Raw genomic sequence first — 42,500 nt, 5'->3', positions numbered from 1 at the left:
TGGCAGAAGAGAACGCAGCGCACGAACCGGAAGTCTGGCGCGATTCGCCGATCGATTAGGCCCTAGAAATCGATCTGGCTGCGCAGGCCCACAATGGTCGCACCGTAATCGCGATCACCGCCCGTTCCCGCGATCGCCGCGTCGTCGTAGATGAGGCGTCCGCCGTTCAGCGCAAACAGCACGTAATCGGTGGGCTTCCAGATAAGCGATGCGAGATAGCCCTGCTGTCGCCCGCCCACGATGCCGGCGTCATTGAGATCGAGATGATCGTAGCGCAGGCTGAGCGCGACGGCGCCGATGCCGCCGTCCGTAACGGGATTCGCGGGCTTGATTCGATCGAAGGCCCCATCCTTGTACCCGCGCGATTCGCCGGTCAGCAGCCACCCGCCCTCTATATAGCCGCCGAAGAACGTCGGATCGGCAGCACCCGCAACCGACACGTTCATCCAATGCGTTTCGGCGACCGCGTAGAACGGCCCGGAGATTGCCGCCAGTTCGAGACCGTAGTTCGTCTCCGCCGTTACCGGCAGCGAGGGTGTTGCCAGGAAACGCACGTCGGTGGTGTGCACCTGCGGCCGCTGGCGATAGCGCGTACCCGCGCTCATGCTGCCGGTGTCGCGGTAGTGCGCGGAGGCGCCGGCGTGGAACTGCGTTCCGCCCATCTTCGGCGCGAAGACGATGCGACCGTCGAAGCCATAGCTGTTGTTCGCGTCGTCGGAGAGATCGGCGATGTTGTCTGTGAACACGCCGCCCTGCAGCAGCAGCGTCTTGCCGCGATACTGCGCCGAAATCCCGAGGCGCCGTTCGAAGCCGAACGCATCGGTAAAGGCGGCGCGCTCCATGAAGCTCGTATTGAGGTCGCTCGTCAGTTCCTCAAGACTCTGGAAGCCGTTGTGCTGCCCGACCGTGATCGTCGTCCGGCCGCGCGTATAGTCTATGTAGGCTTCCTGGAATTCGGGCGACGACGGCGCGAAATCGATATCCACGCGGTAGCCGAAGCCACCGGACATCGTGCCCTGCACGCCGAGATAGGCGCGCCGAATCTCGTTCGAGAAGCCGAGGCCGTTATCTGCAATGCCCGCCGGGCGCGATACGTTCGCGGCATCGAACTGCATTCGTCCGCGCGGCTTGAAGCTCCAGCCTTTCGCGGAAATCTCGGGCGCGCCTTTCCAACTCACCTTGATCGGATCCGCAGGGGCAGGCGCGGCGGCGGCTTGCTGCTGAGGGGGCTGAGCCGGTGTCGCCGCCTGCGCACGCAGCGCCGCGACTTCCGCCTGCATGGCTTCGATCTGCGCCTGCAGCGCCGCAAGTTTCGCGACCGCCTGTTCGAGCGTAACCGATTCCGTCTGCGCCATGGCCGTTGTCGGCAGGCTGGCAGACAGGCCCATCATAACAAATGCCGGAACCAATGCGGTGTGGCGCGTGGTCATGATCGTCCCCTTCAACGCGACCGCTCGTGCGGTACGCGCGGGGGCGCTAGCATGAAGTTCCCGTGACGGAAACATGAACCTTGCGTTGCAGAGCGAAGTCTCGACCTACGACGCGGAAATCCGCAACACGGAAATCAGGCGTCTACAGTCTCGACGGGCTGAACCTTGCGCGGACGTCCGCGCGGGCGGCGCGGCTTCTCTTCACCGGCTTCGGGCGATGCGTCTGCGACAGCGGGCGCTTCCGCCACGGCCGGGGCAGCCTGCTTGTCCTTCGCCGGGGGACGGCCGCGACGCTTGGGCGCTGCGGCGACTTCGGGCTCCTCGACATCGGGACGGCGCGCGCTGCGCGCCAGCGTGCGGAGGGCGCCTTCGTCTTCGCGCTCATCATCTTTCGGCTGCGGCGCGGAACGCGGCTGCTCGTAGCGCTCCTGAGACTCCTGACGCTCGGGGCGCTCCGAACGCTCCTGGCGCTCCGGCCGCTGGCGATCACGGTCCTGACGATCGCGGTCCTGGCGCTCACCGCGCTCCGGACGATCCTGCCGCTGATGGCGGGGCTCGAAACGCTGGCGCTCGCGGCGCTGTTCCTGGGTGCGGCTGTCGCCCTCGCCCTCTTCGTCCTCGTCGCCCTCGTCCTCGCCGTCATCATCTTCGTCGCGGACGTCGCGCTCGTCATTCTCGCGGCCGCGGCGATCCGGGCGATCATTGTGCTGCTGGTACTGCGACTGACGCTCTTCCTGCCGCGCACGCATCTCGGCGACGACGCGGTGGTAGTGATCGGCGTACTGCAGATAATATTCGGCCTGGACGCGTTCACCCTGCTGGTGCGCCTCGCGGGCGAGATTCGTGTATTTCTCGAGCAGCTGAAGCGCATTGCCCCGCTGGCGCGGCTCCATGTTGCGGTTGCCCATTTCGCGACCGCCACCCTGCTGGGGACGCGGATTGCCGCGCCCACGACGCCGACCGGACTGCTGCTGTCCATTTCTCATGAAATACTCTTTTCCCCGATACTGCCGGCCGAGCCGACTGTCGTTGTTCAGGACGTGCGCAGCCATCCACGCAAAGGTCCGGAAGCGACCGCCAAACGATTCTGCCTATCGTAAGTGCCCGGCGAGGGGATCATCGTCCTCGCCTATGCACAGCCGCTCTAGCGGCATTGTCATCGCATTCCAAGTCAAAAAACAGAAGCGATGCGATGGAAAACGATGGCGCGATCCCGTCCGGCAAGGTCGCGTTCCACCGTCCCGCCGAGGCCCGCTTCGCGCCCCAGCGCCAGAACCGCATCCGCCTGCCGCCATCCGATCTCGAGGATCGCCGCACCGTTCGCTTCCAGCAATGCCGGGAGTGCGGGAACGATGCGCCGATACGCCTCAAGACCATCCTGGCCGGCGAACAGCGCGCCCTGCGGCTCGTATTCGCGCACGCCCGGACCGGTCTCCTCGTCCTCACCGATATAGGGCGGATTGGAGAGGATTAAGGAAAAACGCCCCGCAACCCCTTCGGCCCAGTCGGCCTTCAGCAGGCTGCATCGGCCCGAAAAGCCGAGCCGATCGGCATTCCGCGCGGCAACGGCAAGTGCGGCATCGGAAACGTCCGTCGCGAGCGCGGTCGCCTTCGGCCATTCCGCGAGCGCGGCAAGTGCCAGCGCGCCCGAGCCCGTGCCGAGATCAAGCACGCGAAGCGCTGCATCGGCGGGAAACAGCCGCTGCGCCGCCACGATCAGCGTTTCAGTGTCGCCGCGCGGAACGAGGATCCCCGGCCCCACCTCCAGATCGAGCGACCAGAATTCCTGCCTCCCGAGGATATAGGCAACGGGCTCGCCCGCAGCGCGCCTTATAATAAGAGCCTCCGCAGCGTCCGCAGCAGCCTCCGGATTGCCGAGCAGCAGCACCTCCCGGGCGATCCCGAGCGCGTGGGCGACGATCAGCTCGGCATCCAGGCGCGGCGTCTCCCCGCCGATCCGCGCCGCCGCATCCCTTACGAGATCAAGCGCCTTCATTCAGGTTCGCGAGCCGTGCTGCCTGATCCTCGGCGATGAGCGCGGCGACAAGTTCGCCGAGACCCCCGCCTTCCATGATCTCCGGCAGCCGGTGCAGTGTCAGGTTGATGCGGTGATCGGTGACACGCCCCTGCGGATAATTGTACGTGCGGATGCGCTCAGAACGGTCGCCCGAGCCGACCATCGATTTGCGCGCGCCGGCGCGTTCGTTCGCCAGCTTCTCGCGCTCCAGTTCAAAAAGCCGCGCGCGCAGCACTTTCAGCGCCTTCGCCTTGTTCTTGTGCTGGCTCTTCTCGTCCTGCTGGCTGACGACAAGGCCGGTGGGAAGGTGGGTGATGCGCACGGCACTGTCGGTGGTGTTCACCGACTGGCCGCCGGGGCCGGAGGAGCGGAACACGTCGATGCGCAGGTCCTTTTCCTCGATCTGCACGTCCACATCTTCGGCCTCGGGCAGCACGGCCACCGTCGCGGCGGAGGTGTGGATGCGCCCGGAAGCTTCCGTGGCGGGCACGCGCTGCACGCGGTGCACACCGCTTTCGAACTTCAGCTTGGCGAACACACCCTGCCCGGTGACGTTCGCGATCACCTCCTTGAGCCCGCCCGCGTCGGCCGACGACATTTCCATCGTCTCCACGCGCCAGCCCTGCGTTTCGGCATAGCGCTGGTACATGCGGTATAGATCGCCCGCGAACAGCGCCGCCTCCTCACCGCCCGTGCCCGCGCGGATTTCAAGGATCGCCGAGCGTTCGTCCGCCATGTCCTTGGGCAGCAGCAGCACGGCGAGTGCCTTCTCGGCATCGGGAAGCTGCGCCTTGAGCGAAAGCAGCTCTTCCTCGGCAAGCGCCACCATCTCGCGGTCGGTCTCGCCGCCGTTCACCATCGCCGTGAGGCTCTCCGCCTCGTCGCGCATCGCGCGCACGATTCCCGCCGCCTCGGCCACGGGTTTCAGCTCGGCATATTCCTTGGAAAGCGCCACGAACTTCTCGGCAGGCAGATCACCCGCCGACATCTGTTCGGTCAGTTCAGCATAACGCGCTTCAATCTGCCGGATGCGCGCGGTGGGAACAGTCGTCATTTGTTCCCCGGATATTCTGTCAGCAGTTGCCCGATATACGACGTACCGGGTTCTTTGGGATGGCCAAGAGAAAGCCCCCAAAGAAGAGATAGAGGTATCTGTCCGATAGCGTCCAGCGGCGCCGTTGCCTGCTTCCCTTCGATAAGGTTCCGCACGGTCACCTTGCCCTCAGATAGCTCGTCATCCCCCAGAATAAGCGCATACATAGCCCCCGAGGCGGATGCCTTGGCCATTCGTTTCTTCATGTTGCCCTTAAAGGCCATGTCTGCCGCTACACCACTACGTCTCAAGCGTTCGATCAGTGCCAGAGCTGCTGTCTCGGCTGCTTCGCCGACAGGTACGATCACGGCTTCAACAGTGTCTACTGCCGGCGCCTCAATCAGCATCGCCAGCCGCTCGATCCCCGCCGCCCAGCCGACGCACGGCGTATGCGGCCCGCCGAGCGCTTCCATCAGCCCGTCATAGCGGCCGCCGCCGAGCACGGTGCCCTGCGCGCCCAGATGATCGGTGATGAACTCGAACGTGGTATGGCGATAATAATCGAGCCCGCGCACCAGGGCTTCGTTCCGCTGATAAGCGATGCCCGCCGCATCGAGCCCCTTGCGCACCGCATCGAACCACGCGCCCGCTTCGGCGGACATATAGGCGTCGATCCGGGGCGCATCGGCGACGAGCGCCTTGTCGGCGGCATCCTTGCTGTCGAGGATACGCAGCGGATTCTTCTCCAGCCGCTCGCGGCTTTCGGCGGAAAGCGCGTCGCGGTGGGCCGAGAAGTGCGCGATCAGTGCTGCCTGCCATGCGGCGCGCGTTTCCGGGTCGCCGAGCGTGTTGAGGTTGAGCACCGTCTTGCCCTGAAGCCCGAGTTCATCGAGCAGGTGCTGCGCGAGCGCGATGATCTCCACGTCCGCCGCAGGTTCGCCCGAGCCCAGAATTTCCGCATCGAGCTGGTGGAACTGCCGGAAGCGGCCCTTCTGCGGGCGCTCGTAGCGGAACGCCGGGCCCCATGCCGCGAGCTTCATCGGCGCGTGCTGCTGCCAGCCGTTCGAGATGTAGGCGCGCGCGATGCCCGCCGTGAACTCGGGCCGCAGCGTCAGCGATTCGCCGCCGCGATCCTCAAACGTGTACATTTCCTTCGAAACCACGTCGGTGGTTTCGCCGAGCGAGCGCGCGAAGACGCCTGTGAACTCGAACACCGGCACCTGCACCGGGCGGAAGCCATAGAGTTTTCGCACGCGCGTGAATGTCTCGATCACCTGATCGAAGCGCGCGGCCTCCTCGCCCACCATGTCCTGCGTGCCGCGGACGGCCTGAATCTTGCTGCTCATAAGCGCCGCGCTTTAGACGGGATCGCGCGCCGTGGAAACTGCTCATACGATTTCTGCTGCGCCGCAACATTCAGCGGTTCCCTTCGGAGCGAAGAACCGCTAAACGCCGCGCGCCATGGATATATCGAAGATTCCCGTCGGACCGAACCCGCCCCACGAACTCAATGTCATCATCGAGGTGCCGATTGGCGGCGAACCGGTGAAATACGAGTTCGACAAAGACTCAGGCGCCATCTTCGTGGACCGCATCCTGCACACGCCGATGCGTTACCCGGCCAACTACGGCTTCATCCCACACACGCTGGGCGAAGACGGCGATCCGCTCGACGCACTCGTCATCACGCGCTCGCCGATCATCTCGGGCGCGGTGATCCGCGTGCGCCCGGTCGGCGTGCTGATGATGGAAGACGACAAGGGCGGCGACGAAAAGCTGCTCACCGTGCCGGTCGATTCGACCTTCCCCTACTACGGCAACGTCACCAACCACGGCGACCTGCCGCCGATCGTGCTGCGCCAGATCGAGCACTTCTTCGAGCACTACAAGGATCTCGAACCCGGCAAGTGGGCAAAGCTGAACGGCTGGGGCGATGCGGACAAGGCACGCCAGCTGATTCTGGACGGCATCGAGCGCGCGAAGACCAAGGGCTGATCTTTACCGTCTGAAACAATTCCGTCATTCCTCGGGGAAAGTCATTTCCCGGGGAGACTGTCTTGCGTGCGTTCTGTTCGTTTCTGATTCTTCTGGCCGCACCTGCCGCGGCTGAAAACAGCCTTCCCCAAACGCCTGCCTATGTGCACCCCGAACGCCCGGCCGAGGACGTTCGCTATCCCGGCGTGATGACGCTGGATGTCGATGCCACGGACACGGCGCGGCGCATTCTCGCCGTCCGCCAGCAGATTCCGGTTGCCGCGCCGGGGCCGCTGACGCTGCGCTACCCCGAATGGCTCCCCGGCAAGCACGCCCCACGCGGGCCGATCGCCGCGCTTGCCGGGCTCACGATCAGCGCGGGCGGCAAGCCCGTGCCGTGGAAGCGCGATCCGCGCGACGTCTATGCCTTCACCGTCGATGTGCCGAACGGCGCAAAGGCGCTCGACGTCCGCTTCCAGTATCTTTCCCCCACGGAGGGCAATCAGGGCCGCGTCAGCGTGACGGCGGAAATGCTGAACCTGCAATGGGAGACGGTCGCGCTCTACCCGGCAGGTCACTACACGCGGCAGATCCGCGTGCGCCCCTCGGTCACGCTACCCGAAGGCTGGCAGGGCGTTGCCGCGCTCGACGGCGTCGTGCGCACCGGGAGCACGCTCCGTTACGCGGAGACCGATTTCGAAACGCTCGTCGACAGCCCGATGTTCGCCGGGAGCAATTACAAGGCGTGGGATCTCGGCCACGACGTCCGTCTCAACGTCTTCGCCGATCGCCCCGGCGACCTTGCCGCCACCGACGATCAGATCGCAGCGCACCGGCGCATGGTCGATCAGGCCGTGAAGCTGTTTGGATCGCGGCACTACGACCGCTACGAATTCCTGTTCGCGCTCTCCACCGAGCTTGGCGGCATCGGCCTTGAACATCACCGCAGTTCGGAAAACGCGCTGCCCCGCACCTATTTCACCGACTGGGCGAACACGGCGGCGATGCGTGGGCTGCTCCCCCATGAGTTCACGCATAGCTGGAACGGCAAGTTCCGCCGCGGCGCCGATCTCTGGACACCGGATTATCGCACACCGATGCAGAACAGCCTGCTCTGGGTCTACGAAGGGCAGACGAGCTACTGGGATTCGGTGCTCGCCGCACGCTCCGGGCTGATCCCCAAGGATGTCGTGCTCGGCGAGTTCGCGAATCAGGCGGCCTTCTACGAGATGCAGCCGGGCCGGGCGTGGAAGCCGCTCATCGACACCACCAACGACCCCATCACCAACGCCCGCCGCCCGCAGGCCTTCCGCACGTGGCAGCGTTCGGAAGATTACTACAGCGAAGGCTCGCTCATCTGGATGGAAGCGGACATGCTGATCCGCGAGAAGACCGGCGGACGCAGATCACTGGACGATTTCGCGCGCGGCTTCTTCGGCATCAACGATGGCGATTGGGGGACGGTCACCTACACGTTCGAGGATGTCGTCGCCGCGCTCAATGCCGTGGCGCCTTATGACTGGGCGAGCTTCCTGAAAACCCGCGTCGACGAGATCGCGAAACCGCCGCTCGGCGGAATCGAGAAGGGCGGCTATCGGCTTGTCTACAAGGAAACGCCGAACCCCTATCAGGTTTCGAGCGATGCGCGCAGCCGCACGACCGATCTCAGCCATTCGGTCGGCATCACGGTCAGTGCTACGGGGGCGATCTCCAACGTCGTGTGGGACGGGCCGATGTTCCGCGAAGGGGTGACGACTGCGACGCGAATCATGGCGGTGAACGGGCGGGAGTTCAACGAAGCCGACTTCAAGACGACGATCACCGCTGCAAAGACCGGCAAGACCCCGATCGAGCTGCTGCTGAAGGAAGGCCCGCGTTACCGCACGATTCGCCTCGGCTACACGGGCGGGCTTCGCTATCCGCACCTTGAGCGCGTCGGCGCTGGGCCCGCGCTGCTCGACCGCGTGCTCGAAGCCTTACCCTGAGGCGGCGAGCGCCCTCAGCGCCTCTCCATCGACGCGGTTGACGGTCCATTCGTCCATCGGCCGCGCGCCGAGCGAGCGGTAGAAATCGATCGCGGGCGTGTTCCAGTTTAGCACCGCCCATTCGAGGCGCGCGCAATCGCGCTCGATCGCGAGCGCCGCGAGACGCTCAAGCAGCCTCTTGCCGACGCCCTTGCCGCGCGCTTCTGGACTGACGAACAGGTCTTCGAGGTAGATCCCCGGCCTGCCTTCGAAGGTCGAGAAGTTGTGGAAGAACAGCGCGAAGCCCAAGGGCGCACCTTCATCCTCTGCGATCAGCACCTCTGCATAGGGACGCGGCCCGAATAGCTGCGCGGCGAGAGCCTCGGCGTCGCCTTTGACCTCGTGGCGCAACTTTTCATACTCGGCGAGATCGCAGATGAAACGGAAGATAAGCGGGGCATCCTCGCGCACGGCTTCACGGATCAAGATAGTCACGCGCGATCCTCGTCGATTCTGATGATTGTCCCGACTTCCAGTTCGTCGATCCGGAGTTTGCGGATGCGCGCCTTGCCGACGCGGAGCCGACCGATCGCCAGCGCGCCGACAGCCACAGCCCCAAGCGCGAAGGCCCCGAGCGTCAGCGCCGCGACGGCGCCGTAGCCCAGCGTCGTCGCGCCGGTTGCAGATGCGCCCGTCGCCACCGCTTTGCGCGCGACCGGCGGTTCGACGCTGATGTCGGCCCGGGTCTTCATGCCGCCTTGCCGTGCAGCGTATCCATGCTCACCGCGCTCCCCGCCTCGATCTCGGCGGCCTTGGCTTCAACAAGCGCCACGACGTGCGCGATCATGTCGGCGTCCGCGATCGTGTGGTCGGTGATGCCCGACAGATAGACCATGTGCTTGCCGTTACCGCCGCCGGTGATGCCGATGTCCGTCTCACGCGCCTCGCCGGGACCGTTGACGACGCAGCCCAGAACAGAAAGCGACATCGGCGTCTTGATGTGCTGGAGCGCATCTTCGAGCGCCTGCACGGTGCGAATGACATCGAACCCCTGCCGCGCACAGCTGGGACAGGACACGACGCGGACACCGCGCGTGCGCAGGCCGAGCGTCTTCAGGATTTCATAGCCGACGCGCACCTCTTCCTCGGGCTCGGCCGAAAGCGACACCCGAATCGTGTCGCCGACACCGAACCAGAGCAGCGAACCGATGCCGATCGCGGACTTCACCGTACCGCCAATGAGCCCACCCGCCTCGGTGATGCCGAGGTGCAGCGGGCAGTCCACCGCCTCTGCGAGCTGCTGGTAAGCGGCGACCGCGAGGAACGCGTCGGAGGCCTTCACCGCCACCTTGTACTCGCGGAAGTCATGCTCCTCGAGCAGGCGGATATGATCGAGCGCGCTTTCGACAAGCGCCTCGGGACACGGCTCGCCATACTTTTCGAGCAAATCCTTCTCGAGGCTGCCCGCGTTGACGCCGATGCGGATCGCGCAGCCGTTCGCCTTCGCCGCGCGCACCACTTCGGCAACGCGCTCCGACGAGCCGATGTTGCCCGGATTGATACGCAGACACGCCGCGCCCGCGTCCGCCGCTTCGAGCGCGCGCTTGTAGTGGAAGTGAATGTCGGCAACGAGCGGCACGCGCGCGGCTTTCGCGATCTGTTTGAATGCGGCGGTCGATTCGACATCGGGGCACGACACGCGGATGATGTCCGCCCCCGCTTCCTCGCAGCGGCGAATCTGGTCGATCGTCGCCTTCGCATCGGAGGTGAGCGTGTTGGTCATGGTCTGCACGGTGATCGGCGCATCGCCGCCGACGGGCACGCTGCCAACCATGATCTGCCGCGATTTGCGCCGCGCGATATCGCGCCAGGGACGAAGGGACATGCTGGGAAATCTCACCTTTCGCGGGCGGATATACGCGAGCTTCGCGGCGAACCCAAGACCTGCCGGTATCGGGGGCTGGCGCGGTAGCGCGGATCGGCTAGCCTCCACCCATGGGGGAGCTGCAATCGTCAGGCCCGCCCGCAGGGCGCCACTACGGTATGGACTGGCTGCGCGTCGGCGCCTTCGCTCTGCTCATCCTCTATCATGTCGGCATGTATTTCGTGCCGTGGGACTGGCACGTTAAGGCGGCGCAGCCCGAGCCGCACATCGCGATCCTGATGCTGGCAACGAACAGCTGGCGGCTCGCACTGCTCTTCGTCGTCTCAGGCTATGCGAGCGCGGCCGTTTTCGCGCGCCAGCCCAGCCCTGCCGGCTTCGCGCGCTCACGCTCGTCGCGGCTGCTGATCCCGCTCGTATTCGCCATAATCATCTTGATCCCGCCGCAGCCGTGGATCGAACTGATGTTCAAGCACGGCTATACGGAAAGCTTCGGCCATTTCTGGCTGCACGACTATTTTCGTTTCGGCGCGCTCGACGGCATCATCCTGCCGACGTGGCAGCATCTTTGGTTCGTCGTCTATCTCTGGGTCTACAGCATGGTGCTCGCGCTCCTCATGCTGCTCCCCGCCAGCCTTCGCGCGCGGATTGCGCGACTTTGCGAAGCCGTTCTCGCCGGGCCCGCCATCCTCGCTCTCCCGATCACGCTGATGGCACTGCGCGCGCTCATTCTGTTCCCCGGCGTCGGCGAAACCCACGCGCTTGTCGACGATGGCGCCGCGCACGCGCTTTATTTTCCATGTTTCCTGTTCGGGGTGCTGCTACGCGGATCATCCCCGCTCTGGGTCTCGGTCCGTCGCTGGTGGCGTGTAGCCGCCGTGCTGGCGGTGGCGGCCTACGCCGTCGTCGCTGCGATCGAGTATCGCTATCCCGGCGAGACCCTGCTCGATGAAACGCTGACCGCACTCTTCCGCGGCGCTCGCGCCGTTCAGGGCTGGTCGACGATCATCGCGATGATCGGCATCGCGGACCGCTGGCTGAACCGGGACGCACCCATCCGCACGACGCTGACCGAAGCCGTGTTTCCGCTCTACATCGCGCACCAGACCATCATTGTCGTCGTCGGCTGGTGGCTGCTTCCGCTCGCACTCCCAAATCTCGCCGCCTTCGCGGTTCTTGTCGTGGCAACCGCAGCGGGGAGCTGGGCTTTTTACATCGCGGGTCGCAGCATATCGCCACTCCGCCCACTTATTGGCCTCGCTGCAAAGGAAAAGGGCCGCCCCGAAGGACGGCCCTCTCCAACTGCGCAATGAATGCGGGTCTTAGCTGGCGGCAGCGCCGACCAGCACCGTGACGGCGCGGCGGTTCTGCGCCCAGGCGCTCTCGTCCGAACCTTCAACAGCCGGACGCTCCTTGCCGTAGCTGATCACGCTGATGCGATCGGCGGCGACGCCCTGGCCGGCGAGGAAGTTCTTCACCGAGTTGGCGCGGCGCTCGCCGAGCGCGAGGTTGTATTCACGCGTGCCGCGCTCGTCGGCATGGCCTTCGATCGTGACCTTCACGTTCGAATACTGGGCGAGCCAGCCGGCTTGCTTCGTCAGCGTCGCCTGCGACGCGCTGTCGAGCTGATACGAATCGAACTCGAAGAACACGCGGTCGCTGCCCGCCTGCTGAATGAAGTCTTCGACGCTGCCCGGCACGACCGTGCTGGTCACGGGCGCAGGCGGCGGAGCCGGCGGCGTTTCGACCGGAGCGGCCGGGGGCGGAGGCGGAGGCAGCTCTTCTTTCTTCTTCGAGCAAGCCGCAGTGGCAACCAGCGCCGCGACCATCGCGGCTTTCAAAGCAGTGTTCATCATCACTCGTCTCCCTGTCTCAAACGAAAGCAATCAGGATGCGCGCCAAGGACTTTGCCACGCGAACACTCAAGAATCATTACGCTTTCCTATCCGAAGTCGGAGGGCAACCCTTAATGTCTGCTGAATGCGAAACATTTTCAGGGGAGCAGCGGTGACCACGCAGGGTCCGATCCATCAAGCGGCGTTGGGATTCGGCGCTCGTTGACCCCGGTGAGGTCCACCGACCAGAGGTCGGCGCGCCCGCCGCGCTGGCTGCGGAAGAACATGACGACGCGACCGTTCGGCGACCAGGTCGGACCTTCATCGCCCCAGCTGTCGGTAAGCAGCCGCTCGCCCGAACCGTCGGTACGCATCACGCCGATGCGGAATCCGCCGCCGCCCATGCGCGTGAAGGCGATGAGATCGCCGCGCGGCGACCACACCGGCGTCGCATAGCGCCCGCCGCCGAAGCTGATCCGGCGCTGGTCGGAACCGTCTGCGTTCATCACGTAGAGCTGCTGGGTGCCGCCGCGATCCGATTCGAACACGATCTTGCTGCCGTCAGGCGAATAGCTCGGCCCGGTATCGATGCCGGGCGCGGTCGTCAGCCGCTGCGGCGTGCCGCCGTTCACGCTCATGCGATAGATATCGGTGTTGCCGCCTTGCGCCATCGAGAAGACGAGGCTCTGCCCATCGGGCGAGAAGCGCGGCGCGAAGCTCATGTTCGGCAGATTGCCGACCAGCGTCTGGCGACCGGTGCCGATGTTGTAGATGTAAACGCGCGGCCGGTTCTGCGCGAACGACATGTAGGCGATCGTCTGCTGGCTCGGCGAGAAGCGCGGCGTCAGCACGAGGTTCTGGCCGTTCGTGAGGAAGCGGTGGTTGGCGCCGTCCTGGTCCATGATCGCGAGCCGCTTGATGCGCTTGGTCTGACTGCCGGTTTCCGAAACATAGACGATACGGCTGTCGAAATATCCGCTTTCGCCGGTCAGACGCGAATAGACCGCATCGGCGCATTTGTGCGCGGCGCGGCGCCAGAAGGCGGGTTGGGTCGAGAAGCCCTCTCGCGCCAGAATTTGTTCCGAGAAGACATCGTAGAGGTAGCAACCCACTGTGATCGACCCGTTGCCGTTCACCTGCACGAAGCCGGTGACAAGCGCCTGCGCCGCCACCGTGCGCCAGTTCGGGAAGCGCGGTGCCAGCACGTCGGCGTAAGCGACGGTGGTGGTGAAGGCCGACGGGTTGATCGGTTTGAACAGCCCGGAGCTTGCAAGGTCGTTGGAGACGACCTCCGCGACCTGCCGTCCGAGCGTCGCCGTGTCGCCAGCAACCGTGGTCGCGAGCGCGGGTGTTGTGAACGCCGGCACCGCGATGGGCATCGGTTTCGAAATGCCCGCGTTGATATCGACGCGAAGCTGGGCGGCGGCCGGCGTCGCGGCGATCGCGATCAAAAGGGCCGACAGTGCGGAGATGAGGCGTTTCACAGGCATATCCTTACAGCGTCTCGCTTGGGTCGAAATTGAGTTCGAAATCCTTCCACCCGTCATAAAGTTCCGGGGGAAGTCCTTCCAGTGAACATGCGGGGTTCATCACGGCGCGGATCGCGGCGTCGCGCGCCACGCGGCCATAAGCGGCGTTGCCGGGGCCGACGCCGCTCTGGGAAAGCACCTCCGGCCGGCCGATGATGGTGCCGTCGCGCTGCACGCGCACGCGCAGCAGCGTCTTGATATTGCGCGCGTCCGGTCCGCCCGCGCCCGGATCCCAGCAGCGGTAGATACGGTCGCGGATCGCCTGTGCCAGCGTTGCCATCGTCCGCGCGTCGAGCTTGGCGCCTTCGGGAATCGCCTGTTCGATCGATTTCGCGAAGTCGGTCGGCTTGGTCTTCCGCGGCGCGTCCTTAAGCGATTTGTCGATAAGGTTGGAAAGATCGCGTTTGGGCTTCGGCTTTTCGACCGGCTTGGGATCGGGCTTCTTCGGCTCGGCCTTTGGCTTCGGCGCTTCCTTGGGCGCGACCTCGACCGGCGGCGGGGTCGGTTCCGGCGTCGGCTCGGGCTCAACGACTTCGGGCTGGGCTTCCTCAACTGTTTCGCGCGGTGCCGCCTCGATCGAGGGCTTGGGCTTTTCCTGCACCGTCGGCACGTCGGAAATGTCGACGAACTCGACCGGGATCGGCTCCACGATCGGCGCGATGTCCTTCGACATCAAGCTCCAGCTCAGCGACAGCCCGGCGAACAGCGCAAGATGCGCCACGCCGGCAATCAGGATCGCACGGTTCTCGGTCACCGGTCCTCGGCGCCGGCCTCGCTCACGAGCGCGACCTTTTTGAAACCCGCGGCGTTCACCTCGCCCATCACGCGCATTACGTTTCCAAAGTCGAGACGGCGGTCAGCGCGCACATAGACGCGCGGCCCTTCCGCTTCGCCGGCGCGCGCTTCGCTGATTGCCGCAAGCTTCGCGGCAAGCTCCTCGGCGGGCACGAGCTGCTCGTCGACATAGACCTCACCCTCGGCGTTCAGCGACACCTGGATCGGGGTGTTGTCCTGCTTCAGCGCGCCCGCCTTGCTGTCGGGAAGGTCGATCGGAACGCCGGAGACGAGCAGCGGCGCCGTGACCATGAAGATGATGAGCAGCACGAGCATGACGTCGACAAGCGGCGTCACGTTGATCTCGCTCATCGGCGGCGCCTTGCCGCCCCTGCGTCCGCCCGGTGCGATGCCCATCGCCATGCGTCAGGCCTTCGGTGCCATGGTTTCGAGCTCACGCGACAGCTCGCCCTGGAACTCCTCGGCGAAGTTGTGCAGGCGCCCTTCGACGCGGCCGATGCCGTAGAGCAGCCGGTTGTAGCCGATCACCGCTGGAATCGCGGCAAAGAGGCCCATCGCGGTCGCGAACAGTGCCTCGGCAATGCCGGGCGCCACGACGGCGAGCGTCGTGTTCTGCGTCGCCGCGATCGAGGTGAAGCTGCGCATGATGCCCCACACCGTGCCGAACAGGCCGACGAACGGCGAGACAGAGCCGATGGTGGCAAGAATGTTGAGCCGGTCCGAAAGCGTGTCGATCTCGCGCGCAATGGCAACGCCCATCACACCGCCAAGGCGCGTTCTCAAACCGACGCGGTCGTATGTGCCGCCCGCGGTCGAACGCCGCCACTCGCTCATCGCGGCGGCGAACACCTTGGTTGCCGGATGCTCGGCCTTGCCCGGCGCCTCGCGGATGTCCTCGAAGCTGTTCGCCTTCCAGAAGCGGTTTTCGAATGTCTCGGTCTGCTTGCCGATCACCTTCAGCCGCCGTGCACGCTCGATGATGATCGCCCACGACCAGATCGACGCGAAGAGAAGCCCGATCATCACCGCCTTGACGACGATATCCGCCTGCATGAACAGCGCCCACGGCGACATATCCGCGGCCCCCGCCAGTGCGACGTTTGCAACCTCAGTTTCCATCCGGCTCCCCGTTTCCCGCCTTTACGGCCAATTCCTCGAATATCCTGCGCCATTCCGGCGGCTGGCGCTTCGGCCTGCCGTCTCGCCCGACGAGTGCAGCTGTAACAAGCGCATCCGTGACGAGTTCCCCTGAACGTACGATGACTTGCGCGATCCGGCACGACGCCGCGCCGATGCTTTTTACGCGGCTTTCGACATGAAGGACGTCGTCGAGCCGCGCGGGGCGTACGTAGCGGATATGAAGGTCCGTTACCGCATAGGCGCCCTCGTCCGCTTCGAAGAAAGCGCGCTGGTCGATGCCCGCGACGCGCAGCATGTCGGACCGGGCGCGTTCCATGAAGCGCAGGTAGTTCGCGTGATAAACGACACCCGAAAGGTCGGTGTCCTCGAAATAGACGCGCACGGGAAAGCGGTGAACACCGTCCACAAAGGCGCCTGAGGCCGGGCCGCTTGTTGTTTCACCCGTCATTCCGTCCGGTGTCTAACCGGGCGGGACTCGGCGGGGAAGCCCGAAAATTCGTCGATTCGCGGGCGCAGCTCAGTCTTCGAAGGGCAGCACGTCGCCGGCACCCGGCGGCGGGGCGAGGCCAAGGTGCGTCCAGGCCCGTCCGTTCAGCATCCGCCCGCGCGCCGTCCGCGCGACGAGGCCGAGCTGGATCAGATAGGGTTCGATGACCTCTTCAAGCGTATCGCGCGGTTCCGAAAGCCCCGCCGCCAACGTCTCGATACCCACCGGGCCACCCTTGTAGATGTCCGCGATCATGCCGAGGTAGCGGCGGTCCATCGCATCAAGGCCGAGCGCGTCAACCTCCAGCCGCAGCAGCGCCGTGTCCGCCACCGTGCGATCCACGATGTCCGCACCCGCGACATGCGCGAAGTCGCGCACGCGCCGCAACAACCGCCCGGCGATACGCGGCGTACCGCGCGCGCGGCCCGCGATCTCCCGCGCGCCTTCGGGGGAGAGCGCCATGCCGAGCAGCCCGGCGGCGCGCGTCACCACATGTTCGAGTTCGTCGACCGTGTAGAAATTGAGCCGAACCGGAATGCCGAAGCGGTCTCTGAGCGGCGTCGTGATCAGCCCCGAGCGCGTCGTCGCACCGACAAGCGTGAACGGCGGCAGGTCGATCCGCACGGACCGTGCCGACGGCCCCTCGCCGATCATGATGTCGAGCGCGCGGTCTTCCATCGCCGGGTAGAGGATTTCCTCCACCGCCGGATTCATCCGATGAATCTCGTCGATGAAAAGCACGTCGTTAGGTTCAAGATTGGTGAGCAGCGCCGCGAGGTCTCCCGCCTTCGCGATCACCGGGCCAGAGGTGGAGCGGAAACCGACGCCAAGCTCGCGCGCGATGATCTGGGCGAGCGTCGTCTTGCCGAGACCCGGCGGCCCGAAGAACAACACATGGTCCATCGCCTCGCCGCGCTGCTTCGCGGCGGAAATGAACACGCGCAGGTTTTCCCGCGCCGCCGCCTGCCCGACGAACTCCTCCAGCCGCTTGGGGCGAAGGGCGGCATCCACGTCCTCGCCGGTGCGCTGAGAGCTTACGATGCGTTCCTGATCCGTCACGCCGTCTCCATGCGATAGCCGGCCACGCCTGTCGAGCCTTCGGCGGGCAGCCGCATCAGAACGGGTTCAGCGTATATCCCTGCTGTTGAAGCAGGGCATGGGCCGTCATCGCTGAAAGCGAAAGCTTCACGCCGGGCAGCAGGTCCGCCTTGGTCACCCCCATGCGTGCTGCGCTTTGTCCGCAAAGGTAGATCGCGACACCGCGCTCAAGAAGTGCAGCGACAACGGCAGCCGACCCGTTCGGCTTGCCGTCGTTGTGCGCCCCGTAAACCGTATCATTCGTCACATCCCAGCCGGCGGTGCCGTGCACGATGATCGCGAGGTGGATGTTTTCCAGCGGAACGCCCGCGGCGACATGCATGTTGATGAAGCGGCCCGCGCTGTCGAACGTGCGATTGATCTCCCCCGCATCCGCGCCCTTGGCGACGTCGAACGCCACCTTGAAAATCGTCCCCTTCGGAATCGGGAGATCGGATTCCACGGGCGCGCTCTTGCCGAAATCCGAAAAGACCGGGCCGGTCCGAAACGGCTCTGCCTGGGCTGTGGCAGCGGCCATCATCATGAGTGCAACCGGGATCAGCCCGCGCATTGTCGTTCCTTTCATCACCGGGCGGCTTTCTTGAGCGCCAGCCGCACTACCGTACCGACATCCGCGCCCTCGCCCGCTTCTTCGATCGCGGCCGTGACCACGCGGTTCGCTTCAGCAGGCTTGTAGCCGAGGTTGGCGAGCGCGGAGAGCGCATCCGCCGCGAGGCCGCCTTTCGGCGCGGCAGCGGCGAAGCCGCCCACGGGGATTGTCGCCCCGGCGATACCGCCCGCCTTGTCCTTCAGTTCGTTGACGATGCGCTCGGCGAGCTTAGGTCCAACGCCGCTCGCGCGGCCCACCATCGTCTTGTCCCGGTTGGCGATCGCGGCGTGCAGTTCGTCCGGCGTCAGCACCGAAAGGATCGCCAGCGCGACTTTCGCGCCGACACCCTGCACCGTCTGCAGCAGGCGGAACCAGTCACGCTCGCGCTCGCTCACGAAACCGAACAGCTGGATTGCATCCTCGCGGACATGCGTCTCGATATGCACGGAAACCGCCGTGCCCACCCCGCCGAGCGACGCAAGGGTCTTGGTCGACGCCGCGACGAGATACCCCACCCCGTTCACATCAATAACCGCAGCGTCTGCGTTGACTGTGTCGAGCAGCCCTTTCAGCTTGGCGATCATCGGTATCCCCCCAGCGCCCGCGCGCTCGCCTGATGATGCGCGTGGCAGATGGCAACGGCAAGCGCATCCGCCGCGTCGGTGCTTTTGATCTTCATGCCCGGCATCAGCCGCTCGACCATCGCGCGCACCTGATCCTTCTCCGCCGCGCCCGTGCCGACCAGCGCCTTCTTCACGAGCCGCGTCGCATATTCCGCAACCTCCAGCCCCGACCCCGCGAGTGCCGCGAGCACGGCACCGCGCGCCTGACCAAGCTTCAGCGTCGATTGCGGGTTCTTGTTGACGAACACCTCTTCGGCGGCGGCCGTTTCCGCCCCACTTTCGGCAACGACGCCCGCAAGCCCAGTGTAAAGCGCCGAAAGCCGCGCAGCCATCGGCATATCCGCCGGGATGCGCAGCGTTCCGTGTGCGATGTGCGAGATGCGGTTGCCCTCGGCCCGGATCACGCCCCAGCCGGTGGCGTTCAGCCCCGGATCAACGCCGAGAATGATCAGCCGAGCTTCTCCATCACCTCGTCGGAAACTTCGTAATTGCCCGACACGGTCTGGACGTCGTCGTCATCGTCGAGCGCATCGATCAGCTTGAGGAGTGAACCCGCATCGCCTTCGGCGACCGACACCATCGTCTGCGGGCGCCACGCAAGCTTCGCGGCCTCGGGCTCGCCGAGCACGGCTTCGAGTGCTTTCGCAACCTCGTGCAGCGTGTCCTGCGCGGTCCAGACCTCGTGGCCGTCCTCGCTGGACTGCACGTCCTCCGCACCCGCTTCGAGCGCAGCCTCGAACACCTTTTCAGCGTCGCCCGCCTTGGCCGCATATTCGATCAGGCCCATGCGATCGAAGCCGTGGCTCACCGAGCCCGACGCGCCGAGGTTGCCGCCGTTCTTCGAAAAGATGGTGCGAACGTTCGTGGCAGTGCGATTGCGGTTGTCGGTCAGCGCCTCGACGATCAGCGACACGCCACCAGGGCCGAAGCCTTCGTAGCGGATCTCTTCATAGTTCTCGACATCGCCGCCGCTCGCCTTGTCAATCGCGCGCTGGATATTGTCCTTGGGCATCGACTGGGCCTTCGCGGCGATCACCGCCGCGCGCAGGCGCGGGTTCATGTCGGGATCGGGCGTGCCCATTTTGGCCGCGACGGTGATTTCGCGGGAAAGCTTGGAAAACATCGCCGAGCGCTTTTTGTCCTGCGCGCCCTTGCGGTGCATGATGTTCTTGAATTTGGAATGGCCTGCCATGTGACTCGTTCGTGCCGGTTTTGAAAATGTGGCCGGTCTTTACGCGAGCGAGGCCGCTACTGGCAATGTTCAGGAAACAGTGACCGCTGTCCCCGAAGCCGAGACCATCAGCATCGAGCCGCCTTGTCCCAGCACCTCGTAGTCAAGATCAATGCCGACGACGGCATTCGCGCCAAGCCGCTGTGCCTCTGCCGCCAGTTCATCGAGCGCCTGCTGCCGTGCTTCGCGCAGCACGGTTTCATAGGAGCCCGCGCGTCCGCCGACGATGTCGCGAATGCCCGCGAAGAGATCGCGGAAGATATTCGCGCCGAGAATCGCCTCGCCGGTGACGACGCCGTGATACTTCGTCGCCGGACGGCCCTCGATGGTGGGGGTGGTTGAAAGGATCATGCCATGTCTCCCAGTGCGCGGCGCAGCATCACGCGGGCAAGATGCGCGCGGTATTCGGCGCCGGCGTGGATATCGGAATTGAGATCGTCGGGCGCAAGCTCCGGAAGCGCGGCACCCGCGTCAATCGCAGCTTCCGCTTCCGTCCAGCGGAACACGCCTGGCCCCGCGCCGGTCACGGCAACGCGCGCGCCATCTACGAACCGAGCGGCGAAAACGCCGATAAGCGCATAGCGCGAGGCCGGATGCGCGAACTTCGCGTAGGCCGCCGCCTGCGGCACGCGGAAGCCGATGCGCGTGACGATCTCAACCTCTTCGAGAGCGGTCGCGAACATGCCCAGGAAAAAATCATCCGCGGCGTGAGATCCGCGGTTTGTTTCGATCACGGCATCCAGCCCCAGCACCGCTGCCGGATAGTCAGCTGCCGGATCGTTGTTCGCAACGCTGCCGCCGAGCGTGCCGCGCTCCCGCACCTGCGGATCGCCGATGCCGCCCGCGAGGCGCGCCAACGCCGCGATCGGGGCGCTCTTCGCAACTTCGGCGTGGCGCGTCATCGCGCCGATCCAAACACGCTCGCCCTCGCGCGATACGCCCGAAAGGCCCGGAACGCGCGCGAGATCGACGAGCGCATCGGGCGCGCGCAGCCGCGATTTCATTGCCGGGATCAACGTATGGCCGCCCGCGAGGTAGGCGATATCGCCGCCCGTTGCGGCAAGCGCTGCCGCTTCATCAAGTGTCGCTGGACGATGATAGCCGGTCACAGCGCCGCAGCCCCGGCGCGGATCGCCTTCACGATATTCGTGTAGCCCGTGCAGCGGCAGAGATTCCCTTCAAGGTCGTGGCGGATGGTTTCCTCGTTCACGTCCGGCCCGTGCCGCCCGGCGATCGCGATTCCCGCGATCACCATGCCCGGCGTGCAGAAGCCGCACTGCAACCCGTGCGCCTCGCGGAACGCCGCCTGCATCGGGTGCAGCGCGCCATCCGCGCCCAGCCCTTCGATCGTCGTCACGCTGGCACCGTCCGCCTGCCCGGCGATCACCGTGCAGCTCTTCACCGCCTTGCCATCCATGAGCACGTTGCACGCGCCGCACTGGCTCGTGTCGCAACCGATATGCGTACCCGTGAGGCGCAGGTGATCGCGCAGGATTTCGACGAGCAGCATCGTCGGTTCCACGTCGAGTTCGCGGAGGGATCCGTTAACGGTCAGGCTGATTTGCATGGACGGGATATTAGAGGGGCGGATGCGATGCGCCAAGCCGCCCAAAACGAGAAAAGCGGCGATACCGGGGCCGTGGCATCGCCGCTCAACTCAGGGTTTTCGCCTGGAGGCTGTCGGGGTCTGTGACCGCCGCCAGGTTGGGTCGCCGCCTTTGCCGGGGCCGTGGCGCCGGCGGCTGTCCAGAGAACAGCAATCGCCGTGCCAGAATTTCAAATTACTGAATTTATTGGATTTTGCCAAATTCCGGCATCAATCTTTCGTCCCAAAACGGGACAGGCTCTGCATCATGTGTCCTCATATGGGACATGCGATGCACACGCCAAGATCAGTCCTCGAGGCCGAGCGCCGACTTGTAGGTATCAAGCAGCGCTTCCATTTCCTGGCGCGCGTTCTTGTCCATCTTGCGCAGGCGCACGATGGTTTTCATCGTCTTGGGATCGAAGCCCTGACTCTTGGCTTCGAGGTAGACGTCCTTGATGTCGTCGGCGATGCCTTTCTTCTCTTCTTCAAGACGCTCGATGCGCTCGATGAAAAGACGGAGTTGTTCGACGGATACGTTGTCGGTCATGCCTGCCTCGAATCATGGATGAAGAAATCGGTCGGGGTTCGTAAGTCGCCGTGTCCAACTCCGCAAGGCGGGTCAGTGTGCGTTCTTCGACACGCTTTCATCCATGCGCCGCATCTGCTCCGCGCTGGCCTCGGTCTGGTACCTCGTTTTCCAATCCGCCGGTTCCATGCCGTAGACGAGCGCGCGCGCTTCGTCCTTGCCGAGCGTAACGCCCCGCGCTTCGCCGGCTTCGCGCAGCCAGTCGCCGAGGCAGTTGCGGCAGAAGCCGCCGACGCCCATCAGATCGATGTTCTGCACGTCGGTGCGGTGCTGGAGATGCTCAACCAGCCGCCGGAATGCCGCCGCTTCCATTTCGGTCCGCACGCTGTCTTCGATTGCCATCTTGATCTCCCGTCTTTGCACCTGAAAGCGTAACGCTCTAGGGATAAGCCCGCGCAAGCACTACAAAGGGGCCACATGAAGATAGAGCCGCGCCGCCGCAAGGTCCGCATCCTCGCAACGCTTGGACCTGCGTCGAGCACTTACGAACAGATTCGGGCACTTTATCTCGCTGGAGCGGACGCTTTCCGACTCAACATGAGCCACGGCGGGCACGAAGGCCACACCGAGGTCGTCAATCACATCCGCGCACTCGAACGCGAAACATCGCGACCGATGACGATCCTTGCCGATCTGCAGGGACCGAAGATTCGCATCGGCCGCTTCGACGAGCCCGTGGAGCTGAAGAACGGCCAGCGCTTCACGCTCGACCGGCACAACACGCCAGGCAACACGACGCGTGCCTTCCTGCCGCATCCCGAGATCTTCGGCGTCACCGAGCCCGGCCAGCGCCTGCTCATCGACGACGGAAAGGTGGCGCTGCGTGTCCTCGCGGTGACGTCCGACGTGATCGAGACAGAGGTGACCGTGGGTGGGCGCCTTTCGTCCAACAAGGGCCTCAACGTGCCCGATGCCGTCGTGCCGCTCGCGGCACTCACCGAAAAGGACCGGCGCGACCTCGATTTCGCGCTCGACGCGGGCGTGGACTGGGTCGCGCTCAGCTTCGTCCAGCGCCCCGAGGACGTCGCGGAAGCCCGGCGGCTGATCGGCGGGCGGGCGCAGCTTCTCGCCAAGATCGAGAAACCTCAGGCGCTTGACCGGCTTAACGAGATTCTGGAAATCGCTGACGCGGTTATGGTCGCACGCGGGGATCTCGGCGTCGAAATGCCGCCCGAGGCGGTGCCGATGGCACAGAAACGCATCGTGCAGGCCGCACGCAAGGCGGGGCGACCCGTCGTGGTCGCCACGCAGATGCTCGAATCGATGATCACCTCGCCGACGCCAACACGCGCCGAGGTGAGCGACGTCGCCAACGCCGTCTACGACGGTGCCGATGCCGTGATGCTTTCCGCCGAGTCGGCAGCAGGCGCATGGCCCGTCGAGGCCGTGCGGATGATGGACGCGATCGCGGGTGCCGTCGAAACCGATCCCGAACATGCACGGCGCGTGCATTTCACCGAAACGCTCCTCGAACCGACGACCGCCGACGCGCTTTCCAGCGCTGCGGGACAGATCGCCGGAACTATCTCCGCGCGCGCGGTGTGCTGCTTCACCACATCGGGCTCGACAGCGCGGCGTGCCAGCCGCGAACGCATCAACGTGCCGCTCCTCGTGCTGACGCCGAAGCTCGCGACCGCGCGCCAGCTCGGCCTGCTGTGGGGCGTCCATGCGGTGCACACGCGGGATGTCGGCGACTTCGAGGAGATGGTGAACAAAGCGAAGCGCATGGCGCTGCGCGCAGGGGTCGCAGGTAGCGGCGACCGCATCATCATCATGGCCGGCGTTCCCTTCGGCACGCCCGGTTCCACGAACGTGCTGCACATCGCACGGCTTACCGGCGATGAGCTGAAGGGCCGGAAATAGTTCTTACAATACGGGTTTCTGACAAACGAAGATGGACCCCGCGAATCGTTTCGTTTCCGTTCGCTCTGTTTTGACGCTCATATGACGGCCGCCGCGTAACCGTGCAGCATCAAGTACGCTCCACGGATGGAACATCATGCGAAAACTTCATGGCGACCTGCTTTTGCTTGGCGCAGGATCAGCAGGACTTGCATTGTTCGCCACACCGATTCTGTTTGCGACGCCAGCTGTTGCCGCGCCGCCCTGCCAGCCTCAGAGCGACAGCCCCAGCGCCGTCAGCGCCGCCTTGGCCCGGCCCGCACTGGTGAACAGGTGACCGCGATAGCCTGCCGCTTCCGCGGCGGCGATATTGTCGTCGCGGTCATCGATGAACAACGCGCGCGCCGGGTCCACCGGAAACCGGCGCTTCGCCAACGCGAAAATAGCGGGATCAGGTTTCACCAGCCGTTCCTCGCCCGACACAATGATGTCGCGGAACCGTGCGAACGCGGGTTCAGTTGACGCGAATCGCGGCCAGAATTCGTGTGAGAAGTTGGTGATACCGTAAAGCGGCACGCCCTTGTCGGCGAGCGCATGCACCAGCTCGATCATCCCCTCGACCGGACCCGGCAGCGTTTCCAGCCAGCGCGGCACATAGGCCTCGATGAGCGCGCGCTCAGCGGGGAAGGCGGCGACGAGTTCTGCCGTGGTTTCAGCAGCAGGACGCCCCGCATCGTGCTGGAAATGCCATTCCGGCGTCACGACATTGGCGCAAAACCACTCGAGCCGGTCCCGATCCGGGATCAGCTTTTCGTAAAGAAAGCGCGGGTGCCAGTGATAAAGAACTCCGCCGACATCAAAGATGACAGCGTCGATCGAAGCTTCGGCCAGCAGCGGAAGATTCAGCCCTGACGCGCCTTGAAGCGGCGATTCGTCTTGTTGATCACATAGGTGCGGCCGCGGCGGCGGATGACGCGGCAATCGCGATGACGTCCCTTCAGGGACTTGAGGCTGTTCCGGATCTTCATGTTTTCCGCCTGCGAAACTGATTCTGGTGCTGTTCAAGAGCGCGCGTCCCTAAGCGGCAAACCTTGTGAAGTCAAGGGTTCCGGCTTGCTCCTGTTCGCCGGGGCATTACATGGACGCCATGCTGTCTCGCTTCCGATCCCGCCCCAAGCGCACCGACCGACTGCCGGAAGGGCTGCGCCTCTATGCGATCGGCGACATTCACGGCCGCCGCGACCTGATGGACGCGTTGCTCGGCCAGATCGACGCGGATCTTTCAGACTGGACCGGCGATTCGGAGATCGTTTTCCTCGGCGACTATGTGGACCGCGGCAATGCGTCCGCGGCGGTGCTGGACCGGCTGGCCGAAGGGCCGCGACAGGGCCAGCGCTGGACCCTGCTCAAGGGCAACCACGAATCGATCCTGACGCATCTGGTCAGCGGTCGCCCGCGCGAAGACGAATCGCTCTATCCGGCATGGCTGAAACACGGCGGACGCGAGACACTGGCGAGTTATGGCCTTCCCGCCGCGCTGGCGTTCGGCGACGACGAGGCGTCCGCGCTCGGCGCACTCCGCGAGGCGATGCCCCGCACGCATCTCGAACTCCTCGAATCGTTCGAACTCATGCGCCGCGCCGGCGACTATCTGTTCGTCCATGCAGGCATCCGCCCCGGCGTGCCGGTGGAGGAGCAGCGTCAACGCGATCTCATCTGGATTCGGGAGGCGTTCCTCGAACACAAGGGCGACCATGGCTTCCACGTCGTCCATGGCCATTCAATCACGCGCGACGTCGACACACAGGCAAACCGGACCGGCATCGACACGGGGGCCTACGCCACCGGCCGCCTCACCGCGATGGTCCTGGAAGGCGACTCGCGCCGTTTTCTCTCGACCTGAGGGCTCAGCCGCGGGCGGCGAGCTTCTCCTCCCATGCAAGCGCATGAGTCACGATCGTATCGAGGTTGCCGTTGCGCGGCTGCCAGCGGAAGGTTTCAAGAATCCTGGCATTTTCAGCTACGAGCGCGTCGGGATCACCCGCGCGGCGCGGCTCCATGCGCCGCTCGATCTTGCGGCCTGAAACACGCTCCACCGCATCCAGCACTTCCAGCACCGAGAAGCCGCGATTGTAACCGCAGTTGAGCGTTACTGACTCCTCCGGCCGCTCCTCGAGCCAGCCGAGCGCAAGCACGTGCGCCGCAGCAAGATCGCTGACATGGATGTAGTCGCGCACCCCGGTTCCGTCGGGTGTCGCATAGTCGGTGCCGAACACGGAGACGTGCGAGCGCTTGCCGGTTGCCGCCTCGACTGCGACCTTGATGAGGTGCGTCGCGCCCGCTGTCGACTGGCCGGTACGTCCGGCAGGGTCGGCGCCTGCGACGTTGAAGTAGCGCAGCGCAGCATAGTTGATCGGGTGCGCAGCCGCGACGTCCGCCAGCATGAACTCCGTCATCAGCTTCGAGGTGCCGTAGGGGTTTATCGGCACGCGCGGCGTTTCCTCGTCCACGGGGGTGTGATCGGGGATGCCGTAAACCGCCGCGGTCGACGAGAAGATGAAATGTTTCACGCCGTTCCTGACCGCCGATTCGAGGAGCGTGCGGCTCGCAGCGGTGTTGTTGCGGTAATATTTGAGCGGATCGCTCACCGACTCGGGGACCACGACCGAGCCCGCGAAGTGCATGATCGCGGCAATACTCTGTTCGGCGACGATCCGGTCCATCAGCGCCTCGTCAGCGACATTGCCTTCGTAAAAGGGCACGTCGTTCGGCACCGCCCAGCGGAGCCCCGTGACGAGATTGTCGATCACCGAGACCTGATGGCCGGCATCCTTCAGTGCCAGAACGGCATGGCTGCCGATATATCCCGCGCCGCCCGTCACCAGAACCGATGCCATTCCGTCACTCCTATTTCGCGCCCTCGCCGGATAGGCGGACAGCGGCGGCCCGGCAAGCCGTTCAGGCATAAGAAAGCTGTGAAGCCGCAGGATGATGCGATAGGATTGCACAATCGTTTCAGGGGAACCGCCATGCAGAAACAGGCCCTTGCGCTGACAGCGCTTGCACTTCTCGCCGCCTGCGCCACCAATCGCTTCGAGGCCGATGTCACACGCTTCCACATGGCGCAGCCCGGGCTGCGCGGCAGCGTTTACCTGGAACCACTCGACAAGGCCGCGACGGGTACGCTCGAATTTCAGAACTATGCGTCCGCGGTCGGCGCCGAGCTCGCGGAGCACGGCTTCACCGTCGCGCCAGCGCGTGAAGGCGCGGAGTATATCGGTGTCCTCGCCTATGGGCAGTCCACGCGCGAAGGCGTCGGCGGCGGCTCTCCGATCACGATCGGCATCGGTGGCGGCACGTTCGGCAAGAACGTTGGCGTCGGTCTTGGCACCAGCTTCGGCATTGGCGAGAAGAAGACCAAGGAAACGGCGATCAACATGCTCGCGCTCAAGATCGAGCGCGCGTCGGACAAGAGCGTGCTTTGGGAAGGTCGCGCCGTTGCGGAAGCCGGCAGCACGACGCGCTACGGACCGCTCGCAGCGGCGGTGCCTGCGCTCGCCGATGCACTTTTGCGTGACTTTCCCGGCACGTCGGGCCAAACGGTGACGTATAAATCCCAGTAAGCTCTGCCCAACAGGAGTTTCATGGCCATCACCGTTTCCGCCGCCTTCGACGGCGGCAATATCGCCGTCACGCGTGCCGAGCGCGCGGACGACATCGTGCTCACCATTCCGCGCGACCACATGTCGGAATTCGCGCAGTGGTTCTATTTTCGCCTCTCGGGTGTGCGGGGCAAACCCTGCATCATTCGTCTGGTCGGCCTTGAAGCCTCCGCTTACCCAGGGGGTTGGCCGGATTATCGCGCGGTCGTCTCCTACGACCGCAACGACTGGCGCCGTGCCGATACCGCTTATGACAAGGCTGCTGACGGCGGCGCACTCACCATCCGGCTGACGCTTGAGGAAGACAGCGTCTGGATCGCCTATTTCGCGCCCTACAGCATGGAACGGCACAACGATCTGGTCGCGCGCATCGGCAGTGCGCCGGGCGTGACGAGCGAGGTGATCGGCAAAACACTCGACGGGCAGGACATGGACCTGCTGACGATCGGTGATGGCCCGGTGAACCTGTGGTTTATAGCCCGCCAGCACCCCGGCGAAACGATGGCTGAATGGTGGATGGAAGGTGCACTCGAACGCCTGATCGACCCGGCAGACCCGGTGGCGCGCGCGCTCCGCGCGAAGGCCACGCTGCGTATCGTTCCCAACATGAATCCGGACGGCTCCCGCAGAGGCCACCTGCGGACGAATGCAGTCGGCGTGAACCTCAACCGCGAATGGGCATCGCCGTCTCTTGACCGCAGCCCTGAAGTCTTCTCGGTGCTCGCGCGGATGGACCGCGACAAGCCTGACTTCGTGCTCGACGTGCACGGCGACGAGGCCATCCCCAACAACTTCATCGCGGGCTTCGAGGGCATCCCCTCGATCACGCAGGCGATGACCGACCGGCTGGCGGCGTTCATCGCCATTCTTGATCGCATCTCTCCCGATTTCCAGACCGTCGACGGTTACGAGATTCCGGCGCCCGGCAAGGCCAACCTCACCGTCGCGACCAACGCGCTTGCGGAGCGTTTCGGCTGCCTGTCGATGACGCTCGAAATGCCCTTCAAGGACGCGAACGTTGCACCGGACGCAGCCTATGGCTGGTCGCCCGCACGTTCGAAGGCGCTGGGGCGCGATTGCCTTGCCGCCGCGCTCGAAGTGCTTCCCCAAATCCGCTGACCATCATCAGGATCTGAACAATGCCCCGTCTCGTACTTCTGCGCCACGGCCAGTCGGCCTGGAATCTTGAAAACCGCTTCACCGGCTGGTGGGATGTCGACGTCACCGAACAGGGTGCCGCCGAGGCCCGCGCCGCCGGGCAGCTTCTCGCCGGTGCCGGCTTCGATTTCGACACGTGCTTCACCAGCCTGCAGACGCGCGCGATCAAGACGCTCAATCTCGTCCTTGAGGAGATGGGCCGCCTCTGGCTGCCCGTCACCAAGGATTGGCGCCTCAACGAGCGTCACTACGGCGGCCTCACCGGGCTCAACAAGCAGGAGATGATCGACAAGGTGGGCGCCGAGCAGGTTCACATCTGGCGCCGCAGCTTCGACATTCCTCCGCCCGAACTGGAAGCCGACAGCGCGTTCGATGTTTCGAAGGATCGCCGTTACGCGGGGATTGCCGTGCCGCGCACGGAAAGCCTGAAAGACACGATTGCCCGCGTGCTTCCCTATTGGGACGCCGCCATCGCACCGCGCCTGAAGGCGGGCGAGCGCGTGGTGATCTCTGCGCACGGCAACAGCCTGCGCGCGCTCGTCAAGCACCTTTCCGGCATCTCGGACGATGAAATCCCCACGCTCGAAATCCCGACCGGCCAGCCACTCGTCTACGAACTGGACACCGACCTCAAGGAAATCGAGCGCTATTACCTGAAAGATCGCGCCTAGCGCTTTCCAAGCACGGCCCGCGCCGCCGTCACCATTGCCTCTACGCCGGTGCGGATCGTGGGTTCGGGATCGGGTGCGAACTTCGAAGAGTGGAGCGACGGCAGCTTCGTCGGATCACCGCCCGCTGCATCATATGTCGACTGCTTGACCGCACCGACGCGAAACAGCGTGCTTTCGATGCTCTTGTCCTCGCGGTAGAAGCGGCTGAAATCCTCACCGCCCATCTCGGGTTTATAGGGCTTCACCTTGTCCGCACCGAAGCGCGCGACAAAGGCTTCCTTCAGCACACCGGTCTGAATCGGCGTGTTGTACGTGGCAGGGGTGAACTCGTCGGCCACATTGACGACAGGCATCAACTCTTCCGGCATTCCAGCAGCGATCGCCTCACCGCGCACGATGCGCTTGATGCCGTCGATCAGAAACTGCCGCGTTTCATCCGAATAGCTTCGCACGGTGAGCTGCAGGTGCGCGCCGTCGGAAATGATGTTGTGCTTCGTGCCGGCATTGAAGGCGCCGACCGTCACCACGGCGGGTGTCTGCGGATCGAGCTCACGGCTGATCAGCGTCTGCAGCGCGCCGACGATCCGGCTTGCGAGCACGATCGGATCCTTCGTCGTGTGCGGATAGGCACCGTGGCCGCCCTTGCCCTTCACGTCGATATCGACCGAATCGACGTTCGCCATCACGTAGCCGTCTGAAATACCGAGCGTTCCGGCAGGCAGCGTCGCGCTGTCATGCAGGCCGATGACGTGCGCGGGCTTCGGGAAGCGGGCGTAGAGACCATCCGCGAGCATGTCGCGGGCGCCGCCGCCGCGTTCTTCGGCGGGCTGCATGATAACGACAAGCGTGCCCGACCATTCGCCCTTCGTCGCCGCCAGCCGCCGCGCAGCGCCGACCATGCTCGCCATGTGGATGTCGTGCCCGCAGGCATGCATCACCCCGGAGGTGCCGACGCCTGGAACCTGAATGGTCTTCTTGCTGGCGTAGGGCAGCCCGGTTTCCTCGGTCACGGGCAGGCCGTCCATATCCGCACGCAGCATCACCACCGGCCCGTCGCCGTTCTTCAGAACCGCGACGACGCCGGTCTTGCCAACGCCGGTCGTGACGACGAACCCGGCCTTCTTCAGCTCCGCTGCCATGCGCGCGGAGGTTTCGACCTCCTGAAACGAAACCTCGGGATTGGCGTGCAGATGCGTGTAAAGCGCCACCAGATACGGCGTGTCCGCCGCGACCGCATCGGTCAGGGCATCGGCGGCGGCAGGCCCGGAGAGGGTCATGAAAATAGCGGCGGCAACGAAACGGCGCATCGGCTTCTCCCTGTTCGAAGGGGGACCCTAGCGAACCTTTTGGCGGAAGTCCTTTTGAAAGGCCCGCGCGTCACATGGAAAGGGCCGCGCCAGCTCAAAAGCCGACGCGGCCCACTCCTTCGGGCAGGGTGACCCGCGCGCGTTGGGGGCAGAAATCACGCGAGTCAGATGACACAACACCGCAGGCGACAAGCGGTTCCCGCCGCGCTAGGATTTCCCGCGTGAAAATTGCCTGCGAGCCTGCGAGATGACCGTAACCGCCGAGAGTTTGAGCCCCGTTTCGATAGCGGGCCGCCCGGCTGATTTTTCGCAGCAGCTGATGCACGACTTCAGGATGTACGGCTTCGGCGTGGTGACCGATCACGGCATACCGGCAGCAACCATAAACGCGGCGGACGCCGCGGCGCGGCGCCTGTTCGCTCTGCCCGATGCCGTGAAGCGGCAATGGCACCTCCCCGGCACCGGCGGTGCGCGCGGCTATACGCCGTTCGGTGTCGAGGCGGCCAAGGATGCCGCAGAGGTCGACCAGAAGGAATTCTGGCATGTCGGGCGCGAACTCCCGCCCGGGCACCGTTATGCCGCCGATATGCCGCTGAACGTGTGGCCCGAGGTTCCGGGCTTCCGCGAAGCGGCGCTTGGCATGTTCACGGCGTTCGAGACGGCGGGCGCCCGCCTGCTCGAAGCCATCGCTATCGGGCTCAATTTGCCGGACGCGTTTTTTTCCGGTCCAACGCGCGACGGCAACAGCGTCCTGCGCTTCCTGCATTACCCGCCGCAGCCCACGGCGCCGAACGGTATCCGCTCCGCCGCGCACGAGGACATCAACGTCATCACGCTGCTGCTCGGCGCCGAGGAAGCGGGGCTCGAACTGCTGAACCGCGACGGCTCCTGGATGCCGGTGAACCCGCCCGAAGGCGCGCTTGTCGTGAATATCGGCGACATGCTGCAACGACTGACCAATCATGTGCTGCCCTCGACGACACACCGCGTGGCGAACCCGGTGGGGCCCGCGGCGTCTCGCGCGCGCTATTCGATGCCGTTCTTCCTCCATTTCGCGCCGGACTACCAAATCGAGACGCTGCCCGGCTGCGTGACCGCAGCGAACCCGGATCGCTACCCCGAAGGCATCACCGCCAACGCTTATCTGCTGCAACGGCTTCGAGAGATTCGACTCCTCTGAATCTTGCGGGGGCGGAACAATACGCATTCGTAATTAGTTGCCGCGCGTATACGAATTGAGCCGGAAGAGCCGTTCATGCTGCAGTCGCGCAACTATGCCCCCTCACCCCACCTCGCGCCCTTTGTCGCGCGCCACTATGTATTCCGGGCACCACTCCCCGAAGATTTCGTCATGGTGGACCGGCTGCTGGCCGAGACCGCGTTCGTCCGCATCCTCATCACCGGCGACTGGGCCGCGGAGGTCGCGCCGGGGCGTTGGGAGCGTCCGGGCGACGTCCTTTTCTTCGGCGCCAACGCACGGCCTTTCAAAGTGCGCGTACGCGGACCGTTCTTCATTGTCGGCGTCGCTCTCCGCCCCTCCGGCTGGCGCGCGCTTTCGGACCGCCCCGCTTCCGACTTCGCGGACCGCATGGTCCGGCTCTCCGACGTGTGGGGCGACGAGGCCGAGACGCAGTTCGCGGAGGTCGCCAAGCTGACCGATGACGAGGCGATCGTCTCGATCTGCGAGGCTGCGATCAGCGCCCAGCTGAAATCGCCGAAGCGCGTGAACACCGCCATGCAGCACCTCGAAAGCGTGGCGCGGCTCAATAGCGCGACACGCGTTGAAGACCTGGCCGACCAGCTCGGCATCTCGTCGCGCCAGCTCGAGCGTCTGTCGATCGCGCATTTCGGGCATACGCCCAAAACCGTGATGCGGCGCAGCCGCTTCCTTGACATGGCCGCAGCGATGCGCGGGCTCGGTGATCCCGACGACGACTATCTTGCCGCGCTGCGCTACTTCGACCAGTCGCACCGGACGCGCGAGTTCAAGCACTTCATCGGCATGACGCCTGCCGAGTTCGAACGCACGCCGACCCCCCTACTCGACGCCGGGATACAGCTTCGGCAGGAACGCAAGCAGCACCGCTTCTGAAAAGCGACATGTAGACGAAGTAGAAGCCCGCGCGCCGCCGACGCTTCGGTCGGCACAACAAATCCTATTTTACAATAGGTTATTCGCCAAAAACGCGCCGGAAGATCGTATCGACGTGCTTGAAGTGGTAGCCGAGGTCGAACAGGTTTTCGAGTTCCGCGTTCGAAAGACGCGCGGTCACGTCCGGGTCGGCCTTGAGGAGGTCGAGGAGCTGGAGCTGCCCGTCCGAATCCCACACCTTCATCGCGTTGCGCTGTACGAGCCGATACGAATCCTCGCGGCTGACGCCCGCCTGCGTGAGCGCCAGCAGCACGCGCTGCGAGTGGATGAGCCCGCCCATCTTGTCGAGATTCTTCTGCATCCGCTCGGGGTAGATAAGGAGCTTGTCGATAACGCCGGTGAGGCGGACGAGTGCGAAATCGAGCGTGACCGTCGCGTCCGGCCCGATCATGCGTTCGACCGACGAGTGCGAGATGTCGCGTTCGTGCCAGAGCGCGACGTTTTCCATCGCCGGGATCGAATAGCCGCGCACCAGACGAGCGAGGCCGGTGAGGTTCTCGGTGAGCACCGGATTGCGCTTGTGCGGCATCGCAGACGAGCCCTTCTGGCCCGGAGAGAAATACTCCTCGGCCTCCAGCACCTCGGTACGCTGCAGGTGGCGAATCTCGACCGCGAGACGCTCGACCGACGAAGCGATGACGCCGAGCGTCGCGAAATACATGGCGTGACGGTCGCGCGGGATCACCTGCGTGGAGACCGGCTCCGCCGTCAGCCCCATCGCCTTCGCGACATGCTCTTCGACGCGCGGATCGATGTTCGCGAATGTGCCGACCGCACCCGAAATCGCGCAGGTGGCGACTTCCTCGCGCGCTGCGACCATGCGCGCGCGGCAGCGTTCGAACTCGGCATAGGCCTGCGCGAGCTTGAGGCCGAAGGTGGTCGGCTCGGCATGGATGCCGTGGCTGCGGCCCATCGTCGGGGTCATCTTGTGTTCAAGCGCGCGGCGCTTGATCGCGACGAGCAGCGCATCGAGATCAGCGATGAGGAGGTCCGCCGCGCGCACGAGCTGCACGTTGAAACAGGTATCGAGCACGTCCGAACTCGTCATGCCCTGGTGGACGAAGCGCGCCTCCTCGCCGACATGTTCGGCAAGGCTGGTAAGGAAGGCGATCACGTCATGCTTCACCTCGCGCTCGATCTCGTCGATACGCGCCACATCGAAGCCGCCACGCTCCCACACGGCTTTCGCCGCATCCTTCGGCACCACGCCGAGGTCGGCGAGCGCATCCATGGCGTGCGCCTCGATTTCGAACCAGATCTGGAAACGGGTTTCCGGCTCCCAGATCGTCGTCATCTCGGGGCGGCTATAGCGTGGAATCATGCGCGGGGCTCCTGTTCTGGGCCGCGCGGGTAGCAGAGGGGCGCCGGCGTTTCCAGCCTTAGAGCAACCCAAGGGCCTTGAAGCTGGCGTGGCCTTCGCGGCCAATGACGATGTGATCGTGGAGATGGATGCCGAGGACGCGCGCCGCATCGCGGATGTGGTTGGTGAGCTGGATGTCATCCCGGCTCGGTTTCGGGTCGCCCGAGGGGTGATTGTGGACAAGGATAAGGGCGGTGGCGCCGAGATCGAGCGCGCGGTGGATCACTTCGCGCACGTGGACCGCGGTCTGGTTCACGGTGCCGTCCGACATCGCTTCGTCCGCGATGAGCACGTTGCGCGAATCGAGGAACAGCACGCGGAAACGCTCGCGCCCCAGATGCGCCATGTCGGCATGGAGATAGTCAAGCAGTGCCTGCCAGCCCGCAAGCACGGGTTTTCCGTAGACGTTTGCACGCTGGAGCCGGAGCGCCGCAGCGCGCACGAAGCCGAGCGTCGCGATCACGGCGTCCCCCGCGCCTTCGACGCGCTTCAGATCGCGCGGCTCCGCCGAGATCACCCCGGCGAACGACTGAAAGCGCGTGATGAGGGCCTTTGCGAGCGGCTTGGTATCGCGGCGCGGGATGGCAAGACCGAGCATATATTCGAGAAGCTCGTAGTCGTGAAACGCATCGCCGCCGCCCTGCAGCATGCGGGCGCGCATACGGGCGCGGTGGCCGGCATCAGCGTTGGCGGACTCCATATCGGACATGAAACGACGCTAGCCGCAAGCCGGGGGCAAAGGCCAGTCCCTTGCAGCCGCAATGGGCTTCTGGCTTAACGGAACCATGAGCATGATCCCCTGCCAGCGCGACCGGTTCGATATTCCGCGTGAGGTCGCCTACCTGAACTGCGCCTACATGTCTCCGCTCGCGCACGATGTCAGCGCCGCCGCCAGCAAGGGCGTGGCGCTGAAAACCGCGCCCTGGACATACCGCCCCGCCGACTTCTTCACGCACACGGAGACGGCACGCAGCCGTTTCGCGGCGCTCGCGGGCGGCAAGCCGGACGATTTCGCCATCGTTCCGTCGGTCAGCTACGGCCTTGCCGTCGCCGCAAGGAACCTGCCGCTTCGGCGCGGGCAGGACATCGTGGTCCTCGCCGACCAGTTTCCCTCGAACCTCTACATCTGGCGCGAGCACGCCATCGCGTGCGGCGCGCGCATCGTGACGGTGACGCGCGAAGCCGGGGAGGCCTGGACCCCCGCGGTGCTCGCCGCGATCGGCCCGGACACGGGGATTGTCGCTGTGCCGAACTGCCACTGGGCGGACGGCGGCCTCGTCGATCTCGAAACCGTGGGGGCCGCGTGCCGAAAGGCAGGGGCCGCGCTTGTGCTTGATCTCACCCAGTCGATCGGCGCCTTGCCGTTCGATGTGGACCGCGTGCAGCCCGATTTCATGGTCGCCGCGTGCTACAAGTGGGCGATGGGGCCCTACGGCATGGGCATGCTGTATGTCGCGCCGAAACATCATGGCGGCACACCGATCGAGCACAACTGGATGAATCGCGGCGGCAGCGAGGATTTCTCGCGGCTTGTCGACTATCGAAACGATTTCCAGCCCGGCGCGCGCCGCTTCGACATGGGCGAAAAGGCGAACCCGCCGCTGCTGATGGGCGCGGCTGCCGCCATCGACATGCTGCTCGGCTGGGGCATCGCGAACATCGCCGAAACGCTGGGCAGCAGGAACCTCGCGCTTGGCGAAGCGGCGCGCGGCATCGGCCTTCTCGCGCCCGACCCCGCAACGCGCGCGCCGCACTTCCTGTCGCTCGGTTTTCCGAGCGACGTGCCGGGCGGTCTGCTCGACCGCCTTGCCGCAGAGAACGTTTTTGTTTCGCTGCGCGGCCGTTCTCTGCGTGTCACACCGCACCTCTACAACGACGATACGGACTGCGAGCGGTTGATCGCGGTGCTGAGGGAGGCGCTCGGCTGATGGACATTCGTCGCGACAATCTGCAAGGCCCGGAAATCGCCGCGCTGCTTCAGGCGCATCTCGACGAGATGCACCGTCATTCACCGCCCGAGAGTGTGCACGCGCTCGATCTCGACGCGCTGCGCGCGCCCGACATCACCTTCTGGACGGTGTGGGACGAAGGCGTTCTTCTGGGCTGCGGCGCGCTGCGCGAACTCGACCCGCAGCACGGCGAGATCAAATCGATGCGGACGGACGAGCGCTATCGCCGGCGCGGTGTCGCGACCGTGATGCTCGACCACATCATCGAAGAGGCAAAGAAGCGCGGCTACACGCGGCTAAGCCTGGAAACAGGCACGCCCGCCGCGTTCGATGCGGCACGGCTGCTCTATGCGAGCCGCGGCTTCACGCTGTGCCCGCCGTTTGGGGATTACCGCGAAGACCCCTACAGCGTCTGCATGACGCTGGAGCTGTAAAGCCCGAAGAGAACGGGCTTCAGACCGCGTAGGGCGGGTGATCGAGACCGGTCGGCGATTTCGTGAAGATCTCGCAGCCGGTTTCGGTGATGCCGATCGAGTGTTCGAACTGCGCGGAGAGCGAGCGATCGCGCGTCACCGCCGTCCAGCCGTCGTCGAGCACCTTCACATCGGCGCGGCCGAGATTGATCATCGGCTCGATCGTGAAGAACATGCCGGGCTTCAGCATAACGCCGCGCCCCGGCTTGCCCACATGCACCACGCTCGGTTCGTCGTGGAACATGCGGCCGAGGCCGTGCCCGCAGAAATCGCGCACGATGCCGCAGCGCTGCTCTTCCGCGTAGGACTGGATGGCGTGGCCGATGTCGCCCAGGCGATTGCCCGGCTTCGCCGCCGCGATGCCGCGCATCAGGCATTCATAGGTGATATCGACGAGGCGGCGCGCCTTCAGCGGCACATCGCCGACAAGGAACATTCGGCTGGTGTCGCCGTGCCAGCCATCGACGATGACCGTGATGTCGATATTGGCGATATCGCCCTTCACCAGCTTCTTCGTGCTCGGGATGCCGTGGCAGACGACATGGTTGATGCTGATGCAGCTCGAATGGCTGTAACCCTTGTAGAACACGGTGGCGGGAACGCCGCCGCGTTCGCGCACGAACTCGTAGACCATCGTATCGAGATCGATCGTGCGGGCGCCGGGCACGACATGCGGCACCAGCATATCGAGCGCCGCCGCAGCGAGCTGGCCCGCGCGGCGCATGCCTTCGAAGGCATCCGGCCCGTGCAGCTTGATGCCGGACGCATCGAGAATGACGTCTGAAACTTCCATGTCCATGACCCTATCCTAACGCGCCGTGCGGCTGGCGCCAGCCGGACGATCCCTCATGGCGACGACGCACTTGCCGTAGGGCGAGGTGCCGACCCAATCCTTGTCCGGATGCCAGGCGAAAACGAAATTGCCGCCCTTGATGAGATCGATGACGCCCTCGGCAACCGCGCTGCGCAGCGCCGGGCAGCCCCAGCTGCGCCCCAGACGGCCCTGCTTCGCGCCGGTTTCGGGGTTCACGTAGGGCGCACCGTGCATGACGATGGCGCGGTCCCGCGCCGCATCGTTCACCCCCGGCACCAGCCCATCCATCCGCAGCGAATAGCCGTTCGAGCCCACATAGGTTTCCGCCGTGACGAAGAGGCCGAGGCTCGACTGGTGGGAATTCATCGCGTTCGAAAAGCTCGTGGTGCGATTCTCGCCCGAGTTGCGGCCGTGCGCGACATATTCCTGCACGAGCGCGGCGCCCGTCTTCAGATCCACCACCCACAGGCGCGGTTCGAGCGAAGCGCGCCCGTAATCGATGATCGTGACCGTGTGCGCGCTCTTGCCGATGCCCGACGCCTGCGCACAGGAGACGACATCAAGCGCGGCACGGCGCACGTTCGCGTCCAGCGTTACAGCCTTCGGCGCGGGGGCCGCCAGAAGGGCAAAGGTGAGAATCCCGATCATGTCTTCACTCCGAATACCCTAAACCGGCCCGATCCGGCAACGGCGGTGCGACGCCGTGCCATCACGCTTTACCCTGTTTGCCACTGCGGCTACGGATAGCCGCATGGCCGAACCCCGCATCTGGACTGCCGCGCTCATCGTCATCGGAGACGAGATTCTCTCCGGCCGAACCCAGGATGCCAACCTCGCTTATCTCGCGAAATGGCTTAACATTCAGGGAATCCAGCTCGCCGAGGCGCGTGTCGTTGCCGATCAGATGGGTGCCATCGTCGCTGCCGTCAATGCCTGCCGCGCCCAGTACGACTACGTCTTCACCACCGGCGGCATCGGGCCGACGCACGACGACATCAGCGTCGATGCTGTCGCGGAGGCGCTCGGCGTGCCTGTCGTGCTGCACCCGGAAGCAGAAGCGATGCTTCGCCAATATTACGGCGACCGCATCACCGAGGCACGGCTGCGCATGGCCCGCGTGCCCGGCGGCGCCGACCTTATCGAGAACCCCGTTTCGGGCGCGCCGGGCATCCGCATCGGCAACGTCTTCATGCTCGCAGGGGTCCCCAAGATCACGCAGGGGATGCTTGCGGGGCTCGACGGCAAGCTCGAAGGCGGGCTTCCCGTGCTCGACCGCACGGTGGGCGCCTGGGTGCCCGAAAGCAGCGTCTCCGACCTGCTGATCGCGGTGGAGCGCGAGAAGCCGGGTATCCAGATCGGCAGCTACCCCTTCTGGCGCGAAGGCCGCATCGGCGCGAACTTCGTGATCCGCAGCCGCGAGCAGACCGCGCTCGACGACGCCGCGGCGCGCCTGATGGACGCGCTCTCCGCCGCCGGACACGACCCCCTCGACGGCGCCATCTAGAGACGCTAGGCACGCCGAACACCGCAGCGGCCCACGTGGCGGAATTGGTAGACGCAAGGGACTTAAAATCCCTCGCCTGTTTCAGGCGTGCCGGTTCGATCCCGGCCGTGGGCACCAACCGCTTTCCGCAGGCGTCCACACCCGTCCGGAAAGTGGCTGATTTCAGCCATTTCTGACGGTACACTTTCCGTCTCAAACCGTCCCCGTTCGTTGTATACCGTCAAATCTGACGGTACATTTGCGGTATATTTTCCCTCGAAAGCGGAAATGTACCGTCATGCTGACCGATGCCGCCATCCGAAAACTCAAGGTCCGCGACAAGCCCTTCAAGGCCGCCGACATGCATGGACTCTATCTGCTCGTTCAACCCAATGGCGCCCGCTATTGGCGCATGGACTACCGGCACGCGGGCAAAAGAGGCACCATCGCCCTCGGCGTCTATCCCAAGGTCTCGCTCAAGGCCGCGCGCGAGAAGCGCGCGAGCGCGGCCGATATGCTCGAAAAGGGCATCAACCCGTCCGTCTACAAGAAGATCACGCGCGGCCTCTCGTCCGTCCCCGAGGCGGATACGTTCCGGGCCGTGGCGGAGGAATGGCTTGAAAAATGCGAGGCTGAAGGCCGCTCGTCCTCAACGATGGACAAGCTGCGTTGGCTCATCGGCTTTGCCGAACCCCTGATCGGCGGACGGCCGATCGGAGAGCTGAAAGCGCCCGAGGTTCTAACCGTATTGCGAACGGTCGAGGTCAGGGGGCGTTACGAGACGGCCCGCCGTCTGCGCAGCACGTGCAGCAGCGTGATCCGCTATGCCATCGCCACAGGCCGGGCCGAACGTGATGTGACGCTCGACCTGCGCGGCGCGCTCATTGCCCCGAAGGTCAAGCACAGGGCGGCGCTCGTCGAGCCGCACCGCGTTGGCGAATTGCTGCGGGCCATCGACGGCTACCAGGGTCAGCCATCCGTGGATTTTGCATTGAAGATCCTCCCCCACGTCTTTGTCCGGCCCGGCGAGCTCAGGAATGCCGAATGGGATGAGTTCGACTTCGATGGCGCGCTCTGGGCCATCCCGGGCTCTCGGATGAAAATGGGCCGCGAACATAATGTGCCGCTTTCATCCCAGGTTCTGGAGCTTTTGCGGGAGCTAAGGCTCTACACCCGCCACTCCCGCTACCTGTTTCCCTCGATCCGATCACCGGACCGGCCGATCTCGGACAACAGCATCAACGCCGCGCTTCGGCGTCTGGGTTATGCCCAGAATGAAATGACGGCGCACGGCTTCAGGGCCATTGCGAGCACGCTCCTGAATGAAAGCCGCAAGTGGCACCCGGACGCGATCGAACGGCAACTGGCGCACATGGAAAGCAACAACGTCCGCCGCGCCTATCTTCGCGGCGAACACTGGGCCGAGCGCGTCCGAATGATGCAATATTGGTCGGATCATCTCGATAAGCTGCGTGCTGCGAATGTGGTGCGCGGAAGGCTCAGACGTGAACAGAGCCGTGCGGCAGTGGGCCGCAAATCATTCTGAGTGGTTTGTTCGGCAGTCCGATCGTGCGACTGACATGGCCTCATAATGCAGCGTGGTCACGTGTTCGTATCGTGCCTGCTATCATGCGTAGCCGTGACAGGCTGATGGTTCTCTGACCATTTTTCCTCATCTTTCCGGCCTGCTCCCATGCCGGGGCACCCGGACCGTCGTAGCTGATTTCGGCTTCCTCGGGTGAGACGACCCTGAGTACCACGAGGCGCTCACAGGGCCCGTACATCGACACGCTCCGCGCTGCCGTCATCTTGATCTGAACATTGCCGTCTTTGTCAAAAGCGTCGTGTAGCGGCTTGCTCATCCCATAGAGCGTGAGTCCCAGGGCCTGTTCAGCCACCACCTCCCCCAGCGAACCCACGAGATGCCCGTCGAGCGTAAACTTGCGGTGAGGGTACATGGCTTCCAGCTCCGCAGTGGCCCGATAATGTCTTGCGACAGGTTCCGGCAGTTTGACGCGCTTCACGCTTTCGCTCCTTCGCTGAAATGGTGAATTCGTGAGGGTGTCGTTGATACCAGTGAGGAACTTTCGCCCGGTTAATCGCCGCCCTGCGACCGCCTTCGGCGGTCTAAAGCCTGTCTGATCCGGCTCCCGCGCGGTGTGTGCGGGTCGCTTTGCCTTTGGTCCGGCCGCGCCGGTCCCGCAACCCGCTGACGCGGGTCTTTCACTTCGTTGCAGCCCTTCGGGTGCAGGCCCGGCCCTTTGGGCCGGACCTGTCGGCGCTCCGCCGCCCACCCCGCTCTTCCGCCGGGTGCGGCTGGTGGGGGAAGAGGTGTTCGCTGCGTGTGTTTGTGCTTGGCAAGGCGCTGATTAGAAGCGAGTCTGTGTGCGATGAAGAGCATTGATGATCCCGGTATTGCTCTGCCCGAGGGCAAGCGTCGCGAGCTTGAGCGCGTCGTCGCGCTGCTGCGCGAGGGCTTCGCCGAGGCGGTCGCCGAGCGGCGCGCGCCGCGCTTCCGCGACGGCAAGCTGCTCAAGATCATTCTGTTCGGCAGCTACGCGCGCGGCGACTGGGTAGAAGACCCTGTGGGGCGCTACTTCTCGGACTACGACATCCTTGTCGTCGTCGACCACGAAGACCTGACCGACGTACCCGAGTTCTGGCTGAAAACCGAGGACCGGCTGCTTGCCGAGGTCGGCGAGGGCAAGGTCAGGACGCCCGTGAGCGTGATCTACCACAGCTTTGAGGACGTAAACGACAAGCTGAAGCTCGGTCGGTACTTCTTCACCGACATCGTGAAGGATGGCATCGTGCTGTTCGAGGAGCCCGGCCGTCCGTTCGAAACGCCGCGCAAGCTCACCCCCGCCGAAGCGCTTAAGGAAACGCAGGACTACTATGAAGAGTGGTTCAACACGGCGCTAGAGTTCGTGGAGGGAGCGGACTTTCATTTGAAGCGCGGCCACACCAAACTGGCAGCATTCAACCTTCATCAGGCGGCAGAACGCTTCTACCACACGCTCTTCCTGGTGCGGACTTTGTACAGCCCGAAGACGCACAACCTGAACCGGCTGCGCTCGCAAACCGAAGCGCTGGAACCTCGGCTGCGCGAGGTATGGCCGGGCTCCACGAAGTTCGAGCGGCGCTGCTACGAGCTGCTGCGCGCCGCCTATGTAAAGGCGCGCTACTCGCGCCAGTACCGCATCACGGCCGAGGAACTGGACTGGATCGGGAGCCGCGTCGAGGTGCTGCGCGGGCTCATCGAAGAGCTTTGCCTGAAGCGTTTGGACGAGCTCGAACGCGCCGCCTGAACTGCCGGAAGGGTGAGGTTGCCGCGCCGTATCCGGCGCCATAGGCTGGCGCCATTATTCCCCCTTTATGACCTGAACGCCGGCCTTTTGGGGCCGGCGTTCCTTTATCCGGGTGGCAACCGCGAGCGGCGCTAACGGAACCAGCCCTGCGGCCCTGCGTTCCATCAGCTCCACCCACTTGGTGCGGCCGCCAGCTCTTATCCCCCCCCTGTAGCTGGCGGCCAGTTTTCCTGCCCTTGCTGTCCCGGCTTTAGCCGTTCAGCCGATCCTTGACCGCCTTGGCGGGGCTGAACGAGAGCTTGTTCGACGCCGCAATCTGCATCGCCGCGCCTGTTGCCGGGTTACGACCTTCGCGCGCGGGAGAAGCCTTCACCTTGAACTTGCCGAAGCCATTGAGCGACACTTCCTCGCCCTTGGCGGCGGCGTCGGTGATCGCGGCGAACACCGCATCGACGGCCTTGCGGGCATCGGTCTTGGTGGTCCCGAGCGTCTCGGCAAGCGCTTCGGCGAGGTCGGCATT

The 42,500-nt window shown here is 64.8% G+C and carries 50 protein-coding genes and 1 tRNA gene (1 of these 51 running past the window's edge); 17 read left to right on the top strand and 34 right to left on the bottom strand.

Translation table 11 applies throughout. The features are described from left to right. Positions 1-59 carry the end of a hypothetical protein gene (locus DFR51_RS00430; RefSeq protein ID WP_126494543.1) on the top strand. 223 nt of this gene lie to the left of the window's left edge, so the window shows 59 of its 282 coding nt (coding positions 224-282); the start codon falls outside the window, past its left edge; it ends in the stop codon at positions 57-59. A gap of 3 nt (positions 60-62) precedes the next feature. On the opposite strand, the gene DFR51_RS00425 is transcribed toward DFR51_RS00430, so the two are convergent. The 5 genes from DFR51_RS00425 to hisS form a co-directional block, all read right to left on the bottom strand. Next, positions 63-1,430, bottom strand: a complete 1,368-nt coding sequence (locus DFR51_RS00425) for an OprO/OprP family phosphate-selective porin (RefSeq protein ID WP_243445560.1) — start codon at positions 1,428-1,430, stop codon at positions 63-65. A 134-nt stretch (positions 1,431-1,564) separates the two neighbouring features. Continuing rightward, a complete protein-coding gene (locus DFR51_RS00420; RefSeq protein WP_121049517.1) occupies positions 1,565-2,416 on the bottom strand; it encodes a DUF4167 domain-containing protein in 852 nt (283 codons plus the stop codon). Between the two features lie 185 nt (positions 2,417-2,601). Further along, positions 2,602-3,426, bottom strand: coding sequence for a peptide chain release factor N(5)-glutamine methyltransferase (gene prmC / locus DFR51_RS00415; RefSeq protein ID WP_121047096.1), 825 nt, complete (start codon positions 3,424-3,426; stop codon positions 2,602-2,604). Beyond that, complete coding sequence (prfA, locus tag DFR51_RS00410) at positions 3,413-4,501, bottom strand: peptide chain release factor 1 (RefSeq protein ID WP_121047095.1); 1,089 nt, start codon at positions 4,499-4,501, stop codon at positions 3,413-3,415. Before prfA ends, prmC begins: the two co-directional genes overlap by 14 nt. Beyond that, positions 4,498-5,826, bottom strand: coding sequence for a histidine--tRNA ligase (gene hisS, locus DFR51_RS00405; RefSeq protein WP_121047094.1), 1,329 nt, complete (start codon positions 5,824-5,826; stop codon positions 4,498-4,500). The genes prfA and hisS overlap by 4 nt, the downstream gene beginning before the upstream one ends. Before the next feature lie 115 nt (positions 5,827-5,941). Between hisS and ppa the strand changes: the two genes are divergently transcribed. Beyond that, entirely contained in the window at positions 5,942-6,475 is a 534-nt protein-coding gene (ppa, locus tag DFR51_RS00400) for an inorganic diphosphatase (RefSeq protein ID WP_121047093.1), read from the top strand. Positions 6,476-6,537: 62 nt separating this feature from the next. Continuing rightward, positions 6,538-8,439 carry a M61 family metallopeptidase gene (locus DFR51_RS00395; RefSeq protein WP_197723693.1) on the top strand — a complete coding sequence of 634 codons (1,902 nt, stop codon included), beginning with the start codon at positions 6,538-6,540 and terminating at the stop codon, positions 8,437-8,439. Here DFR51_RS00395 and DFR51_RS00390 read toward each other — a convergent pair. Genes DFR51_RS00390 through ispG form a run of 3 tightly spaced genes read right to left on the bottom strand, consistent with a single transcriptional unit; the run spans position 8,431 to position 10,303 of the window. Continuing rightward, positions 8,431-8,913: a GNAT family N-acetyltransferase gene (locus tag DFR51_RS00390; RefSeq protein ID WP_121047092.1), complete on the bottom strand. Its 483-nt coding sequence runs from the start codon at positions 8,911-8,913 to the stop codon at positions 8,431-8,433. The two genes, DFR51_RS00395 and DFR51_RS00390, sit on opposite strands and share 9 nt — an antisense overlap. Next, positions 8,910-9,170: a hypothetical protein gene (locus tag DFR51_RS00385; protein WP_121047091.1), complete on the bottom strand. Its 261-nt coding sequence runs from the start codon at positions 9,168-9,170 to the stop codon at positions 8,910-8,912. Before DFR51_RS00385 ends, DFR51_RS00390 begins: the two co-directional genes overlap by 4 nt. Next, positions 9,167-10,303 carry a flavodoxin-dependent (E)-4-hydroxy-3-methylbut-2-enyl-diphosphate synthase gene (gene ispG, locus DFR51_RS00380; protein WP_121047090.1) on the bottom strand — a complete coding sequence of 379 codons (1,137 nt, stop codon included), beginning with the start codon at positions 10,301-10,303 and terminating at the stop codon, positions 9,167-9,169. Before ispG ends, DFR51_RS00385 begins: the two co-directional genes overlap by 4 nt. Positions 10,304-10,413: 110 nt before the next feature. On the opposite strand from ispG, the gene DFR51_RS00375 reads away from it, so the two are divergent. Beyond that, positions 10,414-11,613, top strand: a complete 1,200-nt coding sequence (locus DFR51_RS00375) for an acyltransferase family protein (protein WP_121047089.1) — start codon at positions 10,414-10,416, stop codon at positions 11,611-11,613. A 9-nt stretch (positions 11,614-11,622) separates the two neighbouring features. Here the strand turns inward: DFR51_RS00375 and pal are convergent, their stop codons facing one another. From pal to DFR51_RS00295, 16 genes are all read right to left on the bottom strand, one after another. Continuing rightward, a complete protein-coding gene (pal, locus tag DFR51_RS00370; protein ID WP_121047088.1) occupies positions 11,623-12,156 on the bottom strand; it encodes a peptidoglycan-associated lipoprotein Pal in 534 nt (177 codons plus the stop codon). A 137-nt stretch (positions 12,157-12,293) separates the two neighbouring features. After that, entirely contained in the window at positions 12,294-13,625 is a 1,332-nt protein-coding gene (gene tolB / locus DFR51_RS00365; RefSeq protein ID WP_121047087.1) for a Tol-Pal system beta propeller repeat protein TolB, read from the bottom strand. A gap of 4 nt (positions 13,626-13,629) precedes the next feature. Continuing rightward, positions 13,630-14,418 (bottom strand): cell envelope integrity protein TolA, encoded by a 789-nt coding sequence (locus tag DFR51_RS00360; RefSeq protein WP_121047086.1) that lies wholly within the window; start codon positions 14,416-14,418, stop codon positions 13,630-13,632. Next, a complete protein-coding gene (tolR, locus tag DFR51_RS00355; protein WP_121047085.1) occupies positions 14,415-14,861 on the bottom strand; it encodes a protein TolR in 447 nt (148 codons plus the stop codon). The genes DFR51_RS00360 and tolR overlap by 4 nt, the downstream gene beginning before the upstream one ends. Before the next feature lie 3 nt (positions 14,862-14,864). Continuing rightward, the gene (gene tolQ / locus DFR51_RS00350; RefSeq protein ID WP_121047084.1) at positions 14,865-15,578 is read right to left on the bottom strand and encodes a protein TolQ; all 714 of its coding nucleotides are present in this window, start codon (positions 15,576-15,578) and stop codon (positions 14,865-14,867) included. After that, positions 15,568-16,047, bottom strand: a complete 480-nt coding sequence (locus tag DFR51_RS00345) for a YbgC/FadM family acyl-CoA thioesterase (RefSeq protein ID WP_121047083.1) — start codon at positions 16,045-16,047, stop codon at positions 15,568-15,570. The genes tolQ and DFR51_RS00345 overlap by 11 nt, the downstream gene beginning before the upstream one ends. Before the next feature lie 69 nt (positions 16,048-16,116). Then, positions 16,117-17,145 (bottom strand): Holliday junction branch migration DNA helicase RuvB, encoded by a 1,029-nt coding sequence (gene ruvB, locus DFR51_RS00340; protein ID WP_121047082.1) that lies wholly within the window; start codon positions 17,143-17,145, stop codon positions 16,117-16,119. A gap of 55 nt (positions 17,146-17,200) precedes the next feature. Next, complete coding sequence (locus tag DFR51_RS00335) at positions 17,201-17,734, bottom strand: DsrE family protein (RefSeq protein WP_121047081.1); 534 nt, start codon at positions 17,732-17,734, stop codon at positions 17,201-17,203. 14 nt (positions 17,735-17,748) lie between these two features. After that, positions 17,749-18,357: a Holliday junction branch migration protein RuvA gene (gene ruvA / locus DFR51_RS00330; protein WP_121047080.1), complete on the bottom strand. Its 609-nt coding sequence runs from the start codon at positions 18,355-18,357 to the stop codon at positions 17,749-17,751. Further along, positions 18,354-18,848 (bottom strand): crossover junction endodeoxyribonuclease RuvC, encoded by a 495-nt coding sequence (gene ruvC / locus DFR51_RS00325; protein WP_121047079.1) that lies wholly within the window; start codon positions 18,846-18,848, stop codon positions 18,354-18,356. The genes ruvA and ruvC overlap by 4 nt, the downstream gene beginning before the upstream one ends. Further along, positions 18,845-19,588: a YebC/PmpR family DNA-binding transcriptional regulator gene (locus tag DFR51_RS00320; RefSeq protein ID WP_121047078.1), complete on the bottom strand. Its 744-nt coding sequence runs from the start codon at positions 19,586-19,588 to the stop codon at positions 18,845-18,847. Before DFR51_RS00320 ends, ruvC begins: the two co-directional genes overlap by 4 nt. Before the next feature lie 69 nt (positions 19,589-19,657). Beyond that, positions 19,658-19,978 (bottom strand): heavy metal-binding domain-containing protein, encoded by a 321-nt coding sequence (locus tag DFR51_RS00315; protein WP_121047077.1) that lies wholly within the window; start codon positions 19,976-19,978, stop codon positions 19,658-19,660. Beyond that, a complete protein-coding gene (locus tag DFR51_RS00310) occupies positions 19,975-20,736 on the bottom strand; it encodes an FAD binding domain-containing protein (protein WP_121047076.1) in 762 nt (253 codons plus the stop codon). The genes DFR51_RS00315 and DFR51_RS00310 overlap by 4 nt, the downstream gene beginning before the upstream one ends. Then, entirely contained in the window at positions 20,733-21,194 is a 462-nt protein-coding gene (locus DFR51_RS00305) for a (2Fe-2S)-binding protein (protein WP_121047075.1), read from the bottom strand. The genes DFR51_RS00310 and DFR51_RS00305 overlap by 4 nt, the downstream gene beginning before the upstream one ends. A gap of 325 nt (positions 21,195-21,519) precedes the next feature. Further along, positions 21,520-21,762, bottom strand: a complete 243-nt coding sequence (locus DFR51_RS00300; RefSeq protein WP_121047074.1) for a DUF2312 domain-containing protein — start codon at positions 21,760-21,762, stop codon at positions 21,520-21,522. A gap of 72 nt (positions 21,763-21,834) precedes the next feature. Next, positions 21,835-22,143: a DUF1244 domain-containing protein gene (locus DFR51_RS00295; protein WP_121047073.1), complete on the bottom strand. Its 309-nt coding sequence runs from the start codon at positions 22,141-22,143 to the stop codon at positions 21,835-21,837. A 75-nt stretch (positions 22,144-22,218) separates the two neighbouring features. Here DFR51_RS00295 and pyk point away from each other — a divergent pair, with 75 nt between their 5' ends. Then, positions 22,219-23,664 (top strand): pyruvate kinase, encoded by a 1,446-nt coding sequence (gene pyk, locus DFR51_RS00290; protein ID WP_121047072.1) that lies wholly within the window; start codon positions 22,219-22,221, stop codon positions 23,662-23,664. A gap of 252 nt (positions 23,665-23,916) precedes the next feature. On the opposite strand, the gene DFR51_RS00285 is transcribed toward pyk, so the two are convergent. Then, positions 23,917-24,507 carry an HAD-IA family hydrolase gene (locus DFR51_RS00285; protein ID WP_338068303.1) on the bottom strand — a complete coding sequence of 197 codons (591 nt, stop codon included), beginning with the start codon at positions 24,505-24,507 and terminating at the stop codon, positions 23,917-23,919. Positions 24,508-24,545: 38 nt separating this feature from the next. Next, entirely contained in the window at positions 24,546-24,671 is a 126-nt protein-coding gene (gene ykgO / locus DFR51_RS00280; RefSeq protein WP_050599643.1) for a type B 50S ribosomal protein L36, read from the bottom strand. 110 nt (positions 24,672-24,781) lie between these two features. On the opposite strand from ykgO, the gene DFR51_RS00275 reads away from it, so the two are divergent. Beyond that, complete coding sequence (locus tag DFR51_RS00275; protein WP_121047071.1) at positions 24,782-25,546, top strand: metallophosphoesterase; 765 nt, start codon at positions 24,782-24,784, stop codon at positions 25,544-25,546. Between the two features lie 4 nt (positions 25,547-25,550). On the opposite strand, the gene galE is transcribed toward DFR51_RS00275, so the two are convergent. Beyond that, complete coding sequence (galE, locus tag DFR51_RS00270; protein ID WP_121049508.1) at positions 25,551-26,540, bottom strand: UDP-glucose 4-epimerase GalE; 990 nt, start codon at positions 26,538-26,540, stop codon at positions 25,551-25,553. Positions 26,541-26,672: 132 nt separating this feature from the next. Here galE and DFR51_RS00265 point away from each other — a divergent pair, with 132 nt between their 5' ends. From DFR51_RS00265 to gpmA, 3 genes are read left to right on the top strand one after another with little or no spacing between them, the layout of a single operon-like run. Then, on the top strand, positions 26,673-27,266 hold the full coding sequence (locus tag DFR51_RS00265; RefSeq protein WP_160119103.1) for a DUF4136 domain-containing protein: 594 nt from the start codon (positions 26,673-26,675) through the stop codon (positions 27,264-27,266). Between the two features lie 21 nt (positions 27,267-27,287). Beyond that, positions 27,288-28,424 (top strand): M14 family metallopeptidase, encoded by a 1,137-nt coding sequence (locus DFR51_RS00260; RefSeq protein ID WP_121047070.1) that lies wholly within the window; start codon positions 27,288-27,290, stop codon positions 28,422-28,424. Positions 28,425-28,444: 20 nt separating this feature from the next. Then, on the top strand, positions 28,445-29,134 hold the full coding sequence (gene gpmA / locus DFR51_RS00255; protein WP_121047069.1) for a 2,3-diphosphoglycerate-dependent phosphoglycerate mutase: 690 nt from the start codon (positions 28,445-28,447) through the stop codon (positions 29,132-29,134). Here gpmA and DFR51_RS00250 read toward each other — a convergent pair. Further along, positions 29,131-30,441 carry a M20 metallopeptidase family protein gene (locus DFR51_RS00250; protein ID WP_121047068.1) on the bottom strand — a complete coding sequence of 437 codons (1,311 nt, stop codon included), beginning with the start codon at positions 30,439-30,441 and terminating at the stop codon, positions 29,131-29,133. The genes gpmA and DFR51_RS00250 overlap by 4 nt on opposite strands. 247 nt (positions 30,442-30,688) lie before the next feature. Between DFR51_RS00250 and DFR51_RS00245 the strand changes: the two genes are divergently transcribed. Together DFR51_RS00245 and DFR51_RS00240 are read left to right on the top strand one after the other, a co-directional pair. Then, entirely contained in the window at positions 30,689-31,621 is a 933-nt protein-coding gene (locus tag DFR51_RS00245) for an isopenicillin N synthase family dioxygenase (RefSeq protein WP_121047067.1), read from the top strand. A 75-nt stretch (positions 31,622-31,696) separates the two neighbouring features. After that, positions 31,697-32,533 (top strand): helix-turn-helix domain-containing protein, encoded by an 837-nt coding sequence (locus tag DFR51_RS00240; protein WP_121047066.1) that lies wholly within the window; start codon positions 31,697-31,699, stop codon positions 32,531-32,533. Positions 32,534-32,612: 79 nt separating this feature from the next. Here DFR51_RS00240 and purB read toward each other — a convergent pair whose 3' ends face one another. Beyond that, positions 32,613-33,914, bottom strand: coding sequence for an adenylosuccinate lyase (gene purB / locus DFR51_RS00235; RefSeq protein WP_121047065.1), 1,302 nt, complete (start codon positions 33,912-33,914; stop codon positions 32,613-32,615). Between the two features lie 58 nt (positions 33,915-33,972). Further along, on the bottom strand, positions 33,973-34,662 hold the full coding sequence (gene radC / locus DFR51_RS00230; RefSeq protein WP_121047064.1) for a RadC family protein: 690 nt from the start codon (positions 34,660-34,662) through the stop codon (positions 33,973-33,975). Positions 34,663-34,738: 76 nt separating this feature from the next. Between radC and DFR51_RS00225 the strand changes: the two genes are divergently transcribed. Together DFR51_RS00225 and DFR51_RS00220 are read left to right on the top strand one after the other, a co-directional pair. Further along, the gene (locus tag DFR51_RS00225; protein WP_121049502.1) at positions 34,739-35,881 is read left to right on the top strand and encodes an aminotransferase class V-fold PLP-dependent enzyme; all 1,143 of its coding nucleotides are present in this window, start codon (positions 34,739-34,741) and stop codon (positions 35,879-35,881) included. After that, positions 35,881-36,336, top strand: a complete 456-nt coding sequence (locus DFR51_RS00220; protein ID WP_121047063.1) for a GNAT family N-acetyltransferase — start codon at positions 35,881-35,883, stop codon at positions 36,334-36,336. The genes DFR51_RS00225 and DFR51_RS00220 overlap by 1 nt, the downstream gene beginning before the upstream one ends. Positions 36,337-36,355: 19 nt before the next feature. Here DFR51_RS00220 and map read toward each other — a convergent pair whose 3' ends face one another. After that, the gene (map, locus tag DFR51_RS00215; protein ID WP_121047062.1) at positions 36,356-37,174 is read right to left on the bottom strand and encodes a type I methionyl aminopeptidase; all 819 of its coding nucleotides are present in this window, start codon (positions 37,172-37,174) and stop codon (positions 36,356-36,358) included. Positions 37,175-37,183: 9 nt separating this feature from the next. Beyond that, positions 37,184-37,837: a murein L,D-transpeptidase catalytic domain family protein gene (locus DFR51_RS00210; protein ID WP_121047061.1), complete on the bottom strand. Its 654-nt coding sequence runs from the start codon at positions 37,835-37,837 to the stop codon at positions 37,184-37,186. Between the two features lie 103 nt (positions 37,838-37,940). Here DFR51_RS00210 and DFR51_RS00205 point away from each other — a divergent pair, with 103 nt between their 5' ends. From DFR51_RS00205 to DFR51_RS00195, 3 genes are all read left to right on the top strand, one after another. Continuing rightward, positions 37,941-38,693, top strand: a complete 753-nt coding sequence (locus DFR51_RS00205; RefSeq protein ID WP_121047060.1) for a competence/damage-inducible protein A — start codon at positions 37,941-37,943, stop codon at positions 38,691-38,693. Between the two features lie 29 nt (positions 38,694-38,722). After that, positions 38,723-38,810, top strand: a tRNA-Leu gene (locus tag DFR51_RS00200). A gap of 160 nt (positions 38,811-38,970) precedes the next feature. Further along, positions 38,971-40,218 carry a tyrosine-type recombinase/integrase gene (locus DFR51_RS00195; RefSeq protein ID WP_121047059.1) on the top strand — a complete coding sequence of 416 codons (1,248 nt, stop codon included), beginning with the start codon at positions 38,971-38,973 and terminating at the stop codon, positions 40,216-40,218. Between the two features lie 40 nt (positions 40,219-40,258). Here the strand turns inward: DFR51_RS00195 and DFR51_RS00190 are convergent, their stop codons facing one another. Beyond that, positions 40,259-40,696: a DUF6998 domain-containing protein gene (locus tag DFR51_RS00190; protein WP_121047058.1), complete on the bottom strand. Its 438-nt coding sequence runs from the start codon at positions 40,694-40,696 to the stop codon at positions 40,259-40,261. Between the two features lie 366 nt (positions 40,697-41,062). Here DFR51_RS00190 and DFR51_RS00185 point away from each other — a divergent pair, with 366 nt between their 5' ends. Further along, positions 41,063-41,980 (top strand): HEPN domain-containing protein, encoded by a 918-nt coding sequence (locus DFR51_RS00185; protein ID WP_121047057.1) that lies wholly within the window; start codon positions 41,063-41,065, stop codon positions 41,978-41,980. A 250-nt stretch (positions 41,981-42,230) separates the two neighbouring features. Here the strand turns inward: DFR51_RS00185 and DFR51_RS00180 are convergent. Continuing rightward, on the bottom strand, positions 42,231-42,500 hold a 270-nt coding region (locus DFR51_RS00180), incomplete at its 5' end, for an HU family DNA-binding protein (protein ID WP_147423388.1).

This window comes from Sphingosinicella microcystinivorans, assembly GCF_003634215.1.
Classification (GTDB): Bacteria; Pseudomonadota; Alphaproteobacteria; order Sphingomonadales; family Sphingomonadaceae; genus Sphingosinicella; species Sphingosinicella microcystinivorans.
The sequence above is the reverse complement of the archived record's forward strand: the minus strand, read 5'-3'. Positions and strand labels throughout refer to the sequence as shown.

Excerpts from the sequence above, each read along its gene's own strand:
- DFR51_RS00195 (WP_121047059.1), top strand. The coding sequence starts at position 38,971 with ATGCTGACCGATGCCGCCATCCGAAAACTCAAGGTCCGCGACAAGCCC.
- DFR51_RS00205 (WP_121047060.1), top strand. The coding sequence starts at position 37,941 with ATGGCCGAACCCCGCATCTGGACTGCCGCGCTCATCGTCATCGGAGAC.
- DFR51_RS00420 (WP_121049517.1), bottom strand. The coding sequence starts at position 2,416 with ATGAGAAATGGACAGCAGCAGTCCGGTCGGCGTCGTGGGCGCGGCAAT.
- DFR51_RS00425 (WP_243445560.1), bottom strand. The coding sequence starts at position 1,430 with ATGACCACGCGCCACACCGCATTGGTTCCGGCATTTGTTATGATGGGC.
- pal (WP_121047088.1), bottom strand. The coding sequence starts at position 12,156 with ATGATGAACACTGCTTTGAAAGCCGCGATGGTCGCGGCGCTGGTTGCC.
- DFR51_RS00275 (WP_121047071.1), top strand. The coding sequence starts at position 24,782 with ATGGACGCCATGCTGTCTCGCTTCCGATCCCGCCCCAAGCGCACCGAC.
- DFR51_RS00220 (WP_121047063.1), top strand. The coding sequence starts at position 35,881 with ATGGACATTCGTCGCGACAATCTGCAAGGCCCGGAAATCGCCGCGCTG.
- DFR51_RS00300 (WP_121047074.1), bottom strand. The coding sequence starts at position 21,762 with ATGACCGACAACGTATCCGTCGAACAACTCCGTCTTTTCATCGAGCGC.
- tolR (WP_121047085.1), bottom strand. The coding sequence starts at position 14,861 with ATGGCGATGGGCATCGCACCGGGCGGACGCAGGGGCGGCAAGGCGCCG.
- prmC (WP_121047096.1), bottom strand. The coding sequence starts at position 3,426 with ATGAAGGCGCTTGATCTCGTAAGGGATGCGGCGGCGCGGATCGGCGGG.
- DFR51_RS00245 (WP_121047067.1), top strand. The coding sequence starts at position 30,689 with ATGACCGTAACCGCCGAGAGTTTGAGCCCCGTTTCGATAGCGGGCCGC.
- DFR51_RS00320 (WP_121047078.1), bottom strand. The coding sequence starts at position 19,588 with ATGGCAGGCCATTCCAAATTCAAGAACATCATGCACCGCAAGGGCGCG.
- DFR51_RS00240 (WP_121047066.1), top strand. The coding sequence starts at position 31,697 with ATGCTGCAGTCGCGCAACTATGCCCCCTCACCCCACCTCGCGCCCTTT.
- hisS (WP_121047094.1), bottom strand. The coding sequence starts at position 5,826 with ATGAGCAGCAAGATTCAGGCCGTCCGCGGCACGCAGGACATGGTGGGC.
- DFR51_RS00260 (WP_121047070.1), top strand. The coding sequence starts at position 27,288 with ATGGCCATCACCGTTTCCGCCGCCTTCGACGGCGGCAATATCGCCGTC.
- galE (WP_121049508.1), bottom strand. The coding sequence starts at position 26,540 with ATGGCATCGGTTCTGGTGACGGGCGGCGCGGGATATATCGGCAGCCAT.
- DFR51_RS00295 (WP_121047073.1), bottom strand. The coding sequence starts at position 22,143 with ATGGCAATCGAAGACAGCGTGCGGACCGAAATGGAAGCGGCGGCATTC.
- DFR51_RS00375 (WP_121047089.1), top strand. The coding sequence starts at position 10,414 with ATGGGGGAGCTGCAATCGTCAGGCCCGCCCGCAGGGCGCCACTACGGT.
- DFR51_RS00335 (WP_121047081.1), bottom strand. The coding sequence starts at position 17,734 with ATGCGCGGGCTGATCCCGGTTGCACTCATGATGATGGCCGCTGCCACA.
- DFR51_RS00345 (WP_121047083.1), bottom strand. The coding sequence starts at position 16,047 with ATGACGGGTGAAACAACAAGCGGCCCGGCCTCAGGCGCCTTTGTGGAC.
- purB (WP_121047065.1), bottom strand. The coding sequence starts at position 33,914 with ATGATTCCACGCTATAGCCGCCCCGAGATGACGACGATCTGGGAGCCG.
- DFR51_RS00185 (WP_121047057.1), top strand. The coding sequence starts at position 41,063 with ATGAAGAGCATTGATGATCCCGGTATTGCTCTGCCCGAGGGCAAGCGT.
- ispG (WP_121047090.1), bottom strand. The coding sequence starts at position 10,303 with ATGTCCCTTCGTCCCTGGCGCGATATCGCGCGGCGCAAATCGCGGCAG.
- ykgO (WP_050599643.1), bottom strand. The coding sequence starts at position 24,671 with ATGAAGATCCGGAACAGCCTCAAGTCCCTGAAGGGACGTCATCGCGAT.
- prfA (WP_121047095.1), bottom strand. The coding sequence starts at position 4,501 with ATGACGACTGTTCCCACCGCGCGCATCCGGCAGATTGAAGCGCGTTAT.
- gpmA (WP_121047069.1), top strand. The coding sequence starts at position 28,445 with ATGCCCCGTCTCGTACTTCTGCGCCACGGCCAGTCGGCCTGGAATCTT.
- ppa (WP_121047093.1), top strand. The coding sequence starts at position 5,942 with ATGGATATATCGAAGATTCCCGTCGGACCGAACCCGCCCCACGAACTC.
- radC (WP_121047064.1), bottom strand. The coding sequence starts at position 34,662 with ATGTCCGATATGGAGTCCGCCAACGCTGATGCCGGCCACCGCGCCCGT.
- ruvA (WP_121047080.1), bottom strand. The coding sequence starts at position 18,357 with ATGATCGCCAAGCTGAAAGGGCTGCTCGACACAGTCAACGCAGACGCT.
- DFR51_RS00250 (WP_121047068.1), bottom strand. The coding sequence starts at position 30,441 with ATGCGCCGTTTCGTTGCCGCCGCTATTTTCATGACCCTCTCCGGGCCT.
- DFR51_RS00385 (WP_121047091.1), bottom strand. The coding sequence starts at position 9,170 with ATGAAGACCCGGGCCGACATCAGCGTCGAACCGCCGGTCGCGCGCAAA.
- DFR51_RS00305 (WP_121047075.1), bottom strand. The coding sequence starts at position 21,194 with ATGCAAATCAGCCTGACCGTTAACGGATCCCTCCGCGAACTCGACGTG.
- tolQ (WP_121047084.1), bottom strand. The coding sequence starts at position 15,578 with ATGGAAACTGAGGTTGCAAACGTCGCACTGGCGGGGGCCGCGGATATG.
- map (WP_121047062.1), bottom strand. The coding sequence starts at position 37,174 with ATGGACATGGAAGTTTCAGACGTCATTCTCGATGCGTCCGGCATCAAG.
- tolB (WP_121047087.1), bottom strand. The coding sequence starts at position 13,625 with ATGCCTGTGAAACGCCTCATCTCCGCACTGTCGGCCCTTTTGATCGCG.
- pyk (WP_121047072.1), top strand. The coding sequence starts at position 22,219 with ATGAAGATAGAGCCGCGCCGCCGCAAGGTCCGCATCCTCGCAACGCTT.
- DFR51_RS00225 (WP_121049502.1), top strand. The coding sequence starts at position 34,739 with ATGAGCATGATCCCCTGCCAGCGCGACCGGTTCGATATTCCGCGTGAG.
- DFR51_RS00210 (WP_121047061.1), bottom strand. The coding sequence starts at position 37,837 with ATGATCGGGATTCTCACCTTTGCCCTTCTGGCGGCCCCCGCGCCGAAG.
- DFR51_RS00265 (WP_160119103.1), top strand. The coding sequence starts at position 26,673 with ATGCAGAAACAGGCCCTTGCGCTGACAGCGCTTGCACTTCTCGCCGCC.
- DFR51_RS00315 (WP_121047077.1), bottom strand. The coding sequence starts at position 19,978 with ATGATCCTTTCAACCACCCCCACCATCGAGGGCCGTCCGGCGACGAAG.